Source organism: Streptomyces melanosporofaciens (genome assembly GCF_900105695.1).
Lineage (GTDB): Bacteria > Actinomycetota > Actinomycetes > Streptomycetales > Streptomycetaceae > Streptomyces > Streptomyces antimycoticus.
In genome coordinates this window covers 3,200,120-3,256,422 of the sequence record NZ_FNST01000002.1, presented here as the reverse complement: position 1 = coordinate 3,256,422, position 56,303 = coordinate 3,200,120, and the positions used below count along the sequence as shown (strand labels likewise).

Below are 56,303 nucleotides of genomic sequence, written 5' to 3'. Positions count from 1 at the left end.
CCCGCTCTACTTCTCGCGGCCCATCGAAACGATGGACTATGTGGTGGCCAAGTTCGCCGCCATGGCCTCGTCGCTGTTCATCCTCACCGGCGCGCCCCTGCTGATCCTCTACGTCGGGGCACTGCTCGCCAAGCTGGACTTCGCCGATCAGACGAAGGGCTTCGCACAAGGACTGATCTCCGTGGCTCTGCTCTCGCTTCTCTTCGCCGGCATCAGCCTGGTCGTCGCCGCGCTCACCCCGCGCCGCGGCTTCGGCGTCGCCGCCGTCATCGCCCTGCTGACCATCTCCTACGGCGCGGTGTCCGCCGTCCAGGCCATCGCGTGGGACCAGGGCAGCACCGGCCCGGTGAGCTGGATCGGGCTGTTCTCGCCGATCACCATCATCGACGGGGTGCAGACGGCCTTCCTCGGTGCCACCTCCTCCTTCCCCGGCGGGGTCGGCCCCGGCACCGGAACCGGGCTCGTCTACATCCTCGTTCTCCTCGGCCTGATCGCCGGCTCGTACGGGCTGCTGATGCGCCGCTACCGAAAGGTCGGCCTGTGACCACGATCGCCATCGACAACGTCTCCCGCTGGTTCGGGAACGTCGTGGCCGTCAACGACGTGACCATGAACATCGGCCCCGGTGTCACCGGGCTCCTCGGCCCCAACGGCGCCGGCAAGTCCACCCTCATCAACATGATGGGCGGCTTTCTGGCCCCCTCCACCGGGTCCGTGACCCTGGACGGCGCCCAGATCTGGCGCAATGAGCAGGCCTACCGCCACATCGGCATCGTCCCCGAGCGCGAGGCGATGTACGACTTCCTCACCGGCCGCGAGTTCGTGATCGCCAACGCCGAGCTGCACGGGCTGCCCGATCCGCGTGGTGCCGCCCGTAAGGCGCTCGACACCGTCGAGATGGACTACGCGGGCTCCCGGAAGATCGCCACGTACAGCAAGGGCATGCGGCAGCGCGTGAAGATGGCCTCCGCGCTGGTGCACGAGCCGTCGGTGCTCCTCCTGGACGAGCCGTTCAACGGCATGGACCCCCGGCAGCGGATGCAGCTCATGGATCTGCTGCGGCGGATGGGCGCGGAGGGCCGCACCGTGCTGTTCTCCTCGCACATCCTCGAGGAGGTCGAGCAGCTGGCGGCGCATATCGAGGTGATCGTCGCGGGACGGCACGCCGCCTCCGGCGACTTCCGCAAGATCCGCCGGCTGATGACGGACCGTCCGCACCGCTATCTCGTACGGTCCAGCGACGACCGCGCGCTCGCGGCCGCCCTGATCGCCGACCCGTCGACCACCGGTATCCAGGTCGACGCGAGCACCGGTGCCGACGGCGGACTGCACATCCAGGCGGTCGACTTCGCCCGCTTCACCGAACTGCTGCCCCGGGTCGCCCGTGACCAGCACATCCGGCTCCTCACGGTCTCGCCCTCCGACGAGTCCCTGGAAAGCGTCTTCTCCTACCTCGTCGCGGCCTGAAAGGAGCCCATAGCGATGTCCTCGCTCTACCACCCCACCGTCGCACGGCTCACCTACCGGGCCCTGCTCGGCCGCCGCCGGGCGCTGATCCTCTTCTCACTCCCCGGTCTGCTGCTGCTGATCTCGATCGCCGTACGGCTGCTCACCGGAGCCGACGACGAGACGGCCGACGCGATCCTCGGCGGCTTCGCGATGGCCACCATGGTCCCGCTGATCGGCGTGATCGCCGGTACGGGCGCGATCGGCCCGGAGATCGACGACGGCTCCGTCATCTATCTGCTGGCCAAGCCGGTGAAGCGGCCGACGATCATCTTCACCAAGCTGATCGTGGCGATCGGCGTCACGGTCGCCTTCTCCGCGATCCCCACCCTGCTCGCGGGCTTCCTGCTGAACGGCAACGCCAATCAGCTGGCCGTCGGCTACGCCGTCGCCGCCGCCGTGGCCTCGGTCGCCTACAGCGCGGTCTTCCTGCTGCTGGGCACCGTGACCCGGCATGCGGTGATCGCGGGTCTTGTCTACGCCCTGGTGTGGGAGACGTTCTTCGGCAACCTGGTGGCCGGGGCCCGCAAGCTCAGCGTCCAGCAGTGGGCGCTGGCGCTCGGGCAGAAGGTCGCGGACGGCGATGTGATCACGTCGGATGTCGGCCTGACGACCGGCGTCATCCTGCTGCTGGTCGTGACCGTGGCCGCGACCTGGTTCGCGGGCCGCAAGCTGCGCACGCTGACCCTCGCGGGGGAGGAGTGACCACCGGCGTGACCGGCGTGACTTGCGCGGCCCGCGTGACCCGCGTGAGGTGACGCCCGGCGCCCGGGGGTTCGTGTACGCCTTACGGGCGCCAGGGGCGCGTACGCGCCTTAGGGCGCCCTGGAGTTCGTGCCCGCCTTACGGCGTCCAGGAGTTTGTGCCCGCCTTACGGCCGCCACCGTGCAGGGACGGCGGAGCGGCCGCCCGTTGTCTCCGCGGTGGCGGCGGTTGTCGTGACGGCCGCCGCCGCGGCGTGTCCGGGGCCGCGTTGGCCTGGCCCAGGGCGGAGGCCACGGCCGCGGACGAACCGAGCAGGACGGTCGCGCGATGAGACCGGGAGTGGCGGCGGGAGTTGTCGGCCGGCCCTCCGTGGCCTGAGGACCGGCTGTGAAGGCGTGCGCCGCTCAGACTCGAGCCGTTCGGCCCTCGGGGCCGCTCAGGACCGGATCTTGCGGTCGCGTCCCGCGCCGAGGCCCAGCGCCGCCAGCACCCCGCACACCGCCAGCATCAGCGTGAGCGGCAGCCCCCAGCCGCCGATGGTCTGGTGCACCACGCCGAGCGCCAGAGGGCCCACCGCGGCCAGCAGATAGCCCCAGGTCTGCGCCATACCGGACAGCCGCGCGGAGGTGTGGGCGTCCCCGGTCCGCAGCACCATCATGGTCAGCGCGAGCCCCACGGCCCCGCCCTGTCCGACGCCGATCAGCGTCGCCCAGACCCACGCCCCGGCGACGGGAGCCACCAGCAGGCCCGCGATCCCGGCGCCCATCAGCGCCGCGACCGCGACGGCCAGTATCCGCTGGGAGCGCATCCGTCCGGCGAGGGTGGGCACCACGAACGAACCGACCATCTGCAGCATGGTGCTGAAGGCGAACACCAGCCCGGCCGTGTTCTTGCTCATGCCGTGGTCGGTGAAGATCGTCGGCAGCCAGGCGATGCAGACGTACGCGATCGACGACTGCAACCCCATGAACAGCGTGACCTGCCAGGCCAGCGGGGAGCGGCTCAGCCTCGGCTCCGCCTCCGGTGTCGTCCTTACGGGCGTCGCCGCGGGCTCACCGTGGTGCGTTCCGCGCCGTGCGAGCACCGTCTGGGGTATCCAGACCAGCGCCGCGACCGCCGCCAGCAGCGACCAGGAGGCGAGCGACCCCTGCCAGCCGCCGAGCGCGTTCTCCAGGGGCACGGCGGAGGCGGCGGAGACCGTCGCCCCGCCGATCATCGAGGTGGTGTAGAGCGCGGTCATCCCGGCGGCCCGGTGCGGGAAGTCCCGCTTGACCAGGCCCGGCATCAGCACATTGAGGAACGCGATCCCGCTGCCGACGAGGGCGCCCCCGGCGAAGAGCGTCATTACGGGCGGTGCCACGCGCAGCAGGATGCCGCCGATCAGCAGCGCCAGCGCGCTCAGCAGCACCGCCTCGGTGCCCCAGCGCCGGGCGAGCCGGGGCGCGAAGGGCGAGGCCAGGCCCATGAAGATCAACGGAATGGTCGTCACCAGGCTGCTCATGGTCGCGGACAGCCCGAAGTGGCCGCTGATCTCGCCGAGCAGCGGGGAGACCCCGGCGAGCGCGGCCCGCATGTTGAGCGACGCCAGCACGATGCCGATCAGGAGAAGGGCGGGGTGGGCCCGCAGGGTGCGCCGCGCGGCGGCCACCTCGGGGGTCGGCCGCAGATCCGTCTCGGCGTCCACGAGCAGGGGTTCGGCCTCGGGGCCGGGGGTGTGCGGGCGTGGCAAGAAGAGCTCCGTTCCGGTGGTGCGTGGTGGGGGTGGTCCGGGTCGCGGTGAGGCCCGCCGAGAGGGGGCTCAGCCGGTGGCGAGCAGGGCTTCGATGGCGCGTTTCGGCGCCTCCAGCAGCGCCCGCGCCGCCGCCTCGGCGGCCGCCGGGTCGCCGGAGGCGATGGCGTCGACCAGGGCGCGGTGGTCGGCTGGGACGATGCTCGGCACCTCGCGGTCGCCGAGCGAGGCCACCAGCGAATCGCGGACCGAGCTGCTGAACCAGCCATAGGTCGCACTCAGCGCGGCGTTGTGCGCGGCCTCGACCACGGCGGTGTGGAACTCCAGGTCCTGGGCGGCGTGCAGCTCATGATGGCCATCCGCGGGCCGCTCCCCGGCCTGCCCGAACGCCTCGAGCGACTCCAGCGCCGCCCGCATCCGCCGCAGATCGTCGGGGCTGTGCCGGAGCGCGGCCAGCCGCGCACCCTCCGCCTCCAGCGCGATACGCAGCTCCAGCACGTCCCGGATCCCGGCGCGCCGTACACCCCGCATGACCTCGGCGGGGTCGGTCGTGGAGACCACGAAGGTGCCCTCGCCCTGCCGGGACTGCAGCATCCCCGCGTGCACGAGGACGCGAACCGCCTCGCGGACCGTGTTCCGGCCGACCTGGAGCTGTTCGGCGAGGGCATGCTCGGTGGGCACGCGGTCGCCGACCTCCCACTCACCCTCGGCGAGCTGCGCCCGCAGCTGCTCCACCACGGAGTCGACCAACGACTGCCGCCCAGCCGCCCGCAACGCCATCCCTCTCGGCTCCCTCACTCGATTCACCCGGTTGCCCAGTCATCCTACAACTCGCCGGAAAGCCCGGTGGGCAGGGCGTCCACCCCACCCACCGAGCTCCTCCGATCCGCTATCCGCGCCGCCGCTTGGCGCGCCGCGCCCGCCGCTGGACCGACTCGGCCTTGAGTGTGGCGACGTCCCTGCGGACCTCGGTCATGTCCTCACCGAGATCGCAGAGCCGCTCGCTCATGGCACAGATGACCCGCCCGTGCGCGTCGAGCCGCCGGTCCATGCCGTCCAGCCGAGCGGAGACCCTGGCCATCCATGGCGCCAGCTCGCGCAGCGTGGAACCGACATCCGCCAGACACGCTTCGACGGCGTCGAGGCGGCTGCCGATCGGCCCGGCCAGCACCCGCTCGGTGAGGATCCGTTCGAGCGGGAGCTGATCCGTTCCGACTTCCGGTCCGCTCCTAGCCGACTCCTCGACTTCGAGCAGATAGTTTCGTACCCGCCTGGCGATATCGCTGTCCCGCAGCAACATCGCGACGTTGAGCACCGCCCGACGGGGGTAGAGGGTGAGGTGGGCGCGGCCCTGTGGATAACTCGAATCTGAAAGGTCCAAGTTGGACCTTTCAAAGACCTGCAGGTCAACGCCTCGAAGGAGGTGCATCCCGTTGCTGTGGAACTCCTCCCGGTGCCGTTTGGCCAGGCTCTTGACGGCTTCTTCCCCAACCTCGAAGTACTCAGCGACCATGCGCGTGGTGATATGCAGCCCATCCGGCAGCATGGTCAGGACCTTGACCTTGTCGAGGACATCCGTCCGTTCGATGACGCTGTCGCGCAGGGCGCGCGACTCCAGTAGTGCGATCTCAGGTGGCATATGTGTGCCTTCCGGTCTGAAATTCGGGTGATGGTCACGCCCCACCAGCCAGGGGCTAGGCCGCCCGTATCCAGGGACCAGGAGCGGAGGCTGCCTACCTCATTCGGACCCAACCGCCGTGACATCGCTGCCCGTCGATCCGTCGCCCGGCCGAGGCTCCAACTCGCGTTGCCTCCGCGCATAACGCGTATATGGAAAAACGATCCGATCGCGTATGGGTTACTCGCACCGCGTGCGTTGACGGACGTCGGCCTCACGCAGCGAAGGGGCGGGCGCCATTGGGCGCCCGCCCCTTGTGACTCGTCCTCCACGGCTCAGGCGTGGATCGGCTCCGCCGGGGATTGCTCCGGGGTCGGCTTCGGGGGTGCTCCGCCGGGGCCGCCGCGGACGACGGCGAGGACCAGCAGGCCCGCCGCCAGGGCCGCGATGCCGGAGATCAGGCAGATGCGGTCGAGTCCGGCCGCGAACGACTCGTGGACGAGGGTGCGTGCCGCGTCCGCGTGGGCCGGGGGTGCGGAGGCGATCACGGCGTCGGCGTGGCCGCCGCTGATGGCCTCGGCGGCCTGTCCGGCCGCCCGGGCCGGGACGGTGCCGCTGTCGTCGACCATGTCCCGTACCCGCGTCGCGAACACCGTGCCCAGGACGGCGATCCCCAGGGCGTAGCCCAGCTGCCGGAAGGTGTTCACCGCGCCGCTGGCCATGCCCGCCCGCTCCGGTGGGGCCGAGCCGAGGGCCGCCGAGACCAGCACCGGCATGGCCAGGCCGATCCCCAGGCCGGCCAGTGCCAGGCCCGGGACGAAGGCCGTCCAGTCCGCGTCCGGGGTCACCATCGCCGCGTTGACCAGCGCGCCCGCGCCCACCAGCAGCAGGCCGCCGCCGAGCGACCGCCCGGGGGCGACCCGGTCCAGCAGCCGTCCGCCCGCCGCGCCGACGACCAGCGAGACGCCCGCCATCGGCGTCACCGCGAGCCCCGCCTGCACCGGGCTCATCCCCAGCACCGACTGCAGCCACAGCCCGGCGTAGGTGAGGTAGGGGAAGGCCCCCGCCTGCAGCAGCAGGGCCGCGGCCATCAGCACCGCGAACGTCGGGCGGCGCAGCAGCCCCAGGTCCAGCAGCGGCTGCCGCTTTCCGCGCTCCACCGCGGTGAAGGCGAGCAGCGCGATCGCGGCCGTCACCAGCGCGGCGACCGTGCCGGTGTCGGCCCAGCCCTCCTCACCGCCGCGCATCAGCCCGTATGTCAGCGCCCCGGCGAGCACCGTGAACGAGGCGGCGCCCGGCCAGTCGATCCGCACCCCCGGCGCGCCGCGCGACTCCTCGATGGAACGGACCGTGATCCACACCGCGATCGCCGTCAGCGGCAGATTGACCAGGAAGATCGCCCGCCAGTCGACGTATTCGGTGAGCACTCCGCCCAGCACCGGGCCGATCGCCGCGGCCGCCCCGCTCGTACCGCCCCATACCCCGAAGGCGATACCGCGGTCGCGTCCGGAGTATGTCGCCATCAGCAGCGGGGTGTTGGTGGCGAACATGGCCGCCGCTCCCACGCCCTGGACGGCGCGGGCCGCGATCAGCACCCCGGCGTCCGGTGCCAGACCGCAGACCAGGGAGGAGACCGCGAACACCGCGAGGCCGACGACATACAGCCGCCGCCGTCCGAAGAGGTCCGCCGCCGAACCGGCCACCATCAGCAGCGCGGCCAGCGCCAGCGCGTAGATGTCCATCACCCACTGGAGCGAGCTGAAGGACGCGTCCAGTCCCCGCGCCACCTGGGGCAGCGCGGTGTTCACAATCGTGACGTCTATCAACAGCATGAAATTGCCGAGCGTGATGGCGGCGAGCGGCCACCATGATCTGCGCATGACTGACTCCGGGATTCGAAACGTGCCGACAACGTGCCGACAAGGGGACGCGAGGGCCGGCCCCCGATGGCGGCCCGGCGGTCCCCGCGGCTCTTACGGTCGTCCTGGCCGGTCCGCTCCTCCAGCCGGCACCGCTCCGGTGGCGATATCCGACGTCCGCTAGCTTTGTGCGGTGGAATCCGACGCGTACGACGACCTGGACCGGGCGCTGGTGCACGCCCTTCAGCTCGACGGCCGGGCCCCCTTCAGCCGGCTCGCCGAGGTGCTGGGAGTCTCCGACCAGACCGTGGCCCGCCGCTACACCCGGTTGCGGACGAGGGGAGCGATCCGGGTGCTGGGGCTCACCGACCCGGCGGTGGTCGGCGATGTGGTCTGGCTGGTGCGGGTGCGGTGCCTGCCGGACGCCGCGCTGCCGGTGGCCGAGGCGATGGCCCGGCGGACCGACACCTCCTGGGTGCATGTGCTCTCCGACGGCACCGAAGTCGCCGCGTCGACACGGGCGGCGTCCGGCCTGGACAGCGATGCCCTGCTGCTGCGCAAACTCCCGCAGACGCCACGGGTGGTGGGGGTGAGCGCGCACTGCGTGCTGCATGAGTTCTACGGCGGCGAGCAGAGCCTGGTCAACAAGACCGACGCACTGACGGCCGAGCAGGTCCGGCGGCTGCGCCCGCCCGCCGCGGACCGGTCGAAGCAGCCGCGCGGACCGATGGGCGCCGAGGACCGCAAGCTGCTGGACATCCTCGCGCGGGACGGCCGGGCGCCGCTGGCCGAACTGGTCGCCGCCACCGGCTGGTCACAGTCGACGGTGCGCCGCCGGCTGGCGGATCTGCGCGCCGACGGCACCCTGTACTTCGACGTCGACTACACCCACCGGATGTTCCATCAGGGCGTCACCACCACGATGTGGCTGTCCGTAAGGCCGTCGGATCTCGCCGCCACCGGGCAGACGCTCGCGGACCACCCCGAGGTGGCGTTCGCATGTGCGACCACCGGAACGAAGAATCTGATGGCGACCGTGGTCTGCGCCGATGTCCCGGCCCTCTACACCTATCTGACGACCCGCATCGCCGAACTGCCCTCCGTCCTGGACATGGAGACCTCCCCGATCCTCCGACGGGTCAAGGGTCCGGGGCCGCTGCTCACCCCTCCCTCCCGGGTGCCCCGGCGCGCCTCCTGAACGACCCGCTCAGCGGCGGTAGTTGGAGGAAAGTCCGAAACTCTGCTGGTCGAACTCTGTTCATCTCTACGTCGGTGTAGATCTTGACGGTTGTCAGGGACCTGTCCAACTCTTGGCGTGCGCTGGATCACACCGCGCCGCCCCCTGTGCCACAAGCCTTTGAGGGGGCGTCAGAAGTGAAAAAAACGGGAGGAACCCGAATGCGTCGCCTCGTCACGAGTCTCGCAGCCACCGCTGTCACCGCGGCCACCGCCATCGCCCTGGCCGCACCCGCCCAGGCGGCCCCCGCGGACAAGCCGCAGGTCCTCGCCAGCTGGACCCAGACCAGCGCCAGCAGCTACAACACCTGGGTCGCGGCGCGGAACAACCAGGGCGCCTGGGCGGCCTACGGGTTCGACTGGTCCACCGACTACTGCAGCAGCTCGCCCGACAACCCCTTCGGCTTCCCCTTCCAGACCGCCTGCGCCCGGCATGACTTCGGCTACCGCAACCACAAGGCGATGGGCATCTTCGACGCCAACAAGGCACGCATCGACAGCGCCTTCTACGAGGACCTCAAGCGGGTGTGCAGCGCCTACAGCGGTGCCACCAAGACGTCGTGCGACGGCACGGCGTGGACCTACTACCAGGCGGTCAAGGTCTTCGGCTGACCCGTCCTGGACCGGGCTCCCTCGGCGGCGGCCGAGGGAGCCCGGTCCACCGGCGCGTTGCCGTTACCGGCGCCCTGCCGTCATCGGCGTGCCACAGGAAAGAGCCGCTCCAGCACCACGGCGATGCCGTCCTCCGTGTTGGACGCGGTGATCTCGTCGGCGACGGCCTTCAGATCCCGGTGCGCGTTCGCCATCGCGACCCCGTGCTTCGCCCAGCCGAACATCGGGATGTCGTTGGGCATATCGCCGAACGCGATCGCGTCCCCGGCGGTCATCCCCAGCCGGCGCGCGGCCATCGACAGGCCCGTGGCCTTCGTCAGCCCCAGCGGCAGCAGCTCCACCAGCCCGGTACCGGCCATCGTCACCCCGACCAGGCCCCCGGCGGCCGTCCGGGCGGCGTCCGCCAGCGCGTCGTCGTCCAGCTCCGGGTGCTGGATGTAGAGCTTGCTGATGGGCTGCGACCACAGCTCGGCCGGGTCCGTGAACGGCACCAGGGGCATCCCCTCGTGGTCCATCCGGTAGCCCTCGCCGAACAGCACCTCGCCGTCCAGCCCGTCGCGGGCCGCGGCCAGCGACAGCGGGCCGATCTCCGCCTCGATCTTCTCCAGCGCCAGCAGGGCCACCTGGCGGTCCAGTGTGACGGAGGTCAGCAGCCGGTGCTCGCCCGCGTGGTAGAGCTGGGCGCCCTGACCGCACACCGCGAGCCCCTGGTAGCCGAGGTCGTCGAGTATGTGCCGGGCCACCGGGACGGTCCGCCCGGTGACCACGATGTGCGCGGCGCCCGCCGCGGTGGCCGCGGCGAGCGCGTCACGGGTCCGCGCCGAGACGGTGTGGTCGGGGCGGAGCAGCGTCCCGTCGAGATCGGTCGCGACCAGTCGACAGGGGAGCTCGTCCGTCGGTCCGGCGAGCTGCTCGTCCGTCGGTCCGGCGTTCGTCACCGTGCGACCGGTTCCAGGACCTCGCGTCCGCCCAGGAACGGCCGCAGCGCCTCGGGCACCCGCACCGAGCCGTCGGCCTGCTGGTGGTTCTCGAGGATCGCGACGATGGTCCGGGTGACCGCGCACAGCGTGCCGTTGAGCGTGGCCAGCGGACGGACCTTCTTGCCCTCGCGCATCCGGATCGACAGCCGCCGCGACTGGAACTCGGTGGTGTTGGAGGTCGAGGTCAGCTCGCGGTACTTGCCCTGCGTCGGGATCCACGCCTCGCAGTCGAACTTCCGCGTCGCCGACGAGCCCAGGTCACCCGAGGCCAGGTCGACCACCCGGAACGGCAGCTCGAGCGAGGTCAGCCACTGCTTCTCCCAGTCCAGCAGCCGCTGGTGCTCGGCCTCGGCGTCCTCCGGGGTCGTGTAGACGTACATCTCGACCTTGTCGAACTGGTGCACCCGGAAGATCCCCCGGGTGTCCTTGCCGTACGACCCGGCCTCACGGCGGAAGCAGGAGGAGAACCCGGCGTAGCGCCGCGGCAGTTGGTCCGCCTCCAGGATCTCGTCCATGTGGTACGCGGCCAGCGGGACCTCGGAGGTGCCGACCAGGTAGAGGTCGTCCTTGTCGAGGTGGTAGACGTCCTCGGCGGCCTGGCCGAGGAAGCCGGTGCCCTCCATGGCCTTCGGCTTGACCAGCGCCGGGGTGAGCACCGGGGTGAAGCCCGCCGCGGTGGCCTGTGCCATTGCCGCGTTCACCAGTGCGAACTCCAGCAGGGCGCCGATGCCCGTCAGGTAGTAGAAGCGGGAGCCGGAGACCTTGGCGCCGCGCTCGGTGTCGATCGCGCCGAGCAGCTCGCCGAGCTCCAGATGGTCCTTGGGCGCGAAGCCCTCGGCATCGAAGTCGCGCGGGGTGCCGATCGTCTCCAGGACGGTGAAGTCGTCCTCGCCGCCGACCGGGACCGCGGGGTGGACGAGATTGCCCAGCTGGAGCAGGAGCTGCTGGGTCTCCTCCGCGGCCGCGTCCTGCTCGGCGTCGGCCGCCTTGACGGCGGCGGACAGCTCGCCCGCCTTCTTCAGCAGCTCGGCTTTCTCGTCACCGGAGGCCTTGGGGATGAGCTTGCCGAGCGCCTTCTGTTCGGCGCGCAGCTCGTCGAAGCGGACACTGGAGGACCTGCGCCGCTCGTCGGCGGTCAGGAGGGCGTCGACGATGCCGACGTCCTCTCCACGGGCGCGCTGGGAGGCGCGCACACGATCGGGGTCCTCACGGAGCAGGCGAAGGTCAATCACCCCACCAGGTTACCGGTGTGACCTCGGCTGCTCGACGCGATATTCCTTTGCGTCCCGTTTTGCCCTCTTTTGGGGCTGTGGGTAAACCGGGGAATTCCTGTGACGGCCGCCGTCAAGGAATGCCTGTGCATTCCCCGAAAAGGGGCAAAGAGGCGGCGTCGAGTCGACCTTCTTCCCTTGTGCACAGGGTGAGTTGAGGCCCGGTTGTCCACAGGGGCGAGGGGGATCCCCGGAGTTATCCACAGGCTGTGTGTGAGATCTGTGGATGTCGCGACGATCACCTGGACCCCCCAAGTGCTCGGCGATGGATTCCCCTATCAAACCGCGTTCACACACTCCACAAGAGAGGAATCCCTCACTCCAAAGGCTTGGTCGAGGGAATTGGGGTGACAAGTGAGTGATGTTCGGCACTGGGAGTGGATACGGCGAATATGACGGTATGGCCGTCTCGCCGGATTGGTGATGTCGACTTATCCCCAGCGTGCCGCATCAGCCTGTGCATAACTTTTCCGCAGCGATTCCGTCGATCCCCAGCGCCTGGGCGGCGCTCAGGCCCGGACCCCGGCTCCAGCCGCCCGGCCGCCCGCCACCGGAGTGCCCGGGCGCACGCTCGCTACGGTCGGCCGCTACGCGTGGGCCCGGCTCAGGCCCGGCCGTCCTGGCAGCGGGCCAGCCACTCCGCCGCCTCCGTGAACGCCTCGTCCGAGGTGCCGTGCCGCAGCTCCGCCAGGTCCTCCGCCGTCACACCCGCCCGGGGATACGAGCCCAGGAACCGCACCTTCGGGCAGATCCGCTTCAGCCCCATCAGGGCCGAGCCCACCCGCCGGTCGGTGATGTGCCCCTCACAGTCCACCGAGAAGCAGTAGCGACCGATGCCCTCGCCGGTCGGGCGCGATTCGATCCGCATCAGGTTGACCCCGCGCGCGGAGAACTCCTGCAGCAGCTCCAGCAGCGCGCCCGGGTGGTCGTCCCCGAGCCAGATCACCACGGACGTCTTGTCCGCGCCCGTCCGGGCGGCGGGCCGGGCGGGGCGGCCGGCCAGGACGAAGCGGGTCATCGCGTTCTGCGCGTCGTGGATGTCGGTGACCAGCGGCTCCAGACCGTACCTGGACGCCGCGAACTCCCCGGCGAACGCCGCGTCGTACCGCCCCTCCTGCACCAGTCGCGCGCCGTCCGCGTTCGAGGCGGCCGATTCCCACAGGGCGTCCGGCAGGTTCGCCGCCAGCCAGTTGCGGACCTGGGGCTGGGCGACCGGATGCCCGGTCACCGTCTTGATGTCCGCGAGCGCGGTGCCCGGCCGCACCAGCAGGGCGAAGCTGATCGACAGCAGCACCTCGCGGTAGATCATCAGCGGTTCGCCGGTGGCCAGCTCGTCGAGGGTCGCGGTGACGCCGCCCTCGACCGAGTTCTCGATGGGGACCAGCGCGGCCGCCGCGGCACCGGAGCGCACCGCGTCGAGCGCCACCGGCACCGAGACCATCGGCACCAGCTCCCGGGTGGCGGCCTCCGGCATGGACCGCAGGGCGGCCTCGGTGAAGGTGCCCTCGGGGCCGAGGTAGGCATAGCGGCTGGCCGACATCACGGTCGCTCCCTGTGATCAGACGAGACCGCCACGATACTCGCGTCCCGAACTCGGCGGACTCGCCGGTCACCTCTTGGACGCGGGCGACCGGGGGCGGGCTCGTCCCCGTCTTCTATCCCTCCAAGAGTGCCTGACCCACGTACTCTCCCGGGGCGCAGCCCGGGGGCACCGCGAACAGCGCGCTGGCCTCGTGCCGCAGGAACCGCGACAGATCGTCGCCGAGGTCCAGCTTCCGCTGCACCGGGACGAACCCCTTCATCGGATCCGCCTGCCAGGCGATGAAGAGCAGCCCGGCGTCCGGCGCCCCGTCGTCGCGGAAGCCGTCGTGGTACGAGAAGGGCCTGCGCAGCATGGCGGCGCCCTGGTTGGACGCGGGCGCCGCGACCCGCACATGGGCGGCGCCCGCGATGGCCAGCGCACCGTTCGCGTTGACCTTGTCGAGCCGGACCGGGGTGGTCTCCGTGCCGCCGGACAGCGGGGCGCCGTCGGACTTGCGGCGGCCGACCACCTTCTCCTGCCGCTCCAGGGAGAGATGGTCCCAGGTGTCCAGCAGCATCCGGATGCGCCGGACGACCGCGTAGGAACCGCCCGCCATCCACGCGGGCTCGCCCTTCTCCGGTACGAAGATCCGCCGTTCGAAGTCGTCGTCGGCCGGTTTGGGGTTGTTGGTGCCGTCGATCTGTCCCATGAGGTTGCGGGTGGTCATGGGACGGTCGGTGGCGCCGGGGGTGCGGTTGAAGCCGTTCATCTGCCAGCGCAGCCGGGCCGTGCCCGCGGCCTCGCGCTGCAGTGCGCGCAGCGCGTGGAAGCCGACCAGCGCGTCATCGGCGCCGATCTGGATCCACAGATCGCCATTGCTGCGCTTGGGGTCGAGCTCGTCCGAGACGAAGTCGGGAAGCGGAGCGAGCGCCTCCGGCAACTGGTCGTCGAGTCCCGCCTTGCCGAAGAAGGTCCGCCCGAAGCCGAAGGTGACCGTGAGGGACGAGGGACCGGCGTCGAGCGCGATCCCCGTGTCGTCCGGCGGGGCCTCGCCCGCCATCAGCTCCTGGGCCGTTCGCGACCAGCGGCGCAGCAGTGCGGCGGCCGCCTTACGGTTCGCACCGGGCGCCAGGTCGAAGGCGAGCAGATGGCCATGGGCCTGGAGAGGGGTGGTGATGCCCGCCTGGCGCCTGCCGTGGAAGGGCACGGCGGTGGCGCCCAGGGAGCTGAGAGGTTCGGGTGCCTCCCGCGTCGCCTCGGACGCGTAGGCTCCGGCGGCTCCGCCGGCGACCAGCCCGGCCGCGCCGGCGGCACCCGCCGAACCCAGCAGACGCCGCCGGGAGATGCCGGACGAGGGTGCTTGCTCTGTCGTCATTGAGCGACTTTCACGTTCCTGGTCTCCGTCACCTGGTCGATGTCGGAGGTTCGTACGGTCAGGGAGAGCTGCCAGGTGCCGGCCATGGGGAGCTGGACGGTCTTGGCGCTCCAATGCCCGGTCGAGAGGCGCTCGAGCGGGATGCGCAGCGGCCCGATCCCCTTCGACTTGAGCGTCAGCGACAGCTTGACCTCGGGGACGTCCACGGGACGATCCGCCAGGTCGGTGGTGAAGACATGCAGCGCGTTGTCACCCGGCAGAGCGGGTTCGATCATGACAACGGCCTTGCCGCGACCGCTCTTGGGGCCGGTGTTGTACGGGACGAGCACGCTCACCGGGTCGACGTTCAGCCGGCCGCCGGGCTTCGTGGCCGAGGCGCTCGCCTGCTCGGTCTCGGCCCGGCCGGGCTGGGTGCCGCTCAGCACGGTGGCCACCGCCAGCAGCACGACGGCCACGACGGTTTCGGCGATCACCGACCGGCGCAGACCGCTGCGCTCGCGGTCGGCGTCGCGCTCCCGCAGCGTGGCGGTCTTGTCCTTGGCGGCCCGCTGACGGGCGAGCTGGGCGGCGCGTTCGGGATCGTCGTCGGCGGCGTCGGTATCGCCGCCGTCACCGGGCCCGTCACCGGACTCGGTCTCGGCGTCGGCAGGGGCGTCGACCGCCGCGTCGGCCGCGCCGGTACGGACCGGCCGCGCGGCCTTCACCGCGGCCTTGGCCTCAGTCTTGGTCCCGGCCTCCGCGTCCGAGGCCGCCGAAGCCGCCGAAGCCGCCTTAGACCCGCTCTCCGCCACGGCCTCCGTCTCCTCCGCCGTGCCATCCGTAAGGCGGCCGGTCCAGCGTCGCGAGATGGCCGCGATGGCCAGGAGCACCGCCACCAGACCCACCTTGACCAGCAGCCATCGCCCGTACTCGGTGTCGGTCAGCGCGCCCCAGGAGCCCACCTGTCGCCACGACTGGTACAGCCCGGTGACCACCAGGGCCACGACGGAGCCGAAGGCGAGCCGCGAGAAGCGACGCACGGCCGCCCGTCCGATCGGCTCACCCGCCCGGAGCGTCACGGCGAGCGAGGCCAGACCGCCCAGCCACACCCCGACCGCGATCAGATGGATCATGTCCACCGGCATGGCGAGCTGCCGCTGGAGGCCGACCGAGGCGTGCTCGGCCATCGCCCAGGTCGCGGAGAGGCCCACCGCCACCACCGTGCCGCCGAAGCCCAGCCCGAAGGCGAGGTCCTGGCGGCGCCGCGCGTCCGCCTCCCGCTCCCCGGTGCGGCGGGTGTACGAGCCGAAGAGGACGGCCAGGAAGACCGCCGCCGCGCCGAGCAGCAGCAGCCGGGACAGCAGCGCCGCGCCCGGCTTGGTGGACAGCACATCGCCCAGCCTGCCGAGGTCGAGGATCCCGCCGATCCCCTCGCCGTCGGTGTACGGCCCGCGCAGCAGCAACAGCAGCAGGCTGGCCGTGAAGACCGTCACCCAGCCGCCCACGGCGATCTTCCGCACCGGGCGGGAGGACCGGCAGAACCCGGCGAACACACTGCCGCCGACCAGGGCCGCGAAACCGCCGTAGGCGGCGTACCGGCCGATTCCGTAGAGCGTGCTCACGGTGCTGTCGGACGCCTCGCCCGTGGGCACCTTCGCCGTGGTCTTGGACGGGGCGCCGATGGAGAAGGTGAACGCGCCGCTCACCGGGTGGCTGTCCTCCGAGACCGCCTTCCACGCCACCGTGTAGGTACCGTCCGGAAGCCCGGAGTGCAGTTCGGCGGCGGCGGTCGACGACTTGCCGCCGACATGGGCGGTCTTCCCGGTGTCCACGCGCTTGCCCTTGGGGTCGAGCACGCGCACCGAGTCGCCGGAGAGCAGCACGCCCTCCGAGAAGTTCAGCGTGACCTCCCTGGGCGCGGTCTTCACCACCGAGCCGTCGGCGGGGTCGGTGGAGGTGAGCGCGGCATGCGCGGACGCGGAGCTCGCACCCACGCTCAGCGCGCACAGCAGCGCGGCGAGCAGGGTGCCGCAGATCGCCATCAGCCGCCGGGCGGTCGCGGTGGTCCGGGAGGGGGTCGCGGTGGGCCCGGCGGGGGCCAGGGAGGTCAGCGAGGGCATCGGGTGTCAGTCCTTGGGGCGGTACGTCGTCGGCTCGACCGGGACTTTGATCTCGATGGGGGCGGATGTGGCGAAGTGCAGGGTGAAGCTGACCTTCTCACCGACCTTCGGCCGGTGGGAGAGGTTTGTCAGCATCAGATGATCTCCGCCGCTGGACAGCTCGACCCGGTCGTTGGCCGGGACATCGAGCGAGCTCACCTGTTTCATCCGGGTGCCCTTGGTGGTGTGCAGGGTGACCTCGGAGGCGAGTGGGGTGGTGACGGACGTCAGCTCGTCGGCGCGGCCACCGGCGTTCCGTACGGTCAGATAGCCCGCCGCCATGTCGGTCATGGGCGGCTGGGAGACATAGGCGCCGGTCACGGACAGCTTGGGGTCGCCACTGCCCTTCCCGCCGCCGTCGTCGCCGTCGTCGCCCGAGCAGGCGGCGAGCGCGGCGGACAGACCGAGGGCGAGGACGGCGGCGGCCGCCTTACGGAGGCCGGGAATGCCAGGGGCTGCCGCCGTCACGGGTTCCGCCCCTCGATGATCTTCGGCAGGTCCTTGGCGTAACGATCCGCCGTGGCGTTCGTCGTGTAGATCCAGTGACCCTTGTCGTCCTTGGGCGAGAAGCCGACCACCTCGGCGCCGTGGCTGACGGTGATGCTGCCGTCCTTCTCCTTCTTCGGCTTCTCGATGAAGATGCCCAGCGGCCGCGCGGCGGCCTCGATGGTGTTGAAGTCGCCGGTCAGGCCGACGAAGTCGGTGCCGCCCTGGGCGTCCAGCCAGGAACGCATCCGCTTGGGGGTGTCCCGGGCCGGGTCGGTGCTGACGAAGACGACTCGCAGCTTCTCCCGCTCGGCCTTGGGGAGCTTCTTCACGGCGAGGCCGACGTTGCTCATGGTCAGCGGGCAGACGTCCGGGCAGTGGGTGTAGCCGAAGAAGAGCAGGGTGGGCCGGCCCTTGGTCTCCTTGAGCAGGTCGTACTTCTTGCCGTCGGTGTCGGTGAGGGCGAGGTCCGGCTTGGCCTTCGCCTGGTCGAGGACGATGGCCTGCCCGGACTTCTGGCCGCCCTTGACCTCGGCGGCGGCCGCGTTGTCGCCCTTGCCGCCGCTGTCCGAGCCGCCGCAGGCGCTGAGGGTGAGCGCGGAGGCGGCGACGATGGCGGTGGCCAGGATTTTGGTGCGCATGGAGCTGTTCTCCAAAGAGAGAGGTGGTTCGGTGGCGCGCGGGGGCGGCGGACACGGGGGTCCGCCGCCCGCGCCGGGATCACACGGTCGGTTCACGACCGGCGGTCACCGGCGGTACCCGCGTACGGTCGGGTGGTGGCGGTTCAGGCGGAGCGGCGGCGACTGACGACCACGCCGTAGGCGACACCGGCGGCGCCGATGACGATGCCCACGATGCCCAGCACCCGGGCCGTGGTGTCGCTGCTGTCCTTGTCGTCGGAGGAGTCGGCCGAGGCGGAGTTCTCGGCGCCGGCCTTCTCGGAGCCGCCGTCCTTGCCCTGTCCGGAGGCCGCGGCGGCGTCATGGCCGTCCGAGCCCTCGGCCGGGGCGACCAGCTTGAGCACCGGCGCCGGGTTCTCCGGTTCGGCGGCGCCCTCCTTGGGCTCCTCGATCCAGCGCACGACCTCCTTGTTGTCGTACGTCTGGAGCGCCTTGAAGGCGAGCTGGTCGGCGTCGTCGGGCAGCTGGCCGACCGACAGCGGGAACTGCTGGAACATCCCCGGCTCGATCTTGCCGCCGGACCAGGTGACCTTGGTGACCGCCTCGCTGATCTTCTCGCCGTGCATCTCCATGGGCTTGGGGAGCTTGGACTTGGTGACCTTGACGTCCCAGCCGGGCACCGGCTGGGGCATCACCGAGGCGAGCGGATGGTCGGCCGGCAGGGTCACCTCGAGCTTGACGGTGGAGGCGTCGTCGCGCTCGTTCGGCACCTTGAAGTTGATGGTGCTGTAGCCGCCCTTCTCGGCCTGGCCGGGCTGCACGCTGACGTGCGCGAAGGCGGGGCCCGCGGTGAGCAGCACCAGGCCGCCCGCGGTGAGGGCTCCGATGACCGGCAGACGGCGGAGACGCATGGCGTTCATGTCAACACTCCAGGGACAGGAATGATCAGATGGGTGGGCGCGCGTGCGGCGACGTCGCGGCCGCCCTCCGGTCCCGCTGGAGGAGCGTCGCGTCGGTCAGGCCGCGAGATCGCAGGCCGGCGGTCCCCGCCTGATCACGCTGTGCTGGAGGGCGAGGGCCGTCGTCCCGCCCTCGTCCCGGTCGGCCGTGCGGGGACGGCACGGCCCGCCGTAAGGCGCGCCCGACGGGGCCAGCAGCACCCGTACGAGCTTCAGGGCGGCGCGCAGTGCCCGTACGAGCGCGGCCTCCGCGACCCCTCGCGCCCCGTCCACCGACAGCCGCACCGCCCGCCATACGGCCATTTCGCCCCGGCGCAGCAGCCAGCCGATGGCGAGCGCGGCGAGCAGATGGCCCAGCGTCATGGGCAGTGACGGCAGCAGGCCCGCCATCCCGGCCGCCTGCTCCGCCGGGGCGGCGGACGACGGCATGGTGTGCGGGCTGTGCGCGGCGGACGGGTCGATGCCCGCGTGGGCGACGATCCGATGGGCCGTGGCGGCGTCGAGCCGTCCGGGGCCCGACGTGCACAGCAGCCTGGCGGCCAGGCCGATGACGTGGCCCTGGGCGGCGTCGGCCCGCTGGGCGGCCTCCTCGGCGGCCGTCGCCCGGTGCTGCCCGAGCGCGAAGAGCGCGTGCAGCGCGAGCTGCCCGACGGCCAGCAGGGCCGCTATCCCGGGCAGCGACCGCTCCCGCCCGGCCAGCGTCAGCGCCACCGTGAACATCGCCGCGCAGCCCACGCCCACCGTCCACAGCGGCACGGTCGCGCAGGAGGCCAGCACGTGCCCCGCCGCGGACAGCACGACGCAGACCGCGGTGAAGACCGCGGCCCGCAGCATTCGCAGATCGGCGCCGGCACGGGCGACAGGGGAAGCCATGGCGGCGACATCATCCCACTGGGAGGGCGCGTTCCCTACGGCGGGTGGGGCGTACCGGCGCACACCAGGACAGGCCCATACACCGGTTCGCGCATCTAGCGCGTCCGCCGAATGAGCGGAGTCACGTTGATAAGACGCTTACGGACCATGGACCCAGGCAATACGTAACGGTATGTCGAGCCGCGGCCGGGAGGCTGGAGCATGAGCATCTGGTGGTCACTCCATTTGCCCCGCGAGGCGGCGAGCGTTCCGCTCGCACGACGACTGCTCCTCGGCACCATGGAGACGGCCGGAGTCGATCCGGAGATCTCCTACGATCTGTCGGTCGCCCTCTCCGAGGCGTGTGCGAACGCGGTGGAGCACGGGGGTCGCGACGGCACGGGCGGGGATTACCGAGTCACGGCCTATATCGACGGCGACACCTGCCGTATCGAGGTCACCGACTCCGGCCCCGGCTTCGCCGGACGTGGCACCGTCCGCCGCGAGGGCCGCACTCGGAACGAGCGGCGTCCGGCGGGCGCGCCGAGACCACAGCAGCCGCGCAGTCCGGCTCCGCCACAGGCGGAGCACGGGCGGGGGCTTTTTCTCATCGAGGCTCTCACCGACCATGTCCGCTACCGGGACCGTCCGGGGCGCGGCGGGGTGGTGGTGAGCTTCGACAAGATCCTCAAGTGGCGTGAGGGGGCGCTGCTGAGGGCGTCGTAACCGCGTCGTTCAGGGCGTCAGGTGGCCGTCTGTTCGGGCGGCAGGGCGCGGCACAGCGCGTCCAGCGCTCCCGTGAAGGAGTGCTCGGGCGGGGTCGCGTAGCCCACCACGAGCCCGTCGGGGTGGGGTGTGGTGGCGTCCGGGTGGCGGTAGCCGCCGAGGCCGTCGAGCGCCAGCCCCTGCCAGGCGGCGGCGCGCAGGGCGGACCGCTCGGTGCCGGACGGTAGCTCCAGCACCGCGTGCAGACCGGCCGCGATCCCCGAGACGCGGACATGGGGCGCGCGTTCGGCGAGGGTGGCGACGAGCTGATCGCGCCGACGGCGGTAGCGCTGGCGCATACGGCGCACATGGCCGTCGTAGCCGCCCGATTCGATGAAGTCCGCGAGGGTCAGCTGGTCGACGACGCCGGTCCAGCCCTCGCGCTCCCCCTTGGCGGCCAGCACGCGGTCGACCAGCGGGTCCGGCAGGGCCATCCAGCCCAGCCGCAGGGCCGGGGAGAGGCTCTTGCTGACCGAGCCGAGGTAGAGCACCCGGTCGGGGTCGAGGCCCTGGACGGCGCCCACCGGACGGCGGTCGTAGCGGAACTCCCCGTCGTAGTCGTCCTCCAGGACCAGACCGCCGCTCTCCCGCGCCCAGGCGACGGCCGCGGCCCGCCGCTCGGGGTGCAGCGGACCGCCGGTGGGGAACTGGTGGGCGGGGGTGAGCAGCGCCGCCCGTAGGCCGTCGAGGGCCGTCAGTCCATCCGTAAGGGCGCCATCGGCGTCCAGCGGAAGCGGGATCGTGCGGATCCCGGCGGAGCTCAGCAGCGAGCGGTGGAAGGTCAGGCCGTAGGACTCGACGGCCATCCGGGGCCGCAGCAGCCGGGTGCCGCTCAGCAGCCGCAGGGCGTGCGCGAAGCCCGAGCAGACGACGATCCGGCCGGGGTCGGTACGGACGCCGCGGGCACGGGCGAGGTAGTCGGCCAGGGCGCGGCGCAGCTCCGGGCGGCCGCGCGGATCACCGGGGCCGAACGCCTCATGCGGCGCGGCGGTCAGCGCGCGGCGGGCCGAGGCGAGCCAGGCGGTGCGGGGGAAGGCGGCGGCGTCCGGTTGGCCCTGCAGCAGGTTGTGCACCGGTCGCGGGGCGGGCCGGGGCGCGCGAGGGCCGCCGCTCGCCCCGGCCGACCGCCCGCCGGGCCCCCGGCCGGGCGCGCGCCGCCGGGGCGGGGGCGGTGCGGGGCGGGGCGCCACCCGGGTGCCGGAGCCCTGGCGGGCGGTGAGCCAGCCCTCGGCGACCAGCTCGGCATAGGCGTCGGCGACCGTGTTCCGGGCGATGCCCAGGTCGGCGGCGAGGGAGCGGTAAGGCGGCAGCCGGGTGTCCGGGGCGAGCCGGCCGTCGCGGATGGCCTCGCGCAGCGCGGCCATCAGGGCGGTCCTGCGGCTGCCCGCGCGGGCGAGCTCCAGATGGAGGTCACTGCCGAGGATCTCCGCCGAATTGACCCATGAATCCGCCATGGAAATGCACCCTACAGAGGGTCGCTTAGCGGCCTAATTTCATTCCCATGACGACAACGACAGCGACGACGGCACGGACGACGACCACAGCGGCGACGGCGACGGCGACGGCGGCGCGGCAGACCGGACGGGTCGACTTCGCCAAAGCCGCCCCCAAGGCGTTCAAGGCGCTGATCAGCCTGGACGCGGCCGCCCGCGAGGGTCTGGACCCGGCCCTGGTGGAGCTGGTGCAGATCCGCTCCTCCCAGCTCAACAACTGCGCCTACTGCCTTCATATGCACACCACCGACGCCCATAAGGCGGGCGAGAGCGATGAGCGCATCGCCCTGGTGGGGGTCTGGGAGGAGGCCGGTAAGGGCGGGTTCTACACTGAGAAGGAGCAGGCCGCCCTGGCGCTCACCGAGGCGGTCACACTGCTGCCGGGCGGCGTCCCGGACGAGGTCTACGAGCGGGCCGCCCGGCACTTCGAGGAGCGGGAGCTGGCCCAGCTCATCGCCCTCATCTTCACGATCAACTCCTGGAACCGGATCGCGGTGACCACCCGCAAGGTGCCGGGGCAGGGCTGAGAACGCACCGTGGGGAGCGGCGCCGCCGCTCCCCACAGGACCACGTGATCACACGATGAGCCGCCGCCTCACGCGGTGAGGCGGGCCATCCACGCCTCGACGTCGTCGGCGGTCCGCGGCAGCGCGGCCGACAGCACGCGGTTGCCGTCCTCCGTCACCAGGATGTCGTCCTCGATCCGCACGCCGATGCCCCGGTACTCCTCGGGCACGGTCAGATCGTCGGGCTGGAAGTACAGCCCCGGCTCGACCGTCAGGCACATCCCGGGCTCCAGGGTGCCGTCCACATAGGTCTCGGTACGGGCCACGGCGCAGTCGTGGACGTCCATGCCGAGCATGTGGCCGGTGCCGTGCAGCGTCCAGCGGCGCTGCAGCCCCAGCTCCAGCACCCGCTCCACCGGGCCCTCGACCAGGCCCCACTCGACGAGCCTGGTGGCCAGGACGTGCTGGGCGGCGTCGTGGAAGTCGCGGTACTTCGCGCCCGGCCGGACCGCGGCGATGCCCGCCTCCTGCGCCTCGTACACCGCCTCGTAGATCTTGCGCTGCAGCGGGCTGTAGGTGCCGTTCACCGGCAGCGTGCGGGTCACGTCGGCGGTGTAGAGGGTGGTGGTCTCCACGCCCGCGTCCAGGAGGAGCAGATCGCCGGAGCGGACCGGGCCGTCGTTGCGCACCCAGTGCAGCGTGGTGGCGTGCGGGCCCGCGGCGCAGATGCTGCCGTAGCCGACGTCGTTGCCCTCGACCCGGGCCCGAAGGAAGAACGTTCCTTCGATATAGCGCTCGGAAGTCGCCTGCGCCTTGTCCAGCACCTTGACGACGTCCTCGAAGCCGCGCGCCGTCGAGTCGACGGCCGCCTGGAGCTGTCCGATCTCGAACTCGTCCTTGACCAGGCGCTGCTCGCTGAGGAAGACCCGCAGCTCCTCGTCGCGCTCACCGGTGACCTTGTCGGTCAGCGCGGCCTCCAGAGCGGCGTCGTGACCGCGCACGATACGGACCGGGCCGCTCGCGGCCCTGAGCTCGTCGGCCAGCTCGCGGACGTCCTTGGCGGCCAGGCCGAGCCGCTTCTCGGCCTCCGTAAGGCTGAGCCGGCGGCCGACCCACAGCTCGCCGTGGCCGTCCAGCCAGAACTCGCCGTTCTCCCGGTTGGAGCGCGGCAGCAGGTACAGCGTCGCGGTGTGGCCGCCGCCCGCCTCGGGCTCCAGCACCAGCACCCCGTCCTCGGTCTGGTCGCCGGTGAGGTACGCGTACTCGGTCGAGGCGCGGAAGCCGTAGTCCGTGTCGTTGGAGCGGGTGCGGAGATTGCCCGCGGGGATGACCAGGCGGTCGCCGGGGAAGCGCGCGGAGAGCGCGGCGCGGCGGCGGGCGGTGTGCGGAGCCTGCTCGACGGGCTCCAGGTCGTGCAGCTCGGTGTCCGCCCAGCCGGACTGCATGTTCGCCGCAAGCTCGTCGGAAACGCCTGGGTAGAGGCCGTTCTTCCGCTGCTTGATGGGCTCCTCGCCTTCCGGGTTCTCCGGGGCTTCGGGAGTGGGCTCCTCGGTCACGTCTTCCTCCTCGAACTGGACCCCACCCATCGTATGTGCGGGGGCGCGACGGCAGGGAGGGCCCGCAGTGCGGGGCGACCACGGCTCCAGCGGGCGCCCTGGTCCCCCTCGAGCCCCAGCCGAACTCGAGCCCCAGCCGAACTCGCGCCTCAGTCGAAGTGGGCCACAAGCAGGACCAGGTCCTCGGTGCCGTCCTCCGAGGGCCGCCCCACGGGGGCCGCCGGGCCGTCGGGGAGGACCGTACGGAGCACATGGTCGGCGAAGGCGTCCGGATCGCCCCGGACGCCCTTGGGCGCGCTCGCCGCGGCCGTGTGCAGCCGGGTGAAGGCCCGGTCCATCGGCTCACCGGTGCGGTGGAGCAGCCCGTCGCTGTAGAAGAGGAGCGTCTCCCCGGACGACGGTTCGATCTCGACGCTGGGCGCCTCCCAGCACGAGAGCATCCCCAGCGGCGCGGACAGGGTGGTCTCCACGAACTCGGTGCGCCGCTCCCCGGTGAGCAGCGGCGGGCAGTGCCCGGCCCCGGCCAGCACCACCTTGCGCGTCCCGGGCTCGCAGTAGGCGAAGAGGGCGGTCGCGGAGCGGGCGGGCTCGGTGAGCCGCAGCAGCAGTTCCAGATCGGACAGGACGGCGACCGGGTCCTCGCCCTCCATCACCGCGTATGCCCGCAGCGAGGCCCGCAGCCGCCCCATCGCGACCACGGCGCTCGGCCCGGAACCGGTGACTCCGCCCACCGAGAGCCCGAGCGCCCCGTCCGGCAGCGGCAGCGCGTCGTACCAGTCCCCGCCGCCGTGCGGACCGGGGTGGTGGCGAACGGCCAGACGCACCCCGGGAACCCGGGGCAGCCGGGTGGGCAGCAGCTCCTCCTGGACGGTCGCGACGGCGGCGCGGGCGCGGGAGAGCTCGATCAGCCGGGCGATGTGGGCGGCGGCGTACTGGCAGTACAGGCCCACGAGATGGCGCTGGCGCTCCCCGGGCTCGGCGGGCTCGTCGTAGAGCCAGGCGGCTCCGCCGAGCCGCCCGGAGGGCCCACCGGCGCCCATGGCGGCGGCGATCCCGGGCGGGGCCGCGGCGGCCGGTACGGCATCGCGCCCGTGGCCGGTGCCGGAGGCGCTCGCCGTGCCGGCGGCGCCGGGGGCCGGGCGGTCGCCCGCGCCCGCAGGGGATCCGGTGCCGGGCCCGTCCGCGTCGGGGGCGGGCGCGGGGATGGCGGTGAGGCCGGGCGCGGTACAGGGGGTGGTCCGGAACGGGTCCAGCGGCACCGCGTAGCTCGCGGCGAAGCCGAGCCGTGCGGCCACCTCGCGGTGACGCGGGTCGAGATCGGCCTCGCCGGCGATATCGGGGTGGGTCACATCGGCACGCCGCTCACCACCCGGCTCGGGCAACCCGTCGAGGAGATGACCGGCGGAGGCGGAGCCGCGAGGGATGGTCTCGATCTGGCCGAGATCGGCGTGGCCGAGGCCGAGCCCCACGGTGGTCACCGGGCCGAGACCGTCGGCCGGTTCGAGCGCCACCAGCCCGCGCCGGGCGCCGACCAGGGCCGCGCCCGCGCGCAGCAGTTCACGCAGCGCCTCGTCGAGCGTCCCGGTCCTGACCAGCCGCTCGGTGAGCTCATGAAGGGTGGTGAGATCCGAGACCCAGCTCGCGAGCCGGTCCTGGACACCGGAGTTGGGATCGGTGAGGGGCGGGGGAACGGGGTCCGGGACGGGGTCCGCAGTTTGCGTGGGCGAGGGGAGGGAAGGATCGATTCCAGCCACTTTCGGCGCGTGGGGCGAGTTCATGGCCCGCTGCCTTCACCCGCCGGGTCCGGCTCGCTCAATAGCATCGCAAACCCCCTGTCGTGCTGCGCCGCTACTGTGCCGCTACTGTCTCCAGATGTACACGGAGCGGAGATGCGATGTCCAGCATCGTCCCGGTGGTCTTGTTGGTGTCTGGGGGGAATTGAACTTGGCTGAAAAAAAGTCGTTAGGCTGTGCCTTCGAGGTCGACTGACGTCATTCGACAGCGCGTCGTCTCCACCGCGGCGGGTACACATTCGGAGAAGGGGCAGGGGCAGTTCGGATCGCCCCGGAACCCCGCGGCCGGTCCAGGCGTCATAGACCACAACGGCCGCGCCCATCCCCGAGTGGCGAGGAAACGCACCAACCGGACGGCAAGCGCCATGCGCGCGCCACCCCTCGCCACGTTCCACGCTCGGCCCGCGGCATGATGCGCTGCCTTGTACGCGCAGTGACTTGTGATCCACCTGCTGTGACGGGCCGAACGATGCCGTACAGCGCCACGTAGTGCCAAGTGAAGTGCCATCTGAAGTGCGATGTAGTGCGACGGACAGCCCTCGGCGTTAACGGAAAGGAACGAGCGCTCATGCGCGAGATCCTCGGAAGGCGACGCAAGTTCTCGCTGCGGCGCGGCGCGCGATCGCCGCTGCTGCGTGCGGCGCTCACCTGCGCCACCGAGTGGCAGTGGCCCGTGGTCCCGGGCGTCGGACTCCGGTCCGGCGGCGGACGGCCCCGGGTATGCGGCTGCCCCGACCCGGAATGTGCGGTTCCGGGTGGTCATCCGTTCGACCCTGTTCTCCTTGCCGCCACCACCGACCAGCGGATGGTGCGCTGGTGGTGGGCCAACCGGCCCAGTGCGCCCCTGCTGCTGGCCACCGGCGGCCTCGCGCCCTGCGCGGTGAGCCTGCCCGCGGTCGCCGGAGCGCGGGCGCTGGCGGTCTTCGACCGGGCGGGGGTGCGGCTCGGCCCGGTGGTCGCCACACCCACCCGCTGGTCGCTGCTGGTGGAGCCGTACTCCCTCGAAGATCTCGGCGAGCTGCTGAACCAGCAGGACTGGGTGCCCAGCTCGCTGCGGTTCCACGGCGAGGGCGGCTATGTGGTGCTGCCGCCGTCGCAGACGGGCCTCGGGCGGGTGCGCTGGGAGCGGCCGCCGCTGCGCCGCTCCGGGCGGCCCTGGCTGCCTCAGGTGGCCACCGTGGTGAACGCTTTGGTCGAGGCGAGCACCAGCGCGCCCGACGGGGGCAGCCGGCTCGCCTATTGACGGCGGGCCCCGGGTGCGGGGGTTCGGGGGCCGCTGAGCGCGAGGCTCAGGGGCAGGGATGTGTGGGGCTCGGAGGCCGGGGAGGCGTTTCCCTGGGCTCCGGGCCCGCTCTTTTCCGGCGTGGGCTCCGGGCCCGCTCTTTTCCGGCGGTACGGCGCTCTCAGGGGCGCTCTCAGGGCGGCATGCCGAAATTCAGGGCACGGGGGTTCCGGGTTCCGAGGTCAGCGGTTCCGGGCTGCGTGGTCAGGCTTCGCGCTGCGGTTTTCGGGCTCAGGCTCCGGGCTCGGGATCCGAACTCACGTTCCGGGGTCGCTTGGAGATCCGGGGCAACTCCCGTGGCACCGAGGACAATTGGTCCGTACCTTCTCCCGGCCGCCTCGCGCCGCCCCGCCCGTCTCTCGCGCCGGCGTCCGGACGCGGACATGGAAGCGCCCGGTCGCTGGCGACGGGGGATGCACCAGCGACCGGGCTTTTAGAACCGTAACAAGAGATCGGCCGATAGCAAATTCGATCGCGGATTTCCGGACGCCTATTTGCAGGGCGTAACGGTGAGTTGTGAGCAGCGTCACGTCACCCGTTGGCGCCCTCCGGCCGTTCGGCGACCGTCAGCTCAGCGTCACCTGACGGTTGGTGAGACCGCCCCGGGCGCGCCGCTGCTCGGGCGTCAGCGGGGCGTCGGAGGCGAGCGCCTCCGCGAGCCGCTCGGCGAGGTCCACGGCCGGCTTCTCGGTGTCCTCGGCGCTCATCCCGCGTGGCAGATCCCACACCGGCACGGTGAGCCCATGGGCCCGGAAGGAGCCCACCAGCCGGGTGTTCTCGCCGAGCGAGGAGGCACCCGCGGCGTGCAGCCGGGCGAGCGCGTCGAGCAGCTTCTCCTCGGGGTGCGACATCACCCAGCGCAGGTGGTTCTTCTCCGGCGTCTCGCACCAGTAGGCCGCCTCCACGCCGGTGAGCCGGGCGGTGGGGATCGCGGCCGCGTTGGCCCGTTCCAGGGACGCGGCGACCTCTCCGGTCGCGTTCGCGGCGTCGTCGAGCCAGAACTCGAACCCCTCGTGCAGGGTCGGCGCGAAAGTGCCCTTCGGGTCGAGCAGATCCTGCAGCCGCGGACCGTCGCCCGGCGCCCGCTCGGCGGCCACCGGAGTGCCCGGATCGGCGGTCAGTGCCCGGCGCAGGGTGTCGGCCAGGTCGCGGCTGATGTCACCGGAGGGCGTGTCGTTCTGCAGACCGAGCAGCACCGCACCGCTGTCCCGGCGCAGCGCCGGCCACGCCATGGGCAGCACGGTCGCCAGGGTGACCGACGGAACCCCCTCGGGCAGCCCCTCGGCGAGGGCCAGCTCGACGGTAGCGGCGGGCACCAGCTCGCGCAGGGCCACCCAGTCGCATTCGTTGGGGAGCCCCTCGAAGGGGCGCTGCACCAGCTCGGTGGCGGCGTGTGCGGCTTCCCTGCCGTGACAGGCCTTGTAGCGACGGCCCGAACCGCACGGGCAAGGCTCCCGCGCGCCCACCACAGGGATCTCGCCGTTGGCGACCTGTGGGCCTGCGGCCTTCGTCTGGGGGCGGCGCTTCTTGGCCATGGTGAGGCTGTCTCCCGATCTGCGGCTCAGGGCTTGCTCGTACGCCCGTGGCGGTCTGCGTACGGCCGTGGCAGTGCTCTTCTACGGCGCGTACGACTGGTACGGGCGCGAGCCTAGCCCTTTGGCCGAACCGCGTCGGCTCCATGAGCCGCGTCGGCTAGGCGAGCTCGTCCAGATCGGCGAAGTCCAGCTCGCGATCGAAATCGGGGTCGATGTTCGCCTCGATGTTCGAGCCCAGGTTCGCGTCGAGATCAGCCTCGAGGTTCGCCCCGAGATTCGGCCCCAGGTTCGCGTCGAGATTGGCGTCGAGATTGGCGTCGAGACTCGTCTCGAGGCTCGGGTGCAGCCCGGAGGCCAGCTCCGTACCCAGGTCGGGGGAGAGATCCGGGGGAAGCACGACGCGACGGGCGAAATCGTCGTCAGGCGGAAGAAGGGCCCATACGGTGACCTCGCCGACTCCGTCCCGCACGCCCCATTCCTCGGCCAGCGACATGATGATGTGCAGCCCGCGACCGCCGCGTGCGGTGACCGAGGGATTGGCCGGAAGTGGCCTTGTGGGGCCTCCGCCATCCGTCACCTCGACCGTCAGCCGGTCGTCCTCGTCGACGCTCCATGCAGCCCGGACCGTGCCGCCACCATGGCCGGAACGCCAAGGGCGACCATGTCGCCATGCATTACTGAGTAGTTCTGAAAGGATCAATACAGCGTCGTCTATGACCGAATCCGATACCCCAGTCCTGCCCAAATCGACACGCATCCGCTGTCTTGCCGCGCGGACACCCGCAGGACCATGGGGTACGGCCATGGTCGACGACGTCGGCACCTGCCGTGCCACCACCAACGCCACCCCCGAGACCTCCTTCGCCCCACGCCACGGGATGAATGCCCCGCGGTGCTGGAGCGGAAACCGGCCAAGTGGCATCGCGTGACGCACTCGTCACGATCGAATACGTACCGAACGCGCCGGTGCACGCCTTGTAATGCCCATTATGAGCGTCCGAGTTGGGACAGTACCTGTTTGGGGCGATTGGTGATCAGTGCGTCGACCCCGAGACGGACGCACAAGTCGACATCCTCCGGTTCGTCGACGGTCCACACGTGCACTCGGTGCCCCTCGCGCTGCAGTCGCGCCACATAGCCGGGATGGTTCCGCACGATCCGGATGCTCGGCCCCGCGATCCGCACCCCGGCCGGGAGCTGCCCGTCCCGGTGGCGCGGCAGTATGAACTGCATCAGGTAGACGGTCGGGATGGCGGGGGCCCCGCTGCGGATCCGGTGCAGGGAGCGCGCTGAGAAACTCATCACACGGACGGGTGAACGTTCGCCGGGCGGCGGCGCGTCCAGGCCGTAGCGGCGCAGTAGTGCGAGCAGCCGCTCCTCCACCTGGCCCGCCCACCGGGTGGGGTGCTTGGTTTCGATCGCCAGTTCGATATGGCGTCCCGCGTCGGCGATGAGCGCCAGAAGCCGTTCCAGGGTGAGGACGGAGATGCTGTCCCGGCTGTCGCGGTCCGGCTCCTCCTTGTCGGTGGCCCGGCCCTTCCAGGAGCCGAAGTCCAGGGCCGCCAGATCGGACAGCTCCAGTGCCGAGACCGCGCCCCGGCCGTTGGATGTGCGGTCGATGCGGCGGTCATGGACGCAGACGAGGTGGCCGTCGGCGGTCAGCCGGACGTCGCACTCCAGGGCGTCGGCGCCCTCCTCGATTGCCTTACGGTAGGCCGCCAGGGTGTGCTCCGGGGCATCCTCGGAGGCCCCGCGATGGGCGACGACGGAGACGGTGGGCGGCCCGGGGTGGCTGTCCCGGGCAGGGCGCGCATAGGTCACCGCGTTATGGTGCCACCGCCCGGTGATAGCCGGTGGACTCGGCCCCTCCGTACGTTCGCACGGAATGGCGGTGGGTCGAAATGTCCGGGATAAAGGGTGGTAGTCCGCAGGACCGCCGCTCCTTACGGCCGTCTGACGCGCTGTGGGAAAAGCTGACGACGGTAAGACGTACACGTGGGCCGTCGAGGAAATCTGTCGTGCACCTGAGGAGATTGCTGTGAGCACCGAGAACGAGGGCTCTGCCGTTCCGCCCGCGCCCGGGCCGCATCCGGCCCCTCCGGCGCCGCACCCGAACCCGGCCGTGCCACCCGCGCCGGACTATGAGCCCACCGCGGGCAGGCAGCCGACCGCATCCGACGCGCCAATAGGCTCGCCCGACGCGGCAGGGCAGCCGGGAGCCCCCGGCCCCGCCTCGGGCCCCGGAGCGGACGCCGGACAGGCTGGCACATGGTGGTCGTCCGACGGCGGACAGCAGCCCGGCGGCCCGGGCGCAGGACAAGGCGGGCAGGGCGGCCCGGGCGGACCGTGGGGGACCGCTCCCGTGCCGCCCCCCGGCCCGTCCGAGCGCAAGCCCCGCGGGCTGGTCGCCGCCCTTCTGGCCGCCGTACTGGTCGCGGGCGCCATCGGCGGCGGCATCGGCTTCTGGGCCGCCGACCGGGAGGGCGACGGCAGCGACACCACCACCGTCTCCGCCTACGGCAACCCCAAGACGGAGAGCCGCGCGCCCGGCTCGGTGTCGAGCATCGCCAACAAGACCCTGCCCAGCGTCGTCACCATCGAGGCCCAGGGCAACAACGGCGAGAGCGGCACCGGCACCGGCTTCGTCTACGACAAGCAGGGCCACATCCTCACCAACAACCACGTCGTCGCCTCGGCCGCCGACAACGGCAAGCTGACCGCCACCTTCTCCAACGGCAAGCGGTACACCGCCCAGGTCGTCGGCCGCGCCCAGGGCTACGACGTCGCCGTGGTCAAGCTCAAGAACGCCGCGGGCGCCAAGCTCAACCCGCTGCCCCTCGGCAACTCCGACCGGGTCGCCGTGGGCGACGCCACCGTCGCCATCGGCGCCCCCTTCGGCCTCTCCGGCACCGTCACCACCGGCATCGTGAGCGCCAAGAAGCGCCCGGTCGCCTCCAGCGACGGAGGCGGCGGCAACGCCTCGTACATGAGCGCCCTGCAGACCGACGCCTCCATCAACCCGGGCAACTCCGGCGGCCCGCTGCTCAACGCGGACGGCGGCGTCATCGGCATCAACTCCGCCATCCAGTCCGCCGGCAACGGCAGCGGCCTCGGCGAGTCCCAGCAGTCCGGCAGCATCGGCCTCGGCTTCGCGATTCCGATCAACCAGGCCAAGAACGTCGCCGAGCAGCTGATCAAGACCGGCCAGCCCATCTACCCGGTGATCGAGGCCACGGTCAGCACGAAGGACTCCACCAACGGCGCCACCATCGCCTCCAACGGCACCGGCGGCAGCCCCGCCGTCGTCCCCGGCGGCCCGGCCGACAAGGCGGGCCTCAAGTCCGGCGACGTCATCACCAAGCTGGACGACACGACCATCGACAGCGGCCCGACCCTCATCAGCGAGATCTGGACCCACCAGCCGGGCGACAAGGTCACTCTCACCTACAAGCGCGGCGGCAAGGTGTCCACGGCGGACGTCACCTTGGGGAAGCGCAAGGGTGACAGCTGACACGCTAGGCTGATCCCCGCGCCACCGCGAGTGGCGCGGGGAGGCTTGCCCGAGCGGCCTAAGGGAACGGTCTTGAAAACCGTCGTGGCAGCGATGTCACCGAGGGTTCAAATCCCTCAGCCTCCGCAAGTGAACGGCCCCTGACCAGGTAAGACGGTCAGGGGTCGTCGCCATGCGCGCTCCCCACCAAGCACCGCCGTTCCCCATGATTCCCCGACCGATCGGGCACGGCTGGGGCACGGCCGGACACCGCCTGAGAGGGCCCCGCCGACTACCGATTGATCGGAACGATCGGAATCTCGTACACGATCTCGCAGTGAGCGGCGGGTACGACGATGTCCGCCGTCTCCACGGGTCGCCCGTGGTCGCTGTAGTACGTCCGCCGGATGTGCGTGACGAGCGCGGCCTTCTGGATGCCGAGAAGCGAGGCTTCCTCGGCGGTCGCCTGCCTCGGCTCCGGTTGCTCCACGGCGTGGCTGACGGTGATTCCGATGACGGCCATGCGATTCACAACGCCCGCCCCGGCGTGCGGCCCTCCCTCGGGGAGGACGACGAGCGTGCCGGCCGTGAGGTCGTACGGCTCCCAACTCGTCGACAGCTGCACGGGCCTGCCGTCGGCCAGGAACTCGTACGACGTCCGGACGCACAACTCGCCCTCGGCGATACCCAGTCGCGCCGCCATGTCCGCCGGGGCGGGAACCTTGGCGTCGGTCCGGCTCTCCCAGTCGCCGTGCTTGCCGACGGCCCTCATGTCCGCGCGAAACGGTGACCCGCTGGGCTGTTCGCGCGCCGACGACCGGACGACCCGCACCCGTTGCCGGGGTTCGGCGACGTAGGTACCCGATCCGGCTCGGCCCTCCAGCACACCCTGGGAGATCAGCAACTCCTGTGCCCGGCGGACCACGTTCTCGCCCACCCCGCACTCCTGGCCGATCTGGGCGCGGGACGGCAGGCGGTCTCCCGGCTCCCATACGTGCTCCGCGATCCGCCGCCGGAGTTCGTCGGCGATGCGGAGATAGGGCGGCTGCTCAGGCATATGGAAAATCTAGTCCACTAGCTCTAATCTAGTTAACTAGCTTCACTTAAAGTGATCGCCAGTTGACGGAGGCTGCCCTGTGCCCGTTCCGGGAGTTAGCGCGGCGGCCATCGCCGCCCGGCTGTCCGCCGTCGGGCTCCCCACGCGCCTGGAGGAGCACGCCCGATTCACGTCGGTCGAAGCGGAGGTGCCGGAATCACTCTCCGCCGAGTCATGGAAGGAGGTCCTGGCGGCGCTGGCCGAGGCCGATCGGTTCGGGCTCCTCGCCAGCTGCCAGAACGGCCGCACTCTCCGGGCGGTCGTAAACAAACCGGTCCCCACGACGGGCGATGTCGGGGGACCGAGCCATCAGCGATAGGAGCTGATTCAGCGTGCTCAACCGTATCCGCCGCGCCGTCTCCCTCACCAGGGCGCGGTACTTCTCCAAAGGCAGGCACCGCCGCCCCTTAACGCCGCCCCCACCGGTCGCTCCCGTCCTCTCTGCGCGCGGTGACGAACCGACGCTCATCCTGGAGCGGGCCTCCGACTGGGCGCGGCACCGCTACTCGCTCGCAGGCGAGGAAACCGCGCTCGTCCGCCCGTACGTGCTGGCGTGGGAAAGGCGCGCACGAAAACACCCGGCGGTTGTCGTCGCTCCCCATCTGTCGACCGAGGCCCGGTCGGCTCTCCTGGGGGTCCGCTGATGCCCTCTCAACGACAGCCCGACAGCCCGGACGCTTCGGTTGCCCCCTACCAATCCACCGCCTGCCGGATCGGCACCCACCATGCTTGCGCGGAGTCCTCTCCAGCTCTGGCACCAGTCGACGTGCCATTGATCTACGAGGCGTGTGACTGTCCATGTCACTCGGCATCCGGCCATGTCGGGCCAGCAGGGCGCAGCAATGAGTGACTGGGCACCCGGCGGCGCGCCGACTTCCAGTAGCGAGATCCATGGAGAGGCAGACGCGGAGTTGACGGTACAGAACGAACTGAGGCTTCTCCCGTGGACGGGGCCAGAGGGCAAGCCGTGCTACCTGGACACCGACGACCGAGAAGGCTTCATGTCCCGCCTGGCGGACCACATCGAGGCGGAGCAACTCGGGATGGCGTCCGAACTACTGGGGCAGGCGCTTCAGGCACTCGACGACGAGACCGCAGACCTGGAGAAACTGAAACTCGTCGCCGGGCAGTTGGCTGGCGCACTACGGGACGTGCTGCGCGTGGCGACCAGCCGCGGGAGCCGTCTGGCAACACCTGATCACCCTGAAGGGGAATGACCGATCGATCGTTGACGGTGGCCCTGGGAAGGGCCATGTGTAGTACAGCAGGGAGCCTCGGACACGGTTCGAGTCCTCCCTGCTTTTCTTGCGTAACGCACGTACGACAGCAGGTTTCTCGAGCTCGAGTGACACGTCAGCTCTACGACACCCGCTTTAGGAGAGAGGGCGGAGGATCACGCTGCTCACCTGGGCCCTCGGTACCCGGTGATGTGACTGGCAACTGGACCGTAGGGAACCCTCGTTGACCGTGGCTGACCCCTGTATCTGGCACGGTTGTGGCACAATCTCAGCCGACGACAGTCAGCCGCGACGTCGAGTGCGTCGACCGATCAGGCGCGCGTATGCCTCGCTGCACCCCCACCGGCCTCGCCACGCTACTTGCCTGTGCTGGTCGGCCGCGCGGAGGGCTGGCCCCTGTCGGGGATGCCCGTACTGCTACGCGAAATAACAGTCCAACAGGACCCGTCGCCGCATGCGCTCGGCGAGACTGTCTGGGTGATCGAAGTCGCGTGGGCTGCTCTGGACAGGGTCCTTGAAGTGGTCGCATTCCTGGTCAGCTTGTTTCTAGTGCTCGCAGTGCCGGGCGTGACCATATGGGGGATATCGGAGACGGTCGACCCACGTGACGTGTTGCGGGTCCGGTGGTTCCTGCAACGGGTGCTTGCCCTGGCCGAACTCGTCGGATGGGCTTTGCTCGCCGCGGGCGTGTGGGTGTACCAACACACCCTGGGTCGTGTAGTGAGCGCCTATATCCGGTGGAGCAGGCGCGGGGTTGCGGAGCATCTGGCGTGGGCGAGAAGGCCTTTTGGCCGTGATGCTCACAGGCTGTTTCCTGTCGGCCCACAGGTGCGCGCTGCGTTGCGCTCGTGGCATCAGGTCGCGCCGCTGGCTGCGGTCGCGTACTTCGTCAAGGCGTTCATCCTGTTGCAGATCCTGCTTAATCTGGGGCGCATCAACAATGCCGTCACCAGGTGGTCGTCTCATGTGTGGGCGGAGAGCGAAAGAGCTCCCGTTGTGTGGTGGGCGCCCGGCGGCGGCCTGTGGGGTCAGGCCCGGCAGGTCGAATGGACCGGCGAGCAACCAGGCATCGATGTGACGGTAGTGACGACTTTCCGGGCGTTCGGTGAGTCGATCTGGAGGAAGGCCACCCAATATCTTCCAGCACTCGGTGCCCCGGAAGGCCGCCCCGCCGAGGCGGCTACTGCGGCGTTCGGACTCGTTCTGACTGTCGCGCTTCTCCTTGCGCTACGAGCCGTGCTGGGACTTCTCGGCCGACGCGGGCCGACCAGGGCAGACAGCAAGCACGGTCCAGGCTTTGCCGCCCCTCATCCTCGCGGATGGTGGCTGCGGTCGCTGCTGAGCCTGCGTCCAGGGGCGGCCAAGCGCACCCGGCCTGTCGCGGTTCTGATCGACTGTGTTGGCCGCGTGGGGGCGGCGCGGCGTTACTACCAGACCATCACGCAGCCTCATAGCGCTATCTATGCTGCGCGCGTGGACCTCTCCAGGGTTGAGCGGGTGGTGTGGTCGGCTTGGAAGGTTCGGCACCGTCAGGTGCCCGGTCCGCGTCGGCGCGAGTATCGGAAGCATGCGGCCGACGTAGTAGGGGCGATCCGGCGGCTAGAGGCACGACAGGACATCGACGCAGACACAGGCCAGGTTTTCGAGGAAATGGCGCGCTTGCTGGCGATGATCACTGAACGGTACGCACAGGGCCGCACACTGGCCCTGCTCGATCCCAAAGATTTGAAGGACGTAGAGCCCGCCGTCAATCGGGAATGGGTACGGTTGATCATCCTTGGTGTTGTGATGACCGGTGCCGCCATTGCAGCGGGCCTGTCGGAGCTCTCGGCCGCCGGATCTACTCAAATCGTTGCCGTGGTCGGCGCCGTCGCCTGGGTGCTTTTGTACCGTGATCGGCTCGCCCCGGGCGATGTACTCGATGTGATGCGTGGCCAAAGCCGCAAGTGACCGTATGAGACCGACGCGGACCTAGCTAGGTCAGTGATCGAGGCACCGTGCCGGCTATCGCTTGGCGTTGTTACCTGGCACAACACCGGCTCGGAGCGGGGCCCTGATCTGGGGCAGCGAGGGAGCGGGTCGGGCTTAGCCGCTGCAGCAACAAGGATCAGCTAACGAGTTTGCGGAACCGCTCAAAGAGCAGCCGAAACTCTCCTGGGTAGGGCGGCTCCTGGTCTCCGTCATCGATCTTGTCGGGGTCGACAGGGGTATGTGCTGTGACAACCTCATCGACGAGCGCTGAGAGGTCGTTGTCGTCGAGAAGGAGCACGAACTCATGACGACTGAGAGCTGTGTCCCTACAACGTTGCAGGAAGTGTTCCTTGTCGGTGAGAGACCGGCATAGCAGTAGCCCCACTTTTCCGCGTAGTGGTGAGAATCTGCCGCAAAGTTGATCCAACTCAGGATTCCCGAGCTCGGAGTGATAGTTCTTGCATTCGACGAAAATATGCGAACTCGGATGTCCTTGTCGTGTTATCCATCCGAAGAATCCATCTGTTGCGTTGTTTGTGTAGGTGATATCAACTCGCTTTCGAGATTGATCCAAAGGATGTTCGACGACCGGATAGGTTAGCCAAGGGTAGAAGATGGCACTAAGGAGTGCGTGGACCTTATGATGATAGATTGTAGCGTTCTCGGCGCCGGGCGGTGTTTCCAGTACGTCCGTCAGGAGATTCTGGTAACTCACCGGGTTGGTCCCGGTAGCCGCACTTAGCTCATCGTGATCAAGAGGGCGCGATGGCTTCTTCCGTTTCTCCTCTTTGTAAGTGTGGAATACTTGAGAGCGAGTCAACGTCAGATCGACCATCTTTTTCTTATCCCCGCCGTACTCCATTTCGACGTCCATCTTGGTCACGAATTTGCGCCCAGTCTTGGCAGTTTGGACTAGCTTACTGCCTGGCTTGTCGAGCTCCTCGTCTTGCAGTGACGGTGCCAAGTGATTCCTAAAGTAATCCTCCTTGGTTAAGTGTAGATCGTGGCGGACGATTACCTTGGGCACCAAAAGCAGGGGGGCTCCTGGTAGCAGCATTCGCGTATTCCCCTCTTCCCAGTCGCCAGTTGAGGGGTTCCATACGAGCCCGCTGTAAACTCCGTCTTGGAGCTCCATACCGTAGATTGAAGCCATAGACTGCGTGTACGAAATTAGCATTCCACGAATAATGTTTGTGGTCACATCTGAGATGATGTCCTTACCGATGCCTTCTATGAAGAGGGCTGTATCCTCCAAGTCCTCAAGTAGGCCAGTCTCTGCCGCCCGGCTCACTACAAGGTTGTTGGTTATCCGTTGTACGAGGTAGGGCCCCAAGCCTCGACCGCGTGACTTCCCTTTTGACAAGCCGAAGTGAGTTTCATTCGGCTCTTGCAGTCGGACAAGGAGCTCACGGAGCCGGTCCTGGTCGCCAGCATTGATTGCATCTACTACGCTATGGAAAAAGGTCGATAGCATTGTGTGGCACTGGCTCGACCATTCGTCTGGAAGGTTTTTTAGGGTGCTCGGATCGATGTAAACCGGGGTGTCTTTTTCTACATCTACATCGACGAAGTCGAGAGTTGGCTGCGTTCGACCCAGCTTGTAGTACTCGGAAACACGCACGACGTCCCCCAGATCCGCCTATCGGTCCTCCGCGGATCGATATCGATACCCATCTCCAGTTTTCCCTACGCTCGACAGCGTCGAGTTGGCCGAAAGTAGGGTGCGAGTTGGCCCGCAGGTTGGGCGGAGGCGCCGGCACCACCTCGGGTGGACTGGTTTCTCGAACGGGTGGATGCGGCAGCTAGTGCTTGCGCGAAGCCGATGGTGTCGCTGCTGCCGGTTGTGGACCTGCTCAGGGCGATGCCTGTGTGGATGTCAGTAGCAGCGGCCAGGGTGTGTACTCATGGAAGTGCCCCGGGCCTGTGGCCTGGGGGTTCCGCGTGGAGCGGGTGGCGAGAACCGAACTCGCGCTCTCAGAAATTGGGAAACTGCGATCATTGGGGGACGGTTTACGCGCTGACTTGGGCAAATGCATGCTGAGCGGTCCCCGTGAGCCTGGCCGCCTCCACCGTGAGACCCCGCTGTTCCCCGTTCGATCTGGTGCGCTTGCGGTGCGGCCGTGGGGGCCATGGGCACAACCTTCTGATCCGTAGTTCTAGCCGGATCGGTCAGTGACTGTCTCGGCGACCAGGTCCGTGATGGCTGGCTGGTCTCCCGCGTAGACGTACCGCGCCCTCGTCCAACAGCACGGACATGTGTTGCACCTGGATCTGAGCCAACCGACCAATGGCTTCACGGCTGATGTTTGGTACGGCGATTGCGGTAGCAGCTAGATGAGTATTTGGGACTGCCTGTCTGGTCGCGGTAACCGCAGATCATGCAACTGCACGCAACCGAGCCGTCGCCGAGCGTACAAGTGACCTTACCCAAGCTGGACGTTTCCCTGGGGATCCGTGGTGTTCGCGTGGGTGCTGGATCGGGAGATGCAGACCACCAAGAAGGGACAGAAGTGAACACGAATGGTCGCGGCGGCGTGCAGCTCGCCTAACGGAGCGTGAGCAACTGTCAGTGCTGGAGGCTAGCTTGTTGCATGCCGTGACCTGAGCCTCCGGGCCCGAGACACGGCCGCAGCACAGGCTGCGCAAGAACGTAAGAACGGGGAGTTGCTATGACAGCACTGGAAGACAAGCTGGGACGCTACACGGCGCCGTCCAGTGATACCGAACAAGAGAAGCAAGACCGAGCTGAGCGCATGGTGCGTAAGGCCGTCGAAGGTTGGAGTGGATTTGACGGTGTCGGGATCAGATTCTTGCCGAAGGGATCGTATAAGAACAACACCAATGTCCGCGCCGACAGTGACGTCGATATTGCTGTAATCCATAAGGGATTCCATTATCTAAACGATGACGCGTTGCGTCCTTCGGACAAGATCGTGCGACATCCCGTCACCGGCAAGCGCTACGAGGGAGCTGCTTTCCGTGCGGAGCTTGAGGCAGCCATGCGCAGCGCATATGGCAGTGACTGTGATACGTCAGGTTCTACGGCCATCGAGATTGCCGAAAACGGAGGTCGCGTGAAAGCTGACGTCGTGCCGTCCTTTGAGCATCGGAAGTACTACTACGATGCTCAGGGAAGAGTTCGATACTTCGAGGGCACCACAACGCGACGCACAAACGGCGAGTGGGTAATCAACTATCCCGAACAGCAGTATGACAACGGGGTGGAGAAGAACGAGCGAGGCACGGGTCGCCGTTACAAGCGCATGGTGCGCATTCTAAAGCGTGTGGAGAATGACCTAGTTGCTGCGGGAAAAATTGAGGCTTTGCCGAGCTACTTCATGGAGTGTCTCGTCTACTGCGTGCCTAATGGCCGTTTCAATCACGGCGGACTTACACCGTTGACTGACGACATTACAGCGGTGGTCGCCCATATTTGGAGCCAGACGAAACCTGACGGCCTCGCTAAGGATTGGTACGAGCCGAACGGTATCAAGCCCCTGTTCGGCCCGGGACAGAAGTGGTCCATGGACGACGCTCACACCCTCGCATTGGAGACTTGGCAGAATCTGGGGCTCAAGTAGTGGAGAACATTAAGGCTCGCGTTGGTATCGGTATCGCAGCACTAGTGTGGCTAGTGCTCGCGCTGCTCTCTGGCCAGGGTTTCTCGCAAGTACCACTACGCATCTACTCCATTGCCGGAACGATCGCTGCCCTAGCGTTCGCCTTGTGGGAGCGATTCATCTGGAAGTGGAAAGTTGTGCGGTACTTTACGGGGGTGCCGTTGATTTCCGGAACGTGGCGTGGTGAGCTGGTCTCTTCTTACGTGCACCCGGATGGTTCGAACGTGCCACCGATTCCTACGGCTATTTATGTCTCACAGTCGGCGTCCAAGTGGACGGTAACGCTCTTCACCGGAGAGTCGAAGTCGATTTCTGAGCACGCCAAGCTCATTCATGATCCCGACGGCCGTTGGCGGTTGAGTTGGCAGTACGTCAATACCCCTCGGCCTGGTGTGCGGGACCGCAGCGAGCGCCACAAGGGAGCCGCTGAGGTTTATATCGGTGCGCGGCTTGGGGAGGGGCTGGAAGGCGCATACTTCACTGATCGTCGCACGGATGGTGAGTTGCGGTTTTCTGAATGGTCTCCTGTTCGCTATAGCAGTGCTGACTCAGCCTTTGCGGCTGATGGCTTCAACCACACGAGTCCTTTTGTGGGCGGCAAATAGGGGGGTGCCATGAGCGAGCGCGTCATCGAACAATTCATGTGGGGCTTCCAGCATAGCTTTCGATCTTCGGTCGAATTCGAGGTGGAGCGCGCTTTTGAGGAGATCGGGTTTAAGGCCTATGTTCGCTGCATTCTCGTCGGATTTGAAGTGACTGACGGACACAGGTTTCCGATTTGTGTAGAGCAGGGAGATGGCCTCTATAAGACAGAGGATTTCTCTGACGTGCAGCGGCTCGCGGTTGAGAAGTACAGAAATAATCCTGAGAGCAGCGTTCTGTATAGCCATCCGAGGATGCGCAAGCTCCGCCAGGAGTCTCTAATGAACCGGATGCGGGCAGAGGCTCTCGAAGAAACCCTAGGGTCATTGGAAGGGCAATCCGAGCGAATCTTTTTCGCTAGTAACTCTGTGCAAGTCGGTGACTATGATGTGCACGTAATTATTGGAACCGACAAGCAGGCGGTTGCTCGCGTGCCGCAGATTTCCACAACTATGAGTGATCGAATGCCAGTGCTTCAATCACTCGTTCATGCAGTTATCTGGGAGATTCTCGGGCGAGCGGCGAAAGCTTTGTATTTGCCGGAGGCTGGTTCTGGTTTGAGTGTCTTGGGTGCCAGTACAGGTGAGATTGTGCGAACAGCTACAGAACATATGTTGCGCACTATGATGTATTGCATCCATTATTGGTTTGCGAGTGACTTTCACTTGCTCATGAATCAGCTTTCGGCGCTGCCGTATGAAGGTCGTGAAGGTGCCGGACGCTTGGTGTTGGCTCAAGCGGATAATCCAGCTATTGATGTAAGTGTGAAGTTAGCCAGTCCAGTCGACAGTCGCAATACACTTGCTATCCGTAAATTACTGGAAGGAGGTGGGCCAACCGCTGACGTGCTTTCGGATGGAGAGAGAATTTACGGGCTCGGAACAGTACGCTCTGACTACGACCCTACTACCGAGTCAGTCTTCAACGTTAGGTTCTTGAGGCGGGGTTACTGGGAGTTGTCGCATGCTGGCACAGCTTTGCTCGCTGTCCGTGACGGAATCCCAAGTTTGCCTCAGCATGTACTCGATGAGAGATACCTCCTTGACCTATGCGATCGGCTCTTTACTGCATCGGATGGCGACGTTTTGGTGCAGGCGGCTCGTGCCATCGGTAAACACCGACATGGTGCGATGCTTGTAATCTCTGCAGATGCAGAAGGGGAAGCAAAGCGACTGTCTCCCCAGTCGTGGGCGGTCGAGCCGTCTCTGCTCTCACCGAGCTTGCTTACACAGCTCACGGACATGGATGGCGCTGTACTGCTTGACCCTGAGGGAAATTGTCATGCGATCGGTGTGATCCTTGACGGTGTAGCCAAGGGTGAAGGCGATCCTGCTCGGGGAAGTCGACTTAATAACTCAGTGCGCTATCTTGGTAGCGGCCGAGCAGCAACTATCGTGGTGGTATACAGTGCTGATGGCGGGATTGACGTTTTGCCACATCTTCACTGTCGTGTTTTGAAAAGCGAAGTTAATGGGGCTGTGGCCGCTTACCTTGCTCTGGTGCCACAGCGTCCTCCCGAGCTGGAACGGGTTAACCGGCTCTGGGACGCCGTGAAATCTTTCCGGTTTTATCTCTCTGCTGAGCAGTGCAACGCTCTCAATGATGCTCGCGAAGCATTTGAAGAATGGCGTATGGAGACCACGCAGGTGAGGATCGAAGAAAATCTACTGGTCCCCGATCCTATGATGGATGAAAGCTATTGGCTCAAGGAGAACGAATAGGTCCCGGACTTCGCCCCGGCCAGGCTTATGTTCGCGAGGGTGGAGGTCGGCGTAGCGGCTTTGGGGTGGCGCTGCTTTGGCGCGAGTGATCATGGCCCCGTAAGCTTCCGGCGCGTCGGGCAGTCTGTGGAACTGCCCGGTAAAGCACGACGTTGGGGCCATGATCTTCGAGGCTCGCGCCAAAGTGGCTCCGTAAAGCCGTGGAGCCGACCGCCCCAGCCACGATGTACCTCTTCTCTGGCATCAGGTGGCTGACTGTTCTGAGCACGGCACGGGCGCCGGCCGGGCTGGAGCGGGGCGGAGACAGGAGCGCAGGCCCGGCCGGGGGCCGGGCCGCGCGCGGCGAGCAGGGCGAGCCGCCTTGATCGAGTAGGGAAAGTTCTACCGCGCTCTGGTTGATCGTCTTTGTCCGGTCCCGGTAGATGCTTGACAGTTCGGTCCCAGCTGATGGTTGACAGTGGCCGTGATCGGCTTTTCTGTGCGCGTCGTTGCGGCGCGTGGCAGGAGGCCGGGATTGGCGCTGGTGGAGTTGTCGGTTGTCGAGCAGAGATACCGGGCTGTCCTGGCCGTGCTGGCGGGTGCGACGGTGACCGAGGTCGCCGCGTCGCTTGGGGTGTCCCGGCAGACGGTCAGCGGCTGGAAGTCGAGGTATGAGGCTTCGGGGCTGGCCGGGTTGGCGGACCGTTCCCGTAGGCCGGTGTCGTGTCCGCATCAGGCCTCTGCGGAGGTGGAGGCGGCGGTGTGTGAGCTGCGGCGCAAGCACCCGAGGTGGGGTCCGCGGCGGATCGCTCATGTGCTGGAGCGGTCCGGGGCAGTGAGCCCGGTGCCGTCACGAATGACCGTCTATCGGATCCTGGTCCGTCATGGGCTGGTGGAACCTGGAGTCCGGCGCCGGAAGCGGTCGGATTACAAGCGTTGGCAGCGGGACCGTGCGATGCAGTTGTGGCAGATGGACATCGTCGGCGGCGTGATGCTCGTCAACCCGGTCACCGGTGAGCTGACCGAGGCGAAGATCGTGACGGGTGTGGACGATCACTCCCGGTACTGCGTGATCGCCAAGGTGGTCGAGCGGGCGACCGGGCGGGCGGTCTGTGCGGCGTTTGTGGGCGCTCTGCGGGTGTTCGGGGTGCCGGAGGAGGTGCTGACGGACAACGGCAAGCAGTTCACCGACCGGTTCGGGCAGGGCGGTGAGGTGCTGTTCGACCGGATCTGCCGGGAGAACGGGATCGCGCACCGTCTCACCCAGCCGGCCTCGCCGACCACGACGGGCAAGGTTGAGCGGTTCCATCAGACGCTGCGGCGCGAACTCCTGGATGACTGCGGGGCGTTCGAGAGCATCGAGGCGGCTCAGGCGGCACTGGATGCGTGGGTGGAGGAATACAACTGCGTGCGGCCGCATCAGGCGCTGGACATGCAGTCTCCGGGAGACCTGTTCGCCTCGGTTTCCGAGCAGGAGCGGGACGTCCTGGGTCTGAAGATCCCCGGAGTGCTTGCGCTGGTGCCGCAGCAGCGGATACCTCCTGCGGATCCGGTCCCAACCGAAGCGTCGGCTGTTCATGCCGGTCCGCCTGAGGTGGTCCCGGCAGTGGTCCCGGCAGTGGTGCCGGTGGAGCCCGGTGGGCCGGTGGAGTTCGAGCGGGTGGTGCCTGCGAGTGGGAATCTGCAGGTCGCGGGCAAGCAGTTCTGGCTCGGACCGGCCCGCTCAGGACTGACGGTGACCTTCTGGGCCGACACCTCGGTGATCCATCTGCTGATCGCGGGAGCACGGATCAAGAGTGTGCGTTCGCACCTGTCGGTGGCGGATCTGGGACGGTTGGCGGCCCGGGGCGGGCGTCCGGGCGGGCCGGCCCCGCTTCCGGTCGGTGACGGGGTGGCGTTCGAGGTGGACCGGGTGGTGAACAACAGTGGCCTGGTGGGTCTGGGCGGGCACCAGGTGCTGGCGGCGGAGATCCTTGGCGGCCGCCAGGTGGGTATCCGGATTGACGAGGAGACGCTGTCGTTCTTCGATCCGTCCTCGCGGGAGCTGTTGCGGGTGCGGCCCAACCCGCTGCCCCGTGAGGAAGTCCGCAGGCTGCGGGGCCTGCGTCCGGCCGGACCGCCGCCGAGGCCGGGCGTCGAGCCTGTGCGTGTGCAGCGGCGGGTCAGCGCGGTGGGCACCGTCATGGTCTGTCGCCAGGTCGTCTCCCTTGGTCGGCCCTACGCAGGGCAGACCGTGACCGTCCACGTCTCTGACTCCACGATCAGCGTCGAGCTGGACGGCCAGGTCCGGGTGATCCAGCGGACGACCGACGTCCCGGTCCGTAACGTGAAAGCGAACAAGCCCCACGGGGCTCCCTACGTTGTCTAGGCCCACCGTCAAGCAACACCTGGGACCAGAACGTCAAGCATCAGCTGGGACCCGACACTGGTTGATCGTCTTGGTCGGTCCGTGCCTACTCACGTGAGTAGGCACGGCTAGAGTTGTGGCGGCCGACATAACAGGACCGCAGGAGCGTGCTGACCGGATGGGACCGAAGTCGGAGCGGGTCTACCGCACGATTCGCGAGTGGATCGCTACGGGCAAGTACTCGCCAGGTTCCAAGCTCCCGTCCGAGCGGACCCTGTCTGAGGATCTGGAGATCGGCCGTACGGCCCTGCGCCAGGTGCTGGCCAAGCTCCTTGCTGAGGGCGTCGTCGAGGTGCACGGCCGTAGCTCCTACCGGGTGCCGGATCGGTCAGTGACCACCGAGGCGCCGGCGGACCTCGAGCCCTGGCAGATCCATGGTGAGCGGACGCTGTATGACAACCCCTGGGTGAAGCTGAGCCTCGTCGACGTGGAACCGCCCGGCGTGAAGCGCTTTGAGCACCATGTCGTCAAGCTTCACCATGTGGCCATCGCCGCCGTGATCGATGACCAGGACCGGGTGCTCATGATGTGGCGGTACCGCTTCGTCCCTGATGCCTTCGGCTGGGAGCTGCCGGGCGGCATCGTCGATCCGGGGGAGGAACCCCTTCAGACCGCCTTGCGTGAAGTCGAGGAAGAGACCGGCTGGCGGCCGGACGCCTTGCAGCACGTGGTCACGTACCAGCCCATGGTCGGCATGGTCGACTCGCCGCACGAGATCTTCGTCGGTCATGGGGCGAAGCTCGTCGGTGAGCCGACCGATCTGGAAGAGGCCGGTCATATCGCCTGGGTGCCTCTGTCCGACATCCCCGGTCTGATGGCTCGTGGTGAGCTGATGGGGTCCGGCACCTTGGTCGCCCTCCTTCACGTGCTCGCCTCGCGGGGTGCCGGTGCGTCGCCTACAAGCGCTGCGTGAGCTGCTCGATCCGGCGCCTGTGACGTACTGACCTGGTCCGGCTTGCCACCAGTTGGGCTTGCCGTAGGTGCTTCTGCGCCTGGTCGTGCTCGCCGCGGGCCATGTGGGCTTGGGCCAAGTCGCAGTGGAGCCCCGCCGAGGACCTGATGAACGTGGGGTCGGTCGTCTCCAGCGCGGCGTACAGGCTGTCCACTGCCTCGGCGTCGCCAATCAGGGCGAGGGCGTTCCCGCGCCACCTGGTGAGGTGGCCTTCATTCAGGAAGATGCTCAGCATGTCCGGATCGCGGGCGTCTTCTCCTGCGGGCAGGTGTCGCATCGCAAGCTCAAGAGCCTGTCGACACTCGTTCTGAAGCCCAGCTCGGGCGCAGATCTCCGCCTCGGCTGCGTACAACCAAGCCCTGAGGCGCGGAGACGTGCCCTTTCCGCCGAGCCGTTGCGCATCTCGGACCAGATGCACCGCCATCTCAGGACGTCCGGCGTCGCAGAGCACGTATGCCTGTTCGGCGGTGGCGTGCGCGAGGTACATGGGCTCCTCGGCCTCCTGGGCGGCACGCTTCCCCAGCTCGTAGTGACGCCAGGCCCGTTCCACGGCTCCGACGTCAAGGGCCTGCCAGGCCGCCAGGGTGGCTGCTCCGGCCAGAGCCAGGGCTACCGGGCGTCGGGTCTCTGGGAGTACCGCGAAGGTCAGGGCGTCTTCCAGTCGTGTCAGGTGTGCAGTCATCTGGTCGACCAGAGTGGCGGCGCCCATCTGCCGGTCAACGGTCCGGAGCAGTTCGGTCTGGTCCATGAACGTCTTGACCATCGTCAGGCTGACGTTCTTGGCCTCGTCGATCCGGCCTATCAGCTCGTCGTACCCGTCGGCCGTGGCGAGTGCCAGCGGCGACTGTGATCTGCCGACCAGTTCATCGTCAGTGATGCCGAGCAGCGCGCGGAGGATCTTGGCGTAGTGGCTGGAGATCGTCCGTCGGCCGTTCTCCCACTCCGAGACGTACACTCGCAAACTCGCGGTTGAGGCGACGGTGAGCATGTGCTGGCGCGCATGACGTTCGATCTCCCGCACAAGACGCTCTTGCGACCATGCCCGTGCCGTCCTCGCTGCTTTGAGTCCACTCATCGCGTACTGCCGCTCCGCGTTCGGGTGTTGAGCCGTAACAGCAGCATGCCTTACATCGGCCCAGGTCGGCAGGGGTTAACGGGTCTGCTGTTAACCCCTGTTGGCTACCGGATCGTTGCTCGGGGCGCTTCCCTGGAACTGTCGCAGTCAGGCGAGTTGAGAGCTCGGGCCAACGGCGATGCTTGACATCTGGTGCGCACCAGATGCAACCTTCTGGTGCGCACCAGTTGGAAGCGCGAACACTCCGCAGGTTTGCTGCGGCATTCAATCAACGTTCAGGAGCGGCGACCCACCGCCAAGCAAGTACGCCGCTCCCACCCCTGAAGGGACCTCTATCATGCGTCAGATTCCCGTCGACACGTCCGCCGCGACCGTGATGGTCGCCAAGCCCGCCCAGCCGAAGGTTCGTGATCGCCGTACCGGTGAGATCGCCTTGGACGCGGACGGTGTGAAGCTGATGACCGTGGACGTGATGTTCGCGGCCAACGACGACGTCGAGATCCTGTCCATCGCCGTCCCGGAGACCGGTATCTCCGGTGACCTGGTCATGGGCACCCCGGTCGCGCTCACGGGCCTGATCGCCCGGCCGTGGGAGAACGAGTTCAACGGTCAGAAGCGGCACGGGATCGCCTTCCGCGCCGTCGCGGTCACCTCGCTCGCCGCCTCGGGCGCGACGGCGGCCTGATCATGACCTGGTTCATGGTCGCTGTGGTGGTGGTCGCTGCTGCCGCGGGTCTCCTGCGGTGGCGGCGCCCCGCCTGGTACTGGCTCTCCATCGGCGTCACTTTCGCCACCGTGCGGGTCATGGTCCGCTACGCCTCGGTCATGGATGCCTGCGGGCTGACCGTTCCGCCCGCCCGCTGGCGCCTGACCCTGGCTCGGATGGCTGGCCGGGAGGTGCCAGGCCCCCGCCCGCCGCGCATCCTGCGTCTGAGCCCGACCCGCACTGGCCTGGTACTACGGCTCAAGCTCAGGCCCGGACAGGACGCCTTCGACGTCGCCGCCACCACTGACCGGCTCCGCCACTCCTTCGGCCTGTACGGGGTCACCTCCCGTGAGATCCGCTCGGGTGTGGTGGAGGTGCGGATGACCGGCTACGACGTGCTCAAGCGGGTGCAGATGCCTGCTCGGCTCGATACCCGGCCGATGCGCATCCCGGTCGCCCTGCGCGAGGACGGCTCGGTGCACTACCGCGACTACCGCGCGGTCCCACACGGGCTGACCCTCGGGGCTACGGAGTCCGGCAAGTCCGTCTACCAGCGCAACCTGGTCGCCGGGCTCGCCCCGCACCATGTCGCCTTGGTCGGCATCGACTGCAAGCAGGGCGTGGAGCTGTTCCCACTGGCCCGCCGGTTCTCCGCGCTCGCCGACAACCCCGATATCGCGCTGGAGTTGTTGGAGGCGCTGGTGACGCACATGGAGGAGGTGTACCAGCTCATCCGGGCCGAGCAACGGATCAGCGTCGCCGTGCCGGATGCGAAGATCGCCGCCGACGTCTGGGACCTGCCCGAGGACATCCGGCCGGTACCGGTCGTGGTCCTGGTCGACGAGGTCGCCGAACTCGCCCTGTACGCCACCAAGGATGAGGAGAAGCGCCGGGACCGGATCATCACCGCCCTGGTCCGCCTCGCCCAGCTCGGCCGCGCGGCCGGCATCTACCTGGAGATCTGCGGGCAGCGCTTCGGCTCCGAACTCGGAAAGGGCATCACCATGCTCCGCGCCCAGCTCACCGGCCGCACCGCCCACCGCGTCAACGACGAAACGTCCGCCAACATGGCCTTCGGTGACATCGCACCCGACGCCGTGCTGGCAGCGGTCCAGATCCCGGCCGAGACCCGCGGCCTGGCCATCGCGGGCGATTCGACTGGCGGATGGCACCGCATCCGCGCCCCGCACATCTCGCTGCGCGAGGCCGTGAACATCTGCAACAAGCACGCCCACCGCACCCCTGACGTGCCAGCCTTGGCGGCTTTCCGCCCCGCCATCGAAGCGGTGCCCTCGGCCCGGGATCGGCTGTCCAAGACAGCCCCCGCCACCGCCTGACCTCACCCTCTTCTCCGGTCGGCGTGACCGTCTTCGCGCCAGGTCCCTACCCCTCCCATGCCTGACGACAGGAAGGAACCCGTGATGGCCCGCCCGCGTGTCGACGCCGTTCTGGTCCAGGCGGTCATAGCCGGGGCGCTGTCCTTCGCCCATCTGCACGATCTGGCCGCCGCTGCCGGACAGGACGGCTGGAAAGCCTGGGCCTACCCGATCAGCGTCGACCTGCTCCTGGTCGCCGCTTGGCATCGACTGCGCACCGGCGGGCCCACCCGACTGGCCTGGTGCTGGTTCCTCATCGCCTTGGCCGCTTCCCTCGGCGCCAACGTCGCCACCGCCGGACTCCTCGACATGCGTCACGTCCCTGCCTGGCTGCGCATCCTCGTCGCCGCTTGGCCTGCCCTCGCCTTCATGGGCGGCACCCTCCTTGCCCACACCACCACTCACACGGAGCCGGAAGCGTCGGCGCACCCCGACGCGACACCCCAGCCCCCGGCCGTCGAGGACGAGCAGAAGCCCGAATCCGCACTCGCGCCGGTGGCCGACGTCGAGGAACGCGCCGCGCCTCCCGCCCCCGAGCCTCAGCCCACCCCGGCCCCGCCCGCTGCTCCCGCCGTCCCCGTTCCAGCCGCGCTGGTCGACCACGCCCGCAAGGTCGCCGACGACCACCACGCCCGCACCGGGGCCCCGATCGACACCGACACCCTCCGCGCCCGCCTCGGCGTCCCGCGCCAGCTCGCCGATGCCATCGCGGCCCAGCTCGCCTGACCCCGAAAGGAAGCGACGTCTCATGACCCGTGACCCGGCTGACCTGACCGCTGCCGACTACCTCGACGGCGCCCGCGAGATGGCCGCTGCCGACCGGCCCTTCCTTGCCCACCTGCTCGCTGAGGAGGCCGCCCAACGCACCCCCGACCTGGCCACCGCTGCCGGTATCCGCGCCAGCTTCCCCGACCCGACGACCACACGAACGGAGACCGACTGAGATGCCCGCCCGCGACCACTTCCACTCCGTGATGCGGATCGGCCCGGTGCAGATCGGTACCCACCGCGACCGGAACGGCCGCACCGTGCACGCCGCCGTGTGCACCGCCGACCGCTGCGGCTGGTCCGCCGACTACTCCAGCCAGTCCGCCGCCCAGCTCGCCGCCCGTACTCACCGCTGCCGCATCAACTGACCGGAGGTTCCGCCATGGACGTCCCGCTCTGGCTCGCCCTGATCGTCGTCGGCTGGCTCGGCATCAAGCTCGTCCGTCCGCCTTGGTGGCTCATCGCCGTACTCCTCCTCGGCGGCTACCTCCTCGCCGAGAGCGGCTTGGCCTCCGTCGCCGATACCACCGTCAAGTAACCCAGGAAGGAGAACCACCCATGCTCCGGCCCAAGCACCCGACCATGCCTCAGCCCACCGGTCTGGTCACCCCGCAGACCCCGACCACCATCACCCCTGGCACTCCAGCCCCGCCGTCGACATCCAACGTCCCGGCCTCTACCCGTCCGGTCGTGCAGCTCACCCCCGGCACCGCGATCGCCCTCGTCGGCGGCGGCACGGCCGTGGTCCTGGTCATCGGCGCCGTGCTGGTCTCCATGCTCCTGGCCGTTGCCGTGACCGGTGTTTCGGTCGCTGTTTGCGCCGTCGTCCTGCGCTCCCTGCTCGCCTCCGAAGCCAAGCGCCGCTGAACCGGCCCCCCGGGCGGCTCCGATACCGCCAAGCATCCGCCGCCCGGGCGCCGTCCCTGTCCGATCCACTGAACCGGAAGGAAGTCCCAGCATGACGCAGCGCACCAGCCCGACGCCCCGCAGTTGCTCGAGCTGCGACGGCTTCGCCTCCGCCGCCATCACCACCGGCGGACGCAACCACCGCGGACACCTCCACACCATCACCGCCGACTGCCCGGCCTGCCACGGCACCGGCACCTGCACCACCCGCCGCAATCGGGAGGGCGCCCGTGTCTGACCTGCTCGACCCGACCACCCTCGGTGACCTGCTGAGGGTGGCTTCGGCCTCCGACTACACCCGCTGGGAAGACCAGATACGCCGCACCGGCGGCTGCGCCGACCCCGTCCACCTGCGCGGCTGGGTGACCCACAAGGACAAGACCACCGGCGCCACGCTGCACCACTACACCACCGCTGACGAGCCTGGCGGACGCCTCCGCGTCGCCTGCGGCAACCGCCGTGCCTCCCGCTGCCCGGCCTGCGCCTGGACCTACGCGGGCGACACCTACCACCTCATCCGCGCGGGCCTGGCCGGTGACGACCGCCGAGACATCCGTGCCACCGTTCGCGACCACCCCCGCGTCTTCGCCACCCTTACCGCCCCCTCCTTCGGCCCGGTCCACAACCGCCCCGACCGTGGCGCCTGCCGCTGCGGCACCCACCACGCTCCAGACGCACCGGAGCTGGGCACCGCCCTCGATCCGGCCACCTACGACTACGCGGGCGCCGTGCTGTTCAACAACCACGCGGGACAGCTCTGGCAGCGCTTCACCAACCGCCTACGCCGTGAGATCGCCGCCCGTGCCGGCATCACCCAGAGAGAGCTGAAGGAGCGCGCCCGCCTCTCGTACGGCAAGGTCGCCGAGTTCCAGAAGCGCGGTGCCATCCACTTCCACGCCGTCATCCGCCTCGACGGACCCGATGGACCCAACACACCACCGCCGTCCTGGGCCACCGTGCAGCTCCTCACCGATGCCATCCGCGCCGCTGCCACGCACGCCTACACCTCTGTCTCACTTCCGGCCGCCGAGGACCAGCCCGCACGTACCTTCCGCTGGGGTGCCCAGCTCGACGTCCGGCCCGTGAAGGCGTTCGGGGACGGCTCGGACATCACCGAACAGGCCGTCGCCTCCTACGTTGCCAAGTACGCCACCAAGGCCGCCGAGACCACCGGCACCCTGGACCGCCGCATCGGCGAACTCTCCGAACTCGACCGTCACCAGGTCCCCGACCACACCCGTCGCCTGATCGAAGCGTGCAAGCGGCTCGACCCGCTCTACCCCGACCGGCGCCTGTGGGCCTGGGCGCACATGCTCGGCTTCCGGGGCCACTTCTCCTCCAAGTCCCGCCGCTACTCCACCACCCTGGGCGCCCTGCGCCAGGCACGCGCCGACTACCGGGCCGCCCAGGAGACCGCTGCCCTCGGCCTGGAGGACGTTGAGCCGGACACCGTTCTCGTCTTGGCCGACTGGCAGTACGCCGGACACGGCCACACCCCCGGCGAATCTGCCCTCGCCGCCACCATCCACCGCGGCCTGCAACTCAACCGCGAGACAGCTCGTGAGGCCCTGGCGAACGAGGGGGAGTGGTGACCATGGACCGACTCCTCACCGTGTACGAGGTCGCGGAGCTGCTCGGTACGGGCGTCCGCTTCCCCCGCCGCCTCATCGAGGAACGCCGCATCACCTTCGTCAAGGTCGGTCGGCACGTCCGCATACCTGAAAGCGCCGTAGAAGCGTTCGTGGGCGCCAACACCGTGGAGCCGATCACCCTGCGGTCTACAGGGCTCAGGGGGGCTGCCTGATGGCTGGCAAGCGCAAGTCCCGCCGGGACTTCGGACGCGTCCGCAAGCTGCCCTCCGGCCGGTTTCAAGCTCGGTATCCGGGACCTGACGGCGTCCTGCGTCCGGCAGATCGCACCTTCGCGACGTCGACGGATGCTGACCGCTGGCTGATGCGGAAGCGCATCGAGATCGAAGAGGGCCGCTGGCTCGATCCTGCTGAGGGGCAGACGACCGTGCGCGACTGGGCGGCCCGCTGGCTCGCTGCCGTCTCGCCGCAGCTCAAGCACAAGACTCAAGCGTCGTACCGGTCGCTGATCAACTCGCTGATCAATCCGGCGCTCGGGGACCGCGAGCTGTCGACCCTCCGGCCGATCACGATCGCTGAGTGGGTCGGCGCGATGAAGACCAAGGGGCTCAGCGCTTCGCGTATCCGGCAGGCGTACCGGGTCCTGTCGCAGATCATGCGGGCGGCTGTCGACAACGACATGATCTCGCAGACGCCGTGCCGGGGCGTGAAGCTGCCTCGGATGCCGCAGACCGAGCCGCACATCCTCACGCCGCTCGAAGCCTCCCGGATCGTACGGAGTGCCGACAAGCCGCATGACTTGTTGATCGCGCTCCTCGCGTACGCGGGACTGCGCGTCGGCGAGGCGTTCGCCCTCCGCCGCGTGGACATCGACGTGCCCGGCGGCTTCGTCCTGGTCGATGAGAACCTGGCGGAGGCCAATGGCGTCTTGGTCTTCGACACGCCGAAGTCTCATCAAAAGCGGCTCCTGCGAGTCGGCCCGTCGCTCGCGAAGCGGCTCGGTCGGCACCTGGAGAACCTGCCCGGCGGAGATGACGCGCTCCTGTTCACGACACCCGGAGGCAAGCCGCTCCGCTACAACCAGTGGCGCAAGGCGTACTTCGATCCCGCTGTGTCGGCGGCCGGGCTGACCGACGTGACCCCACACGATTTGCGGGCCTCACACGGCACGTGGGTCGCCGACCGGTACGGCGTCATGACCGCCGCTCACCGGCTCGGCCACTCGAACGCGAGCGTGACCACCCGGCACTACGCCCGACCGGTCGCCGGACGCGATGACCAGGTGGCCGCTGCCGCAGACGAATGGTTGGACGAGACGTGAGGCTGCGGAAAACCGGCTGTCGGGCTGCTGGCATCGGGCTAGGCTGCTGCTGCCCCGGGTGCTGACCAATTTGGGGACATGGGCCGGTGATCTTGCTGTCCGCTCCTGCCGCTGGCAGGGCCGCCGCAGTGCGGGGGATCACCGGTTCCGATGTGCACCGCAGCATGACAGCCCGACCTCGGAGAGTACGTGCACGTAGATGATGTCGTCGGGAGGCCATCCGAACTCTGCCCCACGGCAGTTACGAAGCCGGGCCCGAGCAGCGCGGTCCTCCGCGGTTGATCATCGCTCGGCGTCCCCTTGCGGATCGCTGTCGCTCTCCCCGACTCCGTACTCCGCACGGAGCTGTGCCACCCGCTTGTCCTCCGTTCCGCGCCCCGCCACCAGGCCGGATATCAGCGCGGCGCCCCCACCGAGGACGAGTGCTGAGGCCGCTGTCAGCACGGCGCGGAGTGCGGTCGACAGCTGGTGGTGCGCCGACAGCTTCCATCCGATGTACGCGCCGACGCCCAGACCGCAAACGCCCCACACGACGGCGACACAGCCAGTTGCCTGCCGTGCTGTGTGCTTTTCCGCAACTGCGGGCCCGAAGATGTACTTGCCGGATGGGGCAGGAGGTTCAGTCATGCTGATTGCTCACCACTCGTACTCGTCGTTCCAGGGCGGTATTGGCCACCGAACCCCACTGCTCCTGCTGTGATCAGGGACAGAACTATCGCCGTACCCAACTCATCGACTCACACACCCACATAGGACGGGACTCCTGGCTCAGCGGGCACGACCCCGCCCCTGGGGCACGTAGCGGGCACGACGATGATGACGACGGCTCCGCTGGGGCGCTCGTACCCCTCTGACCTGCGGCAGAGCGAGCGGCCTGCATGATCGCCGAGAGATCTTGAAAACCGTCGTGGCAGCGATGTCATCGAGGGTTCAAATCCCTCAGCCTCCGCGCAGGTCAGCGACGGGTGCCCCTGCTTCAGGGGCACCCCTTCTGCGTGTCCGCTGTCTCACGCTGTGCCGCCGGAATCCCACCGTTGACCAGCGCGTGTGGGCCAGGCGTGGGCCAGAATCCGGGCGTGGTTCCCGGCGCCTTGTGGGGCTCTCCAGGGGAGTGCCTCAGCGAATCGCCGCAGCTCACATATTCAGGCTTGCTTGGCGTAGAACGTTCGGCGTGGACACGTGGCCGTCGCGTAGGACTGAAGCCTCCACGAGTACGGCGACATCGGCGGTGAGCGAGCGGTCGGCGCCTTTGTCCGTCAGCCAACGGGCGGCGGCCACCGTGCCGTAGGTGGACCAGCCGCCGAGGAGCACGACACGCCTGCTCGGGTTGAGCGGGTGCGACGCCCGGACGACATAACCGCAGTCCCGCGTGACCACGCCATCAGCGACTTCCCCCTGGTAGGCGGTGCCCTCCCAGGTGATCTCTCCTCCACCCAGCCGGAAGGGCAGCGACTCCCCCATGGCGGTGAGGAGGCGGCGGGCAACCTCGTTGTTCTTCGGCCCGCCGAGGACAAGCAGGTCGTGCTCCATCTCATGGCCCGGCACGTGGGCTGACAGCCGGACCTTCTCCAGATCCAGGTCCCGGTAGGCGTGGGTAAGGGAGGGGATCAGCAGGGACAGGGCTCGGACCTGTCCCAGACCGGCGACAGGGCGTTGGTAGCGACCTGTGTCTATGTAGCCGGTGTCCAGAGCGACGGAGAGTTGGCTCGCATCCGAAAATCGCCATGTGCGGCGCGCGGGCAGCCGTCTGATGACGAACCAACGCACCAGCCCACCAATGCCGGTGAGCACAGCGGCAATCACGGCGCTGAGAATCTGCGAGCCCACGGCCCCCGCGATGCTGCCCATGCCCTTCGCCCCCTCGGCCCTCCGCAGACCCTAACGTCGCTCCTCGTCGTCGTCCTTCAAGGCGGTCGGCTCGCGCGGGCCGCGTGCTGGCGGCCCGTGACGACCCGCCGGCTCCTGTCCGCCGCCCCGCTCAGCGGCCATCTGCACCCGGGGTCCTGATCAGGGACTCTCGACCGGACGACATCGTTGGCCGGTCGAGCCAGGGGGGGCGTCGGCGGCCCTGGCCGTGGGCGGCGTTGGATCTGGCCGAAAAGCTATGGGTGGGGCGTTGGTGCAGGTCAGGGCCGGGGGAAGGGGTGGGTGGGGGCGGGCTGGGTGGCGGGGGTGGGGGATGTGGGCTTTTAGTTGTAGCTAAAGGTGGGATCCTGTCGCTGAGGGGTGTGAAGCCCAACGGTCGGCACCATGCGCTGGGAGAGTGATGAGTGTGCCGTGGAAAGGCAAGGGTTCGAAGGGGGAGGCCGCGGACTGTGCGGGGGCGCGGCTGGCGCGTCAGGCCACCGTGGAGGTCGCGGGATTGCTGGGGAAGCGCGACATGAGCCGTGCTGACCTCGCCCGGCTCATGGACGTCAGTCCGGGGCGGGTGAGCCAAATACTCTCCGGGGACGAGAATCTGACGCTGCGGAGTCTCGCTGCCGTGGCCGAGGCCCTGGATCTGGACATCAAGATCAGTTTTGTGGAGCCCAAGGAGGAAGGGGCTCGTCGGACGCGGGGGTTGGGCGATGGGTCCGATGCCTTTGTCTACGCTCCCTGAGCGTCGCTGACGGACGGTGTGGTCTGCGGCGGCGTCGTGTCGGGGCGCGTCGTGTCAGGGGTGCGGGGTGCCTGTCGTGGCTAGGGGGCGCGCCGCCAGGGCCTCGTCCCGGAGCCGTGTGAGTTCGCGGTCGCCGCTCCGCTTGCCGGTGCGGTAGCCGAATTCCAGCATGCGCGCGCAGGCGTCCGTGGCCATTGCCAGGGCCTGACGGCGGTCCTCCGCCTCCTCCCGGGTCGGGGTGTGCAGCTCCGGCGGGAACTCCTGGACCTCCCGCTGCCGGCACCTCGCCTCGATATCGGCCTCGACCTTGGTCGCGTCGTCCAGGAGTTGGTCCACCTCCTCGTACAAGGTGTTGATCGTCGTCCTGTCCTTGGCCGCGGCGGCGCAGCCGCGCAGGTGGCGCCGGGCCTCGAAGGCGAACATGCGCAGTTGGGCCACGTTCTCGAAGT

Annotated in this window: 54 protein-coding genes and 1 tRNA gene (2 of these 55 running past the window's edge); 30 read left to right on the top strand and 25 right to left on the bottom strand. The window is 68.8% G+C overall.

Annotated elements, in window-relative coordinates; translation table 11 throughout:
• The 3 genes in view from BLV72_RS16460 to BLV72_RS16450 are tightly spaced (at most 15 nt apart) and all read left to right on the top strand, a layout consistent with a single transcriptional unit that may run on beyond the window.
• Nucleotides 1-544 carry the 3' portion of a hypothetical protein gene (locus BLV72_RS16460; RefSeq protein WP_093463123.1) on the top strand. It extends 356 nt beyond the left edge of the window, so the window shows 544 of its 900 coding nt (coding positions 357-900); its start codon lies beyond the left edge, outside the window; it ends in the stop codon at nt 542-544.
• Nucleotides 541-1,467 (top strand): ABC transporter ATP-binding protein, encoded by a 927-nt coding sequence (locus tag BLV72_RS16455; protein WP_059143685.1) that lies wholly within the window; start codon nt 541-543, stop codon nt 1,465-1,467. The genes BLV72_RS16460 and BLV72_RS16455 overlap by 4 nt, the downstream gene beginning before the upstream one ends.
• Nucleotides 1,468-1,482: 15 nt before the next feature.
• The gene (locus BLV72_RS16450) at nt 1,483-2,211 is read left to right on the top strand and encodes an ABC transporter permease subunit (protein ID WP_093463122.1); all 729 of its coding nucleotides are present in this window, start codon (nt 1,483-1,485) and stop codon (nt 2,209-2,211) included.
• Nucleotides 2,212-2,647: 436 nt separating this feature from the next.
• On the opposite strand, the gene BLV72_RS16445 is transcribed toward BLV72_RS16450, so the two are convergent.
• From BLV72_RS16445 to BLV72_RS16430, 4 genes are all read right to left on the bottom strand, one after another.
• Complete coding sequence (locus BLV72_RS16445; RefSeq protein ID WP_093463120.1) at nt 2,648-3,940, bottom strand: CynX/NimT family MFS transporter; 1,293 nt, start codon at nt 3,938-3,940, stop codon at nt 2,648-2,650.
• Nucleotides 3,941-4,009: 69 nt separating this feature from the next.
• Nucleotides 4,010-4,720 (bottom strand): FadR/GntR family transcriptional regulator, encoded by a 711-nt coding sequence (locus BLV72_RS16440; RefSeq protein WP_093463119.1) that lies wholly within the window; start codon nt 4,718-4,720, stop codon nt 4,010-4,012.
• A 109-nt stretch (nt 4,721-4,829) separates the two neighbouring features.
• On the bottom strand, nt 4,830-5,579 hold the full coding sequence (locus tag BLV72_RS16435; protein ID WP_093463117.1) for a hypothetical protein: 750 nt from the start codon (nt 5,577-5,579) through the stop codon (nt 4,830-4,832).
• A 314-nt stretch (nt 5,580-5,893) separates the two neighbouring features.
• Nucleotides 5,894-7,438, bottom strand: a complete 1,545-nt coding sequence (locus BLV72_RS16430; RefSeq protein ID WP_093463116.1) for an MFS transporter — start codon at nt 7,436-7,438, stop codon at nt 5,894-5,896.
• A gap of 172 nt (nt 7,439-7,610) precedes the next feature.
• Between BLV72_RS16430 and BLV72_RS16425 the strand changes: the two genes are divergently transcribed.
• Complete coding sequence (locus BLV72_RS16425) at nt 7,611-8,615, top strand: Lrp/AsnC family transcriptional regulator (RefSeq protein ID WP_093463115.1); 1,005 nt, start codon at nt 7,611-7,613, stop codon at nt 8,613-8,615.
• A 200-nt stretch (nt 8,616-8,815) separates the two neighbouring features.
• On the top strand, nt 8,816-9,265 hold the full coding sequence (locus tag BLV72_RS16420) for a phospholipase (protein ID WP_059143679.1): 450 nt from the start codon (nt 8,816-8,818) through the stop codon (nt 9,263-9,265).
• Nucleotides 9,266-9,345: 80 nt separating this feature from the next.
• On the opposite strand, the gene BLV72_RS16415 is transcribed toward BLV72_RS16420, so the two are convergent.
• The 9 genes from BLV72_RS16415 to BLV72_RS16375 form a co-directional block, all read right to left on the bottom strand.
• On the bottom strand, nt 9,346-10,203 hold the full coding sequence (locus tag BLV72_RS16415) for an HAD family hydrolase (protein WP_093463113.1): 858 nt from the start codon (nt 10,201-10,203) through the stop codon (nt 9,346-9,348).
• Nucleotides 10,200-11,477: a serine--tRNA ligase gene (serS, locus tag BLV72_RS16410; protein WP_093463112.1), complete on the bottom strand. Its 1,278-nt coding sequence runs from the start codon at nt 11,475-11,477 to the stop codon at nt 10,200-10,202. Before serS ends, BLV72_RS16415 begins: the two co-directional genes overlap by 4 nt.
• Nucleotides 11,478-12,120: 643 nt before the next feature.
• Nucleotides 12,121-13,056, bottom strand: a complete 936-nt coding sequence (gene pheA / locus BLV72_RS16405; RefSeq protein WP_086705870.1) for a prephenate dehydratase — start codon at nt 13,054-13,056, stop codon at nt 12,121-12,123.
• A gap of 115 nt (nt 13,057-13,171) precedes the next feature.
• The gene (efeB, locus tag BLV72_RS16400) at nt 13,172-14,413 is read right to left on the bottom strand and encodes an iron uptake transporter deferrochelatase/peroxidase subunit (protein WP_093463110.1); all 1,242 of its coding nucleotides are present in this window, start codon (nt 14,411-14,413) and stop codon (nt 13,172-13,174) included.
• Complete coding sequence (locus BLV72_RS16395) at nt 14,410-16,512, bottom strand: copper resistance CopC/CopD family protein (protein ID WP_093463109.1); 2,103 nt, start codon at nt 16,510-16,512, stop codon at nt 14,410-14,412. Before BLV72_RS16395 ends, efeB begins: the two co-directional genes overlap by 4 nt.
• A gap of 6 nt (nt 16,513-16,518) precedes the next feature.
• Nucleotides 16,519-17,019 (bottom strand): copper chaperone PCu(A)C, encoded by a 501-nt coding sequence (locus tag BLV72_RS16390; RefSeq protein ID WP_093463107.1) that lies wholly within the window; start codon nt 17,017-17,019, stop codon nt 16,519-16,521.
• Complete coding sequence (locus BLV72_RS16385) at nt 17,016-17,678, bottom strand: SCO family protein (protein WP_093463106.1); 663 nt, start codon at nt 17,676-17,678, stop codon at nt 17,016-17,018. Before BLV72_RS16385 ends, BLV72_RS16390 begins: the two co-directional genes overlap by 4 nt.
• A 143-nt stretch (nt 17,679-17,821) precedes the next feature.
• On the bottom strand, nt 17,822-18,577 hold the full coding sequence (locus tag BLV72_RS16380; protein WP_425288380.1) for a YcnI family copper-binding membrane protein: 756 nt from the start codon (nt 18,575-18,577) through the stop codon (nt 17,822-17,824).
• 96 nt (nt 18,578-18,673) lie between these two features.
• Entirely contained in the window at nt 18,674-19,489 is an 816-nt protein-coding gene (locus tag BLV72_RS16375) for a hypothetical protein (RefSeq protein WP_093463105.1), read from the bottom strand.
• Between the two features lie 201 nt (nt 19,490-19,690).
• On the opposite strand from BLV72_RS16375, the gene BLV72_RS16370 reads away from it, so the two are divergent.
• Nucleotides 19,691-20,194, top strand: a complete 504-nt coding sequence (locus tag BLV72_RS16370; RefSeq protein WP_093463103.1) for an ATP-binding protein — start codon at nt 19,691-19,693, stop codon at nt 20,192-20,194.
• A 17-nt stretch (nt 20,195-20,211) separates the two neighbouring features.
• Here BLV72_RS16370 and pdxR read toward each other — a convergent pair whose 3' ends face one another.
• Nucleotides 20,212-21,687 (bottom strand): MocR-like pyridoxine biosynthesis transcription factor PdxR, encoded by a 1,476-nt coding sequence (gene pdxR, locus BLV72_RS16365; RefSeq protein WP_093463102.1) that lies wholly within the window; start codon nt 21,685-21,687, stop codon nt 20,212-20,214.
• Nucleotides 21,688-21,734: 47 nt separating this feature from the next.
• Here pdxR and BLV72_RS16360 point away from each other — a divergent pair, with 47 nt between their 5' ends.
• Entirely contained in the window at nt 21,735-22,253 is a 519-nt protein-coding gene (locus tag BLV72_RS16360; protein WP_093463100.1) for a carboxymuconolactone decarboxylase family protein, read from the top strand.
• 68 nt (nt 22,254-22,321) lie between these two features.
• Here BLV72_RS16360 and BLV72_RS16355 read toward each other — a convergent pair whose 3' ends face one another.
• Both BLV72_RS16355 and BLV72_RS16350 read right to left on the bottom strand, forming a co-directional pair.
• Nucleotides 22,322-23,818, bottom strand: coding sequence for an aminopeptidase P family protein (locus BLV72_RS16355; RefSeq protein ID WP_093463099.1), 1,497 nt, complete (start codon nt 23,816-23,818; stop codon nt 22,322-22,324).
• A gap of 119 nt (nt 23,819-23,937) precedes the next feature.
• Entirely contained in the window at nt 23,938-25,566 is a 1,629-nt protein-coding gene (locus BLV72_RS16350; RefSeq protein ID WP_093463097.1) for a GAF domain-containing SpoIIE family protein phosphatase, read from the bottom strand.
• Nucleotides 25,567-26,149: 583 nt separating this feature from the next.
• Between BLV72_RS16350 and BLV72_RS16345 the strand changes: the two genes are divergently transcribed.
• Nucleotides 26,150-26,824, top strand: a complete 675-nt coding sequence (locus BLV72_RS16345) for a bifunctional DNA primase/polymerase (RefSeq protein WP_093463096.1) — start codon at nt 26,150-26,152, stop codon at nt 26,822-26,824.
• A 605-nt stretch (nt 26,825-27,429) separates the two neighbouring features.
• On the opposite strand, the gene BLV72_RS16340 is transcribed toward BLV72_RS16345, so the two are convergent.
• The 3 genes from BLV72_RS16340 to BLV72_RS16330 all read right to left on the bottom strand — a co-directional run bounded on the left by BLV72_RS16340 (nt 27,430) and on the right by BLV72_RS16330 (nt 30,219).
• Nucleotides 27,430-28,398, bottom strand: a complete 969-nt coding sequence (locus BLV72_RS16340) for a DUF5926 family protein (RefSeq protein WP_093463094.1) — start codon at nt 28,396-28,398, stop codon at nt 27,430-27,432.
• A 157-nt stretch (nt 28,399-28,555) separates the two neighbouring features.
• Nucleotides 28,556-29,245 carry an ATP-binding protein gene (locus tag BLV72_RS51535; protein ID WP_342030666.1) on the bottom strand — a complete coding sequence of 230 codons (690 nt, stop codon included), beginning with the start codon at nt 29,243-29,245 and terminating at the stop codon, nt 28,556-28,558.
• 140 nt (nt 29,246-29,385) lie between these two features.
• Nucleotides 29,386-30,219: a glycerophosphodiester phosphodiesterase gene (locus BLV72_RS16330; RefSeq protein ID WP_093463091.1), complete on the bottom strand. Its 834-nt coding sequence runs from the start codon at nt 30,217-30,219 to the stop codon at nt 29,386-29,388.
• Nucleotides 30,220-30,436: 217 nt separating this feature from the next.
• Between BLV72_RS16330 and BLV72_RS16325 the strand changes: the two genes are divergently transcribed.
• Nucleotides 30,437-31,909: a S1C family serine protease gene (locus BLV72_RS16325; protein WP_093463090.1), complete on the top strand. Its 1,473-nt coding sequence runs from the start codon at nt 30,437-30,439 to the stop codon at nt 31,907-31,909.
• A 39-nt stretch (nt 31,910-31,948) separates the two neighbouring features.
• A tRNA-Ser gene (locus tag BLV72_RS16320) sits at nt 31,949-32,035 on the top strand.
• A 145-nt stretch (nt 32,036-32,180) separates the two neighbouring features.
• Here the strand turns inward: BLV72_RS16320 and BLV72_RS16315 are convergent.
• The gene (locus BLV72_RS16315; protein ID WP_093463088.1) at nt 32,181-32,945 is read right to left on the bottom strand and encodes a GntR family transcriptional regulator; all 765 of its coding nucleotides are present in this window, start codon (nt 32,943-32,945) and stop codon (nt 32,181-32,183) included.
• Between the two features lie 79 nt (nt 32,946-33,024).
• Between BLV72_RS16315 and BLV72_RS49860 the strand changes: the two genes are divergently transcribed.
• The 3 genes from BLV72_RS49860 to BLV72_RS16290 all read left to right on the top strand — a co-directional run bounded on the left by BLV72_RS49860 (nt 33,025) and on the right by BLV72_RS16290 (nt 36,172).
• A complete protein-coding gene (locus tag BLV72_RS49860; protein WP_093463087.1) occupies nt 33,025-33,303 on the top strand; it encodes a hypothetical protein in 279 nt (92 codons plus the stop codon).
• Between the two features lie 592 nt (nt 33,304-33,895).
• Complete coding sequence (locus BLV72_RS16295) at nt 33,896-34,201, top strand: hypothetical protein (protein WP_093463082.1); 306 nt, start codon at nt 33,896-33,898, stop codon at nt 34,199-34,201.
• A gap of 498 nt (nt 34,202-34,699) precedes the next feature.
• Entirely contained in the window at nt 34,700-36,172 is a 1,473-nt protein-coding gene (locus BLV72_RS16290; RefSeq protein ID WP_143059781.1) for a hypothetical protein, read from the top strand.
• 157 nt (nt 36,173-36,329) lie between these two features.
• Here BLV72_RS16290 and BLV72_RS47325 read toward each other — a convergent pair whose 3' ends face one another.
• Complete coding sequence (locus BLV72_RS47325; protein ID WP_167746367.1) at nt 36,330-37,814, bottom strand: hypothetical protein; 1,485 nt, start codon at nt 37,812-37,814, stop codon at nt 36,330-36,332.
• A 1,048-nt stretch (nt 37,815-38,862) separates the two neighbouring features.
• Between BLV72_RS47325 and BLV72_RS47320 the strand changes: the two genes are divergently transcribed.
• The 5 genes from BLV72_RS47320 (at nt 38,863) to BLV72_RS16270 (ending at nt 45,475) form a co-directional block, all read left to right on the top strand.
• A complete protein-coding gene (locus tag BLV72_RS47320; protein ID WP_143059779.1) occupies nt 38,863-39,774 on the top strand; it encodes a nucleotidyltransferase domain-containing protein in 912 nt (303 codons plus the stop codon).
• Complete coding sequence (locus BLV72_RS16285; protein ID WP_093463078.1) at nt 39,774-40,418, top strand: Cap15 family cyclic dinucleotide receptor domain-containing protein; 645 nt, start codon at nt 39,774-39,776, stop codon at nt 40,416-40,418. Before BLV72_RS47320 ends, BLV72_RS16285 begins: the two co-directional genes overlap by 1 nt.
• A gap of 9 nt (nt 40,419-40,427) precedes the next feature.
• Nucleotides 40,428-42,176 carry an anti-phage protein gene (locus BLV72_RS16280; protein ID WP_093463076.1) on the top strand — a complete coding sequence of 583 codons (1,749 nt, stop codon included), beginning with the start codon at nt 40,428-40,430 and terminating at the stop codon, nt 42,174-42,176.
• A 529-nt stretch (nt 42,177-42,705) separates the two neighbouring features.
• On the top strand, nt 42,706-44,523 hold the full coding sequence (locus tag BLV72_RS16275; protein WP_425288520.1) for an IS481 family transposase: 1,818 nt from the start codon (nt 42,706-42,708) through the stop codon (nt 44,521-44,523).
• A 157-nt stretch (nt 44,524-44,680) separates the two neighbouring features.
• Complete coding sequence (locus BLV72_RS16270; protein ID WP_093463072.1) at nt 44,681-45,475, top strand: NUDIX domain-containing protein; 795 nt, start codon at nt 44,681-44,683, stop codon at nt 45,473-45,475.
• Here the strand turns inward: BLV72_RS16270 and BLV72_RS16265 are convergent.
• Nucleotides 45,459-46,502, bottom strand: a complete 1,044-nt coding sequence (locus BLV72_RS16265; RefSeq protein WP_208906035.1) for an NsdA family TPR-like regulatory protein — start codon at nt 46,500-46,502, stop codon at nt 45,459-45,461. The genes BLV72_RS16270 and BLV72_RS16265 overlap by 17 nt on opposite strands.
• Before the next feature lie 424 nt (nt 46,503-46,926).
• Between BLV72_RS16265 and BLV72_RS16260 the strand changes: the two genes are divergently transcribed.
• The 11 genes from BLV72_RS16260 (at nt 46,927) to BLV72_RS16210 (ending at nt 53,255) form a co-directional block, all read left to right on the top strand.
• Nucleotides 46,927-47,274 carry an SCO3933 family regulatory protein gene (locus BLV72_RS16260; protein WP_093463070.1) on the top strand — a complete coding sequence of 116 codons (348 nt, stop codon included), beginning with the start codon at nt 46,927-46,929 and terminating at the stop codon, nt 47,272-47,274.
• A gap of 2 nt (nt 47,275-47,276) precedes the next feature.
• Nucleotides 47,277-48,632, top strand: coding sequence for an FtsK/SpoIIIE domain-containing protein (locus BLV72_RS16255; RefSeq protein ID WP_093463068.1), 1,356 nt, complete (start codon nt 47,277-47,279; stop codon nt 48,630-48,632).
• Between the two features lie 84 nt (nt 48,633-48,716).
• Nucleotides 48,717-49,397: a DUF2637 domain-containing protein gene (locus tag BLV72_RS16250; protein ID WP_093463066.1), complete on the top strand. Its 681-nt coding sequence runs from the start codon at nt 48,717-48,719 to the stop codon at nt 49,395-49,397.
• A gap of 22 nt (nt 49,398-49,419) precedes the next feature.
• Nucleotides 49,420-49,614 (top strand): hypothetical protein, encoded by a 195-nt coding sequence (locus BLV72_RS16245; protein ID WP_093463064.1) that lies wholly within the window; start codon nt 49,420-49,422, stop codon nt 49,612-49,614.
• Nucleotide 49,615: 1 nt separating this feature from the next.
• Nucleotides 49,616-49,807, top strand: a complete 192-nt coding sequence (locus BLV72_RS16240; protein ID WP_060953032.1) for a mobile element transfer protein — start codon at nt 49,616-49,618, stop codon at nt 49,805-49,807.
• A gap of 14 nt (nt 49,808-49,821) precedes the next feature.
• Nucleotides 49,822-49,977 (top strand): hypothetical protein, encoded by a 156-nt coding sequence (locus BLV72_RS16235; RefSeq protein ID WP_093463062.1) that lies wholly within the window; start codon nt 49,822-49,824, stop codon nt 49,975-49,977.
• 20 nt (nt 49,978-49,997) lie between these two features.
• On the top strand, nt 49,998-50,306 hold the full coding sequence (locus BLV72_RS16230) for a SpdD-like protein (protein ID WP_093463061.1): 309 nt from the start codon (nt 49,998-50,000) through the stop codon (nt 50,304-50,306).
• Nucleotides 50,307-50,397: 91 nt separating this feature from the next.
• Nucleotides 50,398-50,583, top strand: a complete 186-nt coding sequence (locus BLV72_RS16225; RefSeq protein WP_093463059.1) for a hypothetical protein — start codon at nt 50,398-50,400, stop codon at nt 50,581-50,583.
• Nucleotides 50,576-51,937 (top strand): replication initiator protein RepSA, encoded by a 1,362-nt coding sequence (gene repSA, locus BLV72_RS16220; protein WP_208905642.1) that lies wholly within the window; start codon nt 50,576-50,578, stop codon nt 51,935-51,937. Before BLV72_RS16225 ends, repSA begins: the two co-directional genes overlap by 8 nt.
• A 2-nt stretch (nt 51,938-51,939) precedes the next feature.
• Nucleotides 51,940-52,149: a helix-turn-helix domain-containing protein gene (locus BLV72_RS16215; RefSeq protein ID WP_093470380.1), complete on the top strand. Its 210-nt coding sequence runs from the start codon at nt 51,940-51,942 to the stop codon at nt 52,147-52,149.
• Nucleotides 52,149-53,255, top strand: coding sequence for a tyrosine-type recombinase/integrase (locus tag BLV72_RS16210; protein WP_093463056.1), 1,107 nt, complete (start codon nt 52,149-52,151; stop codon nt 53,253-53,255). Before BLV72_RS16215 ends, BLV72_RS16210 begins: the two co-directional genes overlap by 1 nt.
• 282 nt (nt 53,256-53,537) lie before the next feature.
• On the opposite strand, the gene BLV72_RS16205 is transcribed toward BLV72_RS16210, so the two are convergent.
• Nucleotides 53,538-53,882: a hypothetical protein gene (locus BLV72_RS16205; RefSeq protein WP_143059778.1), complete on the bottom strand. Its 345-nt coding sequence runs from the start codon at nt 53,880-53,882 to the stop codon at nt 53,538-53,540.
• 507 nt (nt 53,883-54,389) lie between these two features.
• Nucleotides 54,390-55,103 carry a hypothetical protein gene (locus BLV72_RS16200; protein ID WP_093463055.1) on the bottom strand — a complete coding sequence of 238 codons (714 nt, stop codon included), beginning with the start codon at nt 55,101-55,103 and terminating at the stop codon, nt 54,390-54,392.
• A 418-nt stretch (nt 55,104-55,521) separates the two neighbouring features.
• Here BLV72_RS16200 and BLV72_RS16195 point away from each other — a divergent pair, with 418 nt between their 5' ends.
• A complete protein-coding gene (locus BLV72_RS16195) occupies nt 55,522-55,854 on the top strand; it encodes a helix-turn-helix domain-containing protein (RefSeq protein WP_244320785.1) in 333 nt (110 codons plus the stop codon).
• Nucleotides 55,855-55,908: 54 nt separating this feature from the next.
• On the opposite strand, the gene BLV72_RS16190 is transcribed toward BLV72_RS16195, so the two are convergent.
• Nucleotides 55,909-56,303: the end of a hypothetical protein gene (locus BLV72_RS16190; protein ID WP_093463053.1), read on the bottom strand. It continues 403 nt past the right edge of the window; only the last 395 of its 798 coding nucleotides appear in the window; the start codon falls outside the window, past its right edge — the gene reads right to left on this strand; the stop codon is at nt 55,909-55,911.

Coding starts and splice junctions, on each gene's coding strand:
- BLV72_RS16450 (WP_093463122.1), top strand. CDS start 1,483: ATGTCCTCGCTCTACCACCCCACCGTCGCACGGCTCACCTACCGGGCC.
- BLV72_RS16440 (WP_093463119.1), bottom strand. CDS start 4,720: ATGGCGTTGCGGGCGGCTGGGCGGCAGTCGTTGGTCGACTCCGTGGTG.
- BLV72_RS16435 (WP_093463117.1), bottom strand. CDS start 5,579: ATGCCACCTGAGATCGCACTACTGGAGTCGCGCGCCCTGCGCGACAGC.
- BLV72_RS16430 (WP_093463116.1), bottom strand. CDS start 7,438: ATGCGCAGATCATGGTGGCCGCTCGCCGCCATCACGCTCGGCAATTTC.
- BLV72_RS16420 (WP_059143679.1), top strand. CDS start 8,816: ATGCGTCGCCTCGTCACGAGTCTCGCAGCCACCGCTGTCACCGCGGCC.
- pheA (WP_086705870.1), bottom strand. CDS start 13,056: ATGTCGGCCAGCCGCTATGCCTACCTCGGCCCCGAGGGCACCTTCACC.
- efeB (WP_093463110.1), bottom strand. CDS start 14,413: ATGACGACAGAGCAAGCACCCTCGTCCGGCATCTCCCGGCGGCGTCTG.
- BLV72_RS16395 (WP_093463109.1), bottom strand. CDS start 16,512: ATGCCCTCGCTGACCTCCCTGGCCCCCGCCGGGCCCACCGCGACCCCC.
- BLV72_RS16385 (WP_093463106.1), bottom strand. CDS start 17,678: ATGCGCACCAAAATCCTGGCCACCGCCATCGTCGCCGCCTCCGCGCTC.
- BLV72_RS16380 (WP_425288380.1), bottom strand. CDS start 18,577: ATGAACGCCATGCGTCTCCGCCGTCTGCCGGTCATCGGAGCCCTCACC.
- BLV72_RS16375 (WP_093463105.1), bottom strand. CDS start 19,489: ATGGCTTCCCCTGTCGCCCGTGCCGGCGCCGATCTGCGAATGCTGCGG.
- BLV72_RS16370 (WP_093463103.1), top strand. CDS start 19,691: ATGAGCATCTGGTGGTCACTCCATTTGCCCCGCGAGGCGGCGAGCGTT.
- pdxR (WP_093463102.1), bottom strand. CDS start 21,687: ATGGCGGATTCATGGGTCAATTCGGCGGAGATCCTCGGCAGTGACCTC.
- BLV72_RS16360 (WP_093463100.1), top strand. CDS start 21,735: ATGACGACAACGACAGCGACGACGGCACGGACGACGACCACAGCGGCG.
- BLV72_RS16355 (WP_093463099.1), bottom strand. CDS start 23,818: ATGGGTGGGGTCCAGTTCGAGGAGGAAGACGTGACCGAGGAGCCCACT.
- BLV72_RS16350 (WP_093463097.1), bottom strand. CDS start 25,566: ATGAACTCGCCCCACGCGCCGAAAGTGGCTGGAATCGATCCTTCCCTC.
- BLV72_RS16345 (WP_093463096.1), top strand. CDS start 26,150: ATGCGCGAGATCCTCGGAAGGCGACGCAAGTTCTCGCTGCGGCGCGGC.
- BLV72_RS16340 (WP_093463094.1), bottom strand. CDS start 28,398: ATGGCCAAGAAGCGCCGCCCCCAGACGAAGGCCGCAGGCCCACAGGTC.
- BLV72_RS16315 (WP_093463088.1), bottom strand. CDS start 32,945: ATGCCTGAGCAGCCGCCCTATCTCCGCATCGCCGACGAACTCCGGCGG.
- BLV72_RS47320 (WP_143059779.1), top strand. CDS start 38,863: ATGACAGCACTGGAAGACAAGCTGGGACGCTACACGGCGCCGTCCAGT.
- BLV72_RS16280 (WP_093463076.1), top strand. CDS start 40,428: ATGAGCGAGCGCGTCATCGAACAATTCATGTGGGGCTTCCAGCATAGC.
- BLV72_RS16270 (WP_093463072.1), top strand. CDS start 44,681: ATGGGACCGAAGTCGGAGCGGGTCTACCGCACGATTCGCGAGTGGATC.
- BLV72_RS16265 (WP_208906035.1), bottom strand. CDS start 46,502: ATGCTCACCGTCGCCTCAACCGCGAGTTTGCGAGTGTACGTCTCGGAG.
- BLV72_RS16260 (WP_093463070.1), top strand. CDS start 46,927: ATGCGTCAGATTCCCGTCGACACGTCCGCCGCGACCGTGATGGTCGCC.
- BLV72_RS16255 (WP_093463068.1), top strand. CDS start 47,277: ATGACCTGGTTCATGGTCGCTGTGGTGGTGGTCGCTGCTGCCGCGGGT.
- BLV72_RS16250 (WP_093463066.1), top strand. CDS start 48,717: ATGGCCCGCCCGCGTGTCGACGCCGTTCTGGTCCAGGCGGTCATAGCC.
- BLV72_RS16245 (WP_093463064.1), top strand. CDS start 49,420: ATGACCCGTGACCCGGCTGACCTGACCGCTGCCGACTACCTCGACGGC.
- BLV72_RS16240 (WP_060953032.1), top strand. CDS start 49,616: ATGCCCGCCCGCGACCACTTCCACTCCGTGATGCGGATCGGCCCGGTG.
- BLV72_RS16235 (WP_093463062.1), top strand. CDS start 49,822: ATGGACGTCCCGCTCTGGCTCGCCCTGATCGTCGTCGGCTGGCTCGGC.
- BLV72_RS16230 (WP_093463061.1), top strand. CDS start 49,998: ATGCTCCGGCCCAAGCACCCGACCATGCCTCAGCCCACCGGTCTGGTC.
- BLV72_RS16225 (WP_093463059.1), top strand. CDS start 50,398: ATGACGCAGCGCACCAGCCCGACGCCCCGCAGTTGCTCGAGCTGCGAC.
- BLV72_RS16215 (WP_093470380.1), top strand. CDS start 51,940: ATGGACCGACTCCTCACCGTGTACGAGGTCGCGGAGCTGCTCGGTACG.
- BLV72_RS16210 (WP_093463056.1), top strand. CDS start 52,149: ATGGCTGGCAAGCGCAAGTCCCGCCGGGACTTCGGACGCGTCCGCAAG.
- BLV72_RS16205 (WP_143059778.1), bottom strand. CDS start 53,882: ATGACTGAACCTCCTGCCCCATCCGGCAAGTACATCTTCGGGCCCGCA.
- BLV72_RS16200 (WP_093463055.1), bottom strand. CDS start 55,103: ATGGGCAGCATCGCGGGGGCCGTGGGCTCGCAGATTCTCAGCGCCGTG.
- BLV72_RS16195 (WP_244320785.1), top strand. CDS start 55,522: ATGAGTGTGCCGTGGAAAGGCAAGGGTTCGAAGGGGGAGGCCGCGGAC.